Origin of the sequence: Sulfurospirillum sp. MES (assembly GCF_000789415.1) — a bacterium.
Classification (GTDB): Bacteria; Campylobacterota; Campylobacteria; order Campylobacterales; family Sulfurospirillaceae; genus Sulfurospirillum; species Sulfurospirillum cavolei.
This window is the reverse complement of sequence record NZ_JSEC01000008.1, coordinates 1-57,671: the sequence shown is the minus strand read 5'-3', so window position 1 is coordinate 57,671 and position 57,671 is coordinate 1. Positions and strand designations below refer to the sequence as shown.

Here is a 57,671-nt window from a genome sequence, read left to right as displayed (position 1 = left end):
CACGGAAAAATCGTCTTTTTTATCTTTTGGATCGTGCTGGCACTCTATGCGGGTACGGAATTTTTCGCACAAGAAATTTTTCAAAAGATAGAACGACTCTACGGCGGACAAGCAAGAAAACGCTTGGAAGCTTTGAATCAATTGCTAGAAACACTTCAAAAGGCACCGGAGGCGCAGAAGCTAGAACACGTCAACGATTTTTTCAATCGTATGCGTTTTGCCTCCGATGAGGAGATTTGGCATCAAAAAGATTACTGGGCGACACGGATGGAATTCATCGGTAAGGGTGCCGGCGATTGCGAGGATTTCGTTATCGCCAAATATTTTACGCTCAAACAGCTGGGCATTTCCGGCGACAAACTTTTTTTTACGTACGTTAAAGCAGTAAAATACCAGCAAGCGCATATGGTTTTAACCTATTTTGAGACGCCGACTTCCGTTCCTTTGGTTCTTGACAATATTAACGGAACCATTTTGCCGGCGACGAAGCGCAACGATCTTATTCCCGTTTACAGCTTTAACGGCGATGCGCTTTATTTGGCAAAACAACAAGGCTTAGGACAGATCGTACCTTCAGGTATGGAAAAAAACAAAAAATGGTATGACTTGGTAGATAAAATCAGAAAAGAGGGATTATGACGCTTTTTAAACAGATAATTATTGTTTTATCGATCTTGCAAACGCTGATTTTCGGCGGTGTTATGTGGTTTAATTTTCTCAGCTCCAACGAGTACGTTAAAGAGCAAGCTTACACCGATGCTCTTCATACGGCGAATTCTTTAGGTCTTTCGATCAGCTCGGTTGCAAGTTTGGACGATACGTCGACGGCGGAAGCGATGATTAATTCGGTTTTCGATAGCGGTTATTACGAAAAAATCACTTTAGAAAGTATGGATCATCACATTTTGGTTGAAAAAGTACAAGAGGTCGTGGTTGCCGACGTTCCGGCATGGTTTATTCGCTACGTCAAAGTCGAGCCGCCCGTGGCGACTTCTCAAATTATGCTCGGTTGGACGCCTTACGGTGTTTTATCGGTTCAGCTCAATAGCGGACATGCTTACCGCCAATTATGGACGATTTTTAAAGACGTATTAATGCTCTTTGCGGGAGTAACTCTTGTCGGATTTTTTGCCTTACAGATTATTTTAACGTTGATTTTAAAGCCTTTAAAACGCGTCAAAGAGCAAGCCGAAGCTATTTTAGAGAGCGATTTTATCTTCCAAAACGATATTCCTTTTACGACGGAGCTTAAAAACGTCGTTTTTGCGATGAATAGTATGATTAAAAAAGTCAAAGAGATTTTTGAAAAAGAGTCCGAAACACTGAAAAAATACCATGAACTTTTATACCAAGATACCGTCACAAAGATGTACAACCGTCGGTATTTCAATATCAAGTTGCAGGAGTATCTTTCCTCGGAAGCTAAAAACGCGCAAGGCGCACTGATTTTAATTTCGTTGAACGATTACGAGCGGCTCAAACAAGCCTTAGGGTATCAAAAAAGCGAAGCGTTTATCAAAGAGACGGCCGAGTGTATTAGACAGGCGATTTGCAACCAAAAAGAGTATGTCAGCGCAAAACTCAACGAAACCGATTTTGCCGTTTTAGCGCCGGCTTCCTCTCAAGAAGCGTTTGAGGTTCTATGCGACGAAATTCGCGCCATGTTACAAGACGTGACGAGACGATTCCATCTTAACGAAAAAGAGCATTACATCAATATCGGCTATGCAAGGTATTACGCGCATGCGGATGCGAAAGAGCTCTTTTCTAAAGCAGACTTTGCGTTGACGACCTCGAAAGCCAAAGGAGCATTTACGATTAATTGTTTTGCCGAACAAGCGAGCGACAAGCAGTTGGTTTTGGGCAAAGAGGCATGGACGCAAGAACTGAAAAACGCGATGGAGCAAAAACGGTTTCGTTTGGCGTATCAAAACGTGGTCGATATTCAGACTTACGATACGGTTTTTCAAAGCGAGCTTTTTTTACGTTTGGAAGATTACAACGGGCATTTGCATAATGCGGGGTATTTTATGCCGATGATTACGGAGTTGAAGCTAGGTGCACGGTTGGATCATTACGTGATTCAACGAACCTATGAAGTGTTAGCGCAAAAAGCATTTGTCGCCAAGGCGGTATGTATTAATTTAGGAAAAGATATTTTCTTGCAAAGTAACGATTGGGCGTGGCTTGAAGAGAGCGTAGAACGTTTTAAGCAAATCGGTATTTCCTCCCTCTATTTTGAGATGCCGAGTTTAGTGGACATGCCGGTGGAAATTTTGGTGAAGTTTTCTAAATTCGTTCGAACGATGGGATATGGATTCGGGATGGATAATTTCGCGATTACGCACGAGAGTTTAAGGACGATTCAATCGATCAATCCGGCGTATATCAAAATGCAGACGTCGTATTTATTGGATCTATTCAGTGAAAACGGAAGCGATTCGGTGAAACGTTCTTTAACGATTATTACGGACAGTATGGATATTAAAGTGATCGCTACCAACGTCGAAACGGTTGAACAAAAAGAAAAATTAGCGCAAATGGGCATTGCGTATATTCAAGGCAGTTTTATTGCCGAGCCTCAGTTGATAGGATAACGATGAATTCGCAACATGCAGAGTATACGCAAGATCCTTTGTTATCGTGTTTGGTTCTTTTTACGAAACTTTATAACGTGCCTTACAGTGCCGAAGCACTGATTGCCGGGCTTCCGATTGAAAAAGGCATTAATTCGATTGAACTTTTTTCGATTCACGGCGGTGCTAAATCGCTTTTTTCGCGTGCCGCAAAACGTGCGGGTTTCGTCAGTCGCTTAGCGCAAAAGCCTTTAGACGAGCTTTCTTCTTTGGTGTTACCGTGTATTTTGGTGCTGAAAGATCGTTCGGCTTGCATTTTAGAAAGTTTCGATACCCATCGAAAACGTGCAAAAATCATTCATCCCGATCTTCCCGAAGGCGAAAACTGGGTCGATGTGGAAACCTTGTCGCAAGAGTATGCCGGTTTTTGTTTTCTGTTGAAAAAAGAGTTTATCGCCAACGAAAGCCGCAATAAAATTTTAGATACGATTTCGCACAGTTGGTTTTGGGGAACGATTAAACGTTCCAAATCGATCTATATCGACGTCGTCGTCGCTTCTTTGGTCGTCAATATTTTCGTGCTTGCCAGCCCCTTATTTACGATGAACGTCTACGATCGCGTTATTCCGAATAACGCCGTAGAGACGCTTTGGGTTTTAGCGTTAGGCATTTTCGTCGTTTACGTATTGGACATCGTTTTGAAGTTTTTACGAGCCTATTTTTTAGAAATCGCCGGTAAAAAAAGCGACGTGATCATGTCTTCTATTTTGTTTGAAAAAGTGATGGACCTTAAGATGGCGTCCCGTCCGAAATCGGTAGGAGCCTTTGCGAGTAATTTACGCGATTTCGATTCGATTCGCAATTTTTTGACTTCGTCGACTTTGGTGGCACTGATTGATCTGCCTTTTGCATTTATCTTTTTGTTAACGACTTATTTTATAGCGGGATATTTGGTGATCGTCCCTATCGTCTTGATGTTAATGATTTTGGGCTATACGGTCATGATCAAAACGCCGATGCAAGAGAGCATCGAAAGTACGTACCAAGCTTCCGCGATTAAAAACGGTATTCTCATCGAGAGTTTGAACGCGCTTGAGACGATTAAAGCCCTCTCTGCCGGCGGGCATGCACAGTGGAAATGGGAAGAAGCCAGCGGCGAAATAGCGCAAAGAAGCCTCAAATCGAAACTTCTGTCTAACTCCATTACGACCGTAACGTCGTTTTTAGTTCAACTCGACACGATTGCCGTCGTCGTTTTGGGTGTTTACATGATCAAAGAAGTGGAATTGACGATGGGCGGATTGATCGCCGCGGTTATTCTCTCCTCGCGTGCGATTGCGCCTATGGGGCAAGTTGCCGCGTTGATCGCCAGTTTTGAACAGACGCGTACGGCCTATAAAGCCTTAGACGATATTATGAAATTACCCGTCGAGCGACCCAGCGGTAAAAAATTTGTCAGACGCGAGCGATTTAACGGTAAAATCGAGTTTAAGAATGTGTCGTTTGCTTATCCCGAAAGCACGAAGAATGCCTTAGAAAACGTTTCGTTTAAAATTGAAGCGGGGGAAAAAGTCGGTATTTTAGGGCGTAACGGTTCGGGCAAAACGACGATTGAAAAGTTGATTTTGGGTTTATATGCACCGGATAACGGTTCGGTGTTAATCGACGGTATCGACATCAATCAAATCGATTCGGTAGATTTGCGTAAAAATATCGGATACGTACCGCAAGACGTCGTGCTCTTTTACGGCACGGTACGCGATAATATTATTTACAAAGCCCCTTACGTCGACGACGAAACGATTTTAAAAGCCGCTAAAATAGGAGGCGTGGACGAGTTTGTCGACAGCCATCCTTTGGGTTTTGATATGCCCGTTTTGGAGCGGGGAGAGGGAATTTCGGGAGGGCAAAGGCAAAGTATCGCCGTGGCGCGTGCTTTTTTGCTTGATACGCCGATTATGCTTTTGGACGAACCGACCAACTCTTTGGACAGTACATGTGAAAGTCGGATGAAGGTTTTATTGCAGGAAAATATCGGAAACAAAACGACATTGGTCATTACGCATAAGATGGCACTACTCGATTTGGTCGATCGCTTAATCGTCATCGACAACGCCAAAGTATTGCTTGACGGTAAAAAAGAGGACGTCTTGCGTCAACTGCAAGGAGGGCGTTCATGAAACAAAAATACGATGAACGTGATTTGGCGTTTATGTCGAGCCTGAGCGAAGCCGTTTTACAAAAAGTTCCCAATTCGTCTCGTAAAATGCTTTGGGTTATCGCCGTTGCGCTTTTTTGGCTGATCGTTTGGGCGAGTATCGCCGAAGTAGACGAATTGACGCGCGGCGAAGGCAAAGTGATCCCTTCGCAACAACTTCAAGTCATTCAAAATTTAGAAGGCGGTATCGTCTCGGAGATTTTGGTCAAAGAGGGCGATCATGTAACCAAGGGACAGGTTTTATTGAAAATCGACGACAAAAACTTCGTCGGTTCGTTCGGCGAAAATAAATTTCGTTATATCGAACTTAAAGCCAAATCGATTCGTTTGGAAGCCGAATCGAGCGGAAACGCGTTTACGCCGCTTGAAAATCCTAGTGAAGAGATGCGAAAACAGATGGAGTATGAAAGGAGTTTATACGACTCCAATCATGAGCAGCTCGGTAAAACGCTTCAAATTCTTCAAGAGCAAATGAAGCAAAAAAATAGCGAACTTTCCGAATTGGAATCCAAAGTAGCGCAACTGCAAAACAGTTACGATTTGGTGCAAAAAGAGATGAATATTATGGCACCTTTGGTTAAAAAAGGGTTGGTTTCCGAAATGGAGTTTTTACAGCTTAAGCGGCAGGCAAGCACGATTCAAGGCGATTTGCGAGCATCAAAATTAGCGATCCCCAGAGTGCAATCGGCGATTCAAGAAGCGCAAAACAAGCTTGCCGGAGCAGAGTTGGAATTTCAAAATAAGGCCAAAAAAGAGTTAAACGAAGCTATCGCCGAAATGTCGCGGCTTCAAGAACTCCAAACCAGCTTGGAAGATCGGGTTCAACGCACTTTAGTTCGAGCACCGGTGGATGGAACGGTCAAGCAACTTTTGGTCAATACGGTCTCCGGCGTCGTCAAACCGGGCATGGATATTTTAGAAATCGTACCGACGGAAGATACCTTGCTCATCGAAGCAAAAGTCAAACCTTCAGACGTTGCTTTTTTACGCTTGGGCTTGGATGCCACGGTGAAATTTACCGCTTACGATTTTTCGATTTACGGCGGACTGAAAGGAAAGCTTGTTTTTATTAGTGCCGATACGATTACGAACGATAAAGGCGAAAGTTATTATCTCGTACACATTAAAACGGATAAAAACCATCTGGGAACGGGAGAAAAACCGCTAGAATTAATGGTCGGTATGACGACGACGGTCGATATTTTAACCGGTAAAAAAACGGTTTTGGATTACCTTTTAAAACCGATTTTAAAGGCAAAACACAATGCGTTGAGGGAGCGGTAAATGGTTGTTTTCTATTCTTCGGACGCCTTGATACTCAACGCATGGAACGAAGCGTTTCGTACGTCAAAAACAGTGACATGTAGCTTTTCGCTTGAAGCGGAACTGTACGATTTTTTACAAAAAAACGATTCTCCTATGCTTCTTTTTATCGACACGCGCAATCGTACGATACCCGACATTGAACGTCTTTTAGCCTCTTTGCGAGATCACTATTCTTGTGTACATGTCGTGATTTTTAGTGCTATGCCGACGTATGAAGAAGGCTCGAAATGGCTGACGTTGGGTATCAAAGCATACGGAAACGTGCATATGGCTCCGATTCATTTGTATGAGATCTATCAAAGCGTTTCTGCGGGTAATATTTGGCTTTATCCCGAGTTTATTCAAACGATGATCCGCACGTTCAGTACGCAAAAAACGATCACGCCTTCGAGCCATCCTCTTTTAAAACGCTTAACCCAAAAAGAACAAGAAGTCGCACTTTTACTGAAAAAGGGGTTGAGCAACAAAGAAATCGCTTTACATGTAGGAATTACCGAGCGAACGGTCAAAGCACATTTAAGTTCGATCTTTGAAAAAACGGGTGCTAAAGATCGTTTGGCTTTAGCACTTGTTCTCTAACTTTTTCCCTTCGTTCCCCTCGATAAGCCTCTTACGATCATTGTACTAAAGTACAATAGTATTTTGTTCTCGATTGCGTTAGAATCGTGTAAAATAAAATACGTGAGGAGAGTTCGTCATGGCACTTTCTATCGGAACAATCAAGCAAATTAGCGGTATCGTTATGGCGCGTAACGCATCGGGCGAAGATCGCGTTTTAAAAGTCGGCGATATGCTCAATGCAGAAGACGTTATCAGTACGATCGGGGCAGGTTCCCATGTCGTTTTAACGCTAAACGACGGTCGAGAGATCGTCCTCAACGGTAACGATAACGTTACGCTCGATCAAAGCGTTTACGTGCATGCTCAAAATTTTGCCGATGAATCCGTCGTACAAGGTAAAACGATAGAAGCCGTCTCCTCCAATCAAAGCGTTGAAGATATCCAAGCGGCGTTGCTTCGTGGTGAAGACATTAGTAATCTTCCAGAAACAGCCGCAGGTGGTGACGTGGGTGCACCTGGTGGTCAAAGTCTTATTTCAGGATTTGCATCACCGACCTATCTTGTTGGTGGACATGAGAGCAATGTCTTCGCCACCGAGCGAGTATTGAATAACACAACAGGTGGCGGTACAACTTTTATAGCAGCTGCTTTTAATGTTGATCCCAATGACTCTCCGATCATTAGTGATGTCTCCGCGACACAACTCGAAGTGTTAAATGGAGAAAATTCCTTTAACGGAAGCCTTGCCACGGGAACAGACGCTGATGGCGATTCTCTTACGTATGCTATTGTTGCAGACAGTATCAGCGTTAACAGCGAACGGGTTTCCTCTCTCAATGTGATCGTCAACGCCGATGGCACGTATACGGTGATAGGAAATTTTAACGCCCTTGCCGCAGGTGAGAGTGCTACCGTGACATTCCAATACATCGCAAATGACGGACAAGGCTTTAGCGGAGCCGATGGCACCAATGCAAGCTCAATCAGTGCACCTGCTACCGTGACGATTGTTATCACAGGAACCAATGATGCGCCAGTGTTGAGCTCTTCAGATACTCTTGACTTTAGTGTTGCAGAAGATGCAGCTGAGGCAGATGTAGATAAAACTTATAACGGTGATCTTGGTATTGCTTCTTTAGCAACCGATGTTGACCATAATGCAGCACTTCATATCAACCAAGTTAACGGTGAAGCTGTTTCGACAAGTGGTTATGACACAACCGTAACCTTTAACTACACCGATAAAGATGGTATCCCAGCAAGCTTTGAAGCAAGCTTACATGTAAACCAAGATGGTACGTACGAGATTAGCACTACGGATGATCTAAACTCTCTTCCTGGTGGCGTTGATGCAACAGCAACAGTTACCTTTACGATTGCCGATGAGTATGGCGCAGAAACAGCAGCTAAAACGGTTAATTTGACCATTACTGGCGATAATGATGCTCCAACAACAGAAGCAGTAACCTTAGACTCCATTGCTGAAGACAGTGGTGCCTATATTATTACACAAGCATATCTTCTTGCCAATGCCCATGATGTGGATAGTGCCAATTTAACCGCAACCAATCTTGTCATTAGCAGTGGAAACGGTACATTGGTTGATAATAATGATGGTACATGGACATACACACCAGCTGAAAATGATGATACAGAAGTAAGCTTTAGCTATACAATCAGTGATGGTGACAAAACGGTTGACGGCAGCGCAACGCTCGATATTACGTCAGTTAATGATGCTCCTGTGCTTGATCTTAATGGTGTTGACCAAGCATATACTGAATCTTTTGAAGGACTTAGCGGTTCTTCAGGTTGGACGATTCTATCAAGCTCAACCTTTACAGGAGACAATGGTGTTGCGTGGACAACAACAGGACATAACTTAGAAGTACAAAACAGTGGTATCACTGTCAGTGCTACTGATGGTCAAGCCGTGGCAGAACTTGATTCTGATGGACTGGTAACACTCTCTACGCATCTTACGTTAACCGACACAACCGCAACATTAGCCTTTGATTATCATGCACGTCCTGAAGCTCAGCTTGATAGTAGTATGAAAGTCACTTTAGGCGGTGAATCATTTGATCTGAGCTATACAAGTGCAGGAGTGCTTGCCATCACCAATGTAAGTGATGGCTTAAATGTAAGTTATACATATAATGCCACAACAGGTTGGTACAGCATCAGTGTCACGGCTACGGGACTTAGCGTTGGTGAGAATACATTATCGTTTGAAGGAACAGGTATTTCAGACTCTTTGGGTGCTCTTTTGGACAATATCGCTCTTAAAGCTAATACTGACACTGGCTATGAAACAAGCTACACTGAAAATGGTACAGGTGTTTCTATCGTCGATCATGATGTGAGCATTAGTGACATAGATGATACCCATATGGAAAGTGCAACAATCACACTTACCAATACGTACGCGGGAGATAGTCTCAATATTGGGACATTGCCAAGTGATATTCACGCAACTACAACAACGGATGCAAATGGAAATATTGTCATTAACTTAAGTGGTAGTGCAACGCTGTCTGAGTACCAAGATGCATTCAAAGCCATTACCTATGCAAGTAGTAGTGAAAATCCTGTTACAACAGATCGTGTTATTTCTATCGTTGTAAATGATGGAAATAACAATAGCAATACAGCATATACGGTTGTACATGTAATAGCTGTTGATGACGCACCAGTGTTTGTTGATCCTACGAACGACACAACAGTTAGTAGTTATACCTTCTCTTACGCAGAAAACACAACAGCAGATACCGTACTTGGAAAAGTTGCAGCGACCGATGCCGATGGTAATAGCGTTACTTACAGCATTAAAACGAATGTTCAAGATGCTAATGGCAATGATCTCTATACGATTAATACCACGACAGGTGCGATCAGCTTAACCGCAGCAGGTGTTGCTTCGTTTGCCGATGATTATGAAACAGCGACCAACGCTCATTCCATTACGGTCACCGCATCCGATGGCACAAAAACAACGGATATTACGGTTAACTTGAATGAAACCAATGTCAATGATAATGCACCAACATCTACGAATGACACTATTACCGTTACAGAAGACACGGCATATACGCTTCATGCGAGTGATTTTGGTACATACCACGATGAAGAGGGCAACGCTTTAGCTTCTATTCGTATCGATTCTTTGCCGGAAAATGGAACACTTTATCTAAACGGTCATGCGGTAAGTGCCGGTGCTGAGATTTCAGTGGCAGATCTTAATGCTGGTAAGTTAACCTTTACTCCGACAGGAAACAGTGATCTTGACAAAACCTTTACCTTTAGCGTGAGCGATGGTACAGCGTGGAGTTCAAGTTATACGACAACAGTTGCGATTACAGCCGTGGCAGATGCTCCGCATCTTTCTGCTGGAGGAGTTTATACAACCACGACTATTGATGCGACTCATTTAACAGGTCAAGGGTATACGGTAAAAGCATTAAACCCTAATGGTTCTGATGGTAGCATTAGTACATTTAATAACAATACTGTCAGTGGTTTTGGTGTGAGCGGTAATGCCTCAGGTGCTAGTGAAGAGTTAGGATACAGTAATTCCTCTAAGCAGTCTGAAAAGTTGGTTGTCAACTTTGACCATGCTGTATCATCGGTTAATGTTTCATTTGCTTATCTTAATAGCTCAGAGACGGCGAAGTATGAATTTTATCTTAATGGAGTGAAAGTTGGAGAAGGATCAACTGTTCACGGTTCAGACGGTATTGATGCTGCGGTTACACTTCAGCCAAGTACCGGTTCTTCGTTTGATAAAATCGTCTTTAGTGCGCCAGCTAATGGAGATGATTATCTTATACATTCTATTAGCTTTACCAATCCTGCTGTCTCCATTAATATTGCGGATGCGTTAGTTGACACGGATGGTTCAGAGAAGATTACAAGCCTTGTGATTTCTGATATTCCTAAAGGTGCTACATTAACAGATGGAACGTATACCTTTACGGCAACCGATACCGCTTCTAGTGTTGATGTGAAAGATTGGAATCTCTCTAAAATAAGCTATACGGATTTAAGTGTTTCCAACAACGAGAGTGTGCATATGCTTCAAATCACAGCAACATCCACGGAAAGTGCCAATGGAGATCATGCTTCAACGACCGTATCTATCGATACATCTTCAACGGTTATTTTTGCAAACAGTTGGGAGAGCGTTTCCAATACCGACACAACATCAACGATATACACTGAATCTACGACGTTAGAGGGATGGACTTTAGTGACAAGTCCAGAGTCGAGAACAGGTGGAACCAACAGCTTTGAAGTTTGGAGTACGGGTGATACGCAACAAGCACAAAATTCGAGTGATAATAAAGTCTCTGCATCGTTTGGCAATGGGGAGAACTTTCTTGAGCTCAATGATGCGGGGAGTAACGCTCAAACCATTGGTATTGAACGAAGTGTAGCAACCGTTGATGGACTGGTCTACACTCTCACTTTTGATTGCGCAGGTAGACCTGGCTTTAGTACGGAGTATACGCAAATTGGCGTTTACATCGACGGAACGTTAGTCAAATCGTTTACACCGACAAGCGGACAAACATTTATTGATTGGAAGTCTGTATCGGTTAGTTTCGAAGGAGACGGGCAAAGTCACACTATCGAAATTCGTACCGATGCAACTTCCACTAATACTAACGGGCGAGGAACGTTTATCGACAATTTGGTATTGAGCGCGCAACAAGGTGTGATTGCAGGCAACCTTAATGCTTCAACAACACAGGTAGATCTCGCAACCTATGTTAATGTGGCAATTTTTGCTGCAGGCTTAGTAAGTCTTTCAGGTATTCCTAGTGATGCTACAGTCATTACCAGTGATGGTGTATCGCATACCGTATCCGATGATGGGTCTATCACTTTTGATAGCTCACTGTTGTCAACGGCGGTTTTAAAATTTGGTTCTGATTTCTCAGGAACGCTTGATATGCATCTGAGTGAAGTATCGTCTAATAACACTGTAGCATCACAAGAGGTCATCCTCAATGTTTCTGCGGTATCAACGCTATCGGATATAACATCTATAGAAGGGGTACCAACCTATACGGGAACCTCTGGAGATGATGTCAAAGTCGGTACTACGACGGGTACAAATATCATGTTAGGATTGGGTGGCAATGACACACTTACAGGTGGCGATGGCGACGACATGCTTAAAGGTGGCAATGGTAACGACACCTTGAATGGAGGCGCTGGCAACGACTATCTTGACGGCGGTGCAGGAGCCGATAAACTCTACGGAGGAGCCGGTAACGATACGCTTGTATACGACGCAACCGATACCGTTATCGACGGTGGAACGGGTATCGATACGCTTCTTATTAACACAAGTGGTACGGTCGATTTGAGTGGCATTGCGAATATTAAAATAGAAAGCATCGAAGTGCTTGATTTGACCAAAGCGACGGTAAATTTAACGATCAATCCAGCGGATGTCTTAAATATCACCGATGATGCAAGTACCGTTCTTAAAGTCTTAGGTGGAAGTGATGATAGCATTCACGGTACAGGTTGGACGGCAACTACAGGTGCTGAAACAGGCTATACTCGTTATGAAGGCACCGCAAGTGATGGCACAAAAGCGTATATCGATGTTCAAGATACCATTGTTCATACCGATTTTAAATAATATTTTAATATCTAAAAAGAGGAGGAAAGGAGTGCTTGCTTCTTTCCCTTTTTTTGTTTCTCTTGATAATTTTGACAAATAATAATTCTCTTTTGATTTTTGAAACAATTTGACTTTTAAGGACGTTATTTACGTAAAAGTAACGCATTGATTACAAAGAATTTTTTTGTCATTTTATAAAGGTATTTTAAGCATTACCATACGAAAGAATTGATAAAATCGCCGAGGTTTCTATAATAAATTTAAAAAAAAGGGTAACACTTAACACGATGAAACGAATCAAAGTTTTAAAAGCGTATTTAATCATTTGGCTTTTCATTCTCTATGTTGTGTATACCAACGCCGAGTTACTCGGTATCTTTTTTATGGCGACCGTTATCTTTAGTACGGCTATTTTAGGATTATTGGCGGTCGGAACGCTTTATCAGATCGTCAGCGGGTTTCACATTATGATGCTCGGCGGAACGTTCGGCGCCTTGGCGTATAAAAAAACGGGTTATGAATTTTACATTCGGAGCATCGATTCTCTTTTACCGGCAAATATTGCGCATATGCTCCAAAGTAGAAAAAGCAAGCAAACGATGTTTTTTACGCAAGAGGGAAGCCGCGCAAGTGCGCGACTTTTTTATGTCCAAAAGTATCTCTTTGGCGTTGGATTTGCCTTTTATCGCGCTGACCTTGTTGATTATTTACATTATTTCTCCGATCATTGCCGCAATTACGCTTTTGTGCGGTATCGTCGTTGTTGCGATCAACCTTGGATTTCAAATTCCTTTGTTTCGTTGGAGTCAAAAACTCTTCCACGACGGACAGATGAAACACAATTTTTTATTTGAGACGATTAAGGGTATTGAAACGCTCAAATTGACCAATGCGGTAACGACGCGTTTGTTTAAATGGCGTAAATTGATCCATTTTTACAATTTCGTCAATCTCAAAATTCAAATGCACACCAATTTGGCGATGAGCCTCTCCGCGGTCGTGATGCAGTTTGCGACGATGTTTGCTTTGGTGGCGGGCGTTTACGAGATTCAAGAAAAGAACCTAACGTTAGGTGCTTTGGTAGCATTGAGTATTTTGGTCGGACGCGCGATGGTTCCGATTGTGAATATTTCGACGATTTTAGTGAAATACAAAGAGTTTAAAGAAGCCCTCGATTCGCTGAATCGCTTTTGGCATTTGCCTTTGGAAACGCAAAAATCCGTTGAATTCGGCGTTCGAAATTTAGAGGGAAATATCGAGTTTAACCATGTCACGTACACGTACGAGGGTTCTAAAAATCCCTCTTTGCTTCAAGCCACTTTCAAGATCAAGCAAGGCGAAAAAATTGGCATCATCGGGCGCACGGGTGCGGGGAAAAGCACGATTTTGAGGCTACTCTCCGGCATCGATTCCGCACAAAGCGGTACGATTCATATCGACGGACACGAAATTCATACTCTTCATCCGGTGGAGCTTCGCGCACATATCGGCATTATGCCGCAAGAGCCGTTTTTATTTGCCGGAACGCTTAAAGACAATATCGAACTGGGCATACGTATCGGTAAAGAGCGTTTGATTAAGCTTTTGGCGATGACGGGTTTAGACGAACTTGTCAAACGTTCGGGCGAGGGAGAAAATTTTCAAGTCGGCGAAAACGGCAGTCGCCTCTCGGTGGGACAACGCCATTTGGTCGGTCTTGCGCGTGCGTTGATTAACGATCCCTCGATCGTCGTGTTGGACGAGCCGACGACCGGCATGGACGTCGGGCTTGAAAAAGAGATGGTCGACCACCTTAAGCCGCTTTTACGCGATAAAACGCTGATCGTCATTACGCATCGTTTCGCCGCTTTGGATTTGGTCGATCGCGTGATGGTCGTCAACAACGGGCGTATCGTAGCGGACGGCCCTAAAGAAGAGATTTTAAAACAGTTGCAAGGAAAACCCGTATGTTAGACATGATGATCGAAAAGCGATGGAGCTATTACGTCACGGTCGTTCCCATCGGGCTTTTTTTCGTCGTTTTCTTTCTATGGTCGGCATTTAGCCATATCGATGAGGTTGTCAGAGGAAGCGGAAAAGCCGTACCTTCAGGACAAACCAAGGTGCTTCAACACTTAGAAGGCGGTATCGTTTCGGAGATTTTAGTCAAAGAAGGCGATACGGTCAAAGTCAATCAGCCGATTTACCGGCTCAATCAGGCCTTTTTTACCGCCGATCTGAAAAGCAAAGATTTGGATAGAATTTCGCTCCTTGCAAAAGAACAACGTTTAATGAGTTTGATTGACGATAAGCCTTTGGTTTTTGAGGCGTATATGAGCGAAGGCTATCCCGAGATCGTTCAAAACGAAATGCAGATTTTTAAAAGCGAAAAAACGAACAATACGGAACGCTTAAGCGGCGTACAGCAAAAAGTCGAACAACGTCAATACGAGCTTAAAGAGCTTGAAATCAAGGAAAAAAATCTCTCGCTTGAACTCAATATGGCAAAAGAGAACGTTTCGATTACCGAACAGTTAATGAAATCGGGTGCGGGATCGCGTAAAGAGTATTTGTTTGAACTGAGTAAAAAACAAAATTTGATTACGCAAATCGACGAAGTGACCAATCAAATACCGATTACGCAAGGTAAATACAAAGAAGCGGTGCATGAGTTAGGCTCCGTTCGCTCCGATATTTTATCCAAGCAACTCAACGATCTTCAAGAAGTACGCTTAAAATTGACACAGCTTTCCCAACAAAGCGAAGCCAGTATCGATCGAACGAACCGTTTGCTCATTACCTCTCCGGTAAACGGTATTGTGAATATTTTGTACTTTCATACGATCGGCGGTACGATTAAACCGGGCGATAAAGTTGCGGAAATTACGCCGTTGGAAGAGGGTTTGACGATCGAAGCCAACATTAAAGCCGCCGATCGCGGGCGTATATGGGTCGGTCAAAAAGCCAATATCGAGATTACGGCGTACGATTATGCGAAGTACGGTATGATCGAAGGCGAACTGATATCGATTAGTCCCGATAGTTTTACGACGCAAAAAGGCGATATTTTTTATGCCGTGAAAATCAAAGCCGACAAAGACCGTTTCGGAGCAAATTTGCCGATCATGCCCGGTATGGAGGCGAGTATTAACATTATCACGGGAAAACGAACCGTTTTAGAGTATATCTTGCTTCCCTTAAAACGTATGGGAAAAAATGCGCTTATGGAACCCTAAATCACCAGACTTTTTGTAACATTCATTAGACATCTTGCAAAACTCATTTTGCAAGAAGGTGGGTTTTCTGCCGAAGAAAACGCAGTGTTAACGTAGTCTTTAGAGCTTTGCTTTAAAGACGTGTCAAGAGTTCTGCAAGAACTCTATTGTTTACATGTCAAGCGTTCTAAGCATTTTTTAAGAACGCTTCTGATGATATCTTAAGCAAAAGCACACGCACGAAAGAAGCACTTGATGTTATAATGACATCGATTTTCTCACCAAAGGGGTCGCTATGTCGCTTAAAGTCGTTTTGTCGCATAAAACCGAGTACCGTTACGATCGTTACGTTTCTCTGTCCCCGCATATCATCCGTTTGCGCCCAGCTCCTCACAGTCGCACCCCGATTGAGGGCTATTCGCTCAAAATCAAACCCGAAAACCATTTTATCAATTGGCAACAAGACCCTTTTGGCAACTACTTAGCACGCATCGTTTTTCCTGAAAAAACCAAAGAGCTCTGCATCGATGTGGAGATCATCGCTGATCTCATCACGATCAATCCGTTTGATTTTTTCGTCGATGAATACGCCAAAGAGTTTCCGTTTGTCTACAAAAAAGAGCTTCAAAAAGAGTTGCTTCCCTACCTTGAAGAGAGCGAAGATGGTGAGCTTTTAAGGACTTTTGTGCGCTCTTTGGATTGTAAAAAGCGCTCTATTATTGATTTTTTGGTCTATCTGAACAGCGAGATCAATCGCCATCTCTCCTACACGATCCGTTTAGAGCCTGGAGTGCAAACCTGCGAAGTGACATTGGAGAAAAAACTGGGAAGTTGTCGTGACTTTGCGTGGCTGTTTGTGCAAGTGCTTCGCCATCTAGGGCTTGCGGCGCGGTTTGTCTCAGGCTACCTCGTGCAACTCAAAGCCGATGTCGCCTCGCTCGATGGTCCAAGCGGTCCCGAAGCGGACTTTACCGATCTGCATGCGTGGACGGAAGTCTACATCCCAGGAGCCGGCTGGATAGGGCTTGATGCGACCAGTGGGCTTTTTGCGGGTGAGGGGCATATACCGCTTGCGTGTACGCCTTCGTATGAAAGTGCCTATGCAATAGAGGGTATGAGCGATAAATGCGAAACGGAATTCATTTATGACAACACGGTTAAACGCATTTTTGAATCGCCGCGTGTGACCAAGCCGTACCGTGATGACCAATGGGATGCTATTTATAACTTGGGTTTTGAAGTCGACAAAGCTTTGGAAGAGGGCGATGTAAGGCTTTCCATGGGCGGTGAGCCGACCTTTGTTTCGATTGATGATATGGAAGGCGATGAGTGGAATACCAAAGCCGACGGTGCGCACAAACGCGCTTTGGCGGATACGCTCTCACGCAAACTCTTAAGCTCGTTTACCAAGGGTGGCATGCTTCATTACGCCCAAGGAAAATGGTACCCGGGTGAGCCGCTTCCAAGGTGGCAAACCTCCATCATTTGGCGCAAAGACGGCAAACCCATCTGGAACAATCCTGAACTGTTTGCCTCTATGAATGAAACCTATAACTACACCAACGACGATGCCAAACGCTTTTTAGCCAAACTAGCACTTACCCTTGGCGTAAGCGATCAATGTATCGTCGAAGCGTACGAAGACCCGTTGTATTACATCATCAAAGAGTCCGAACTGCCCATCGACGTCGATCCGATGAAAGCCGACCTCTCCGACTCTTTGGAGCGACAAACGATCGCCAAAGTGCTTTCCGGTGGGCTGAATAAGCCTGTCGGATATGTGTTGCCGTTAAATTTTGGAACGACACGATGGATCACCTCTTCGTGGGTGTTAAGGCGTGGCTATTTGTACCTCAGTGCAGGCAATTCACCCCTTGGGCTTAGGCTCCCACTAGGCTCTTTGGTCGAAAAGCCGCACTCTGAGCTGGCACTTCCTTTTGAACCCGATCTGTTTGCGCATTATCCCGCTTTGGGCGAGTACAGTGTCTTAGCACACAAGCGTTGCAAAAAAGCCGATGCAACCCTTTCCAATACCCAAACCCAGACCTTTGTACGCACGGCACTCTGCGCGGAAGTACGCGAGGGAAAACTCTTTATCTTTCTTCCACCCCTCAACCATACAGAAGCCCTTTTAGACTTGGTCGCATGCATCGAAGCGGTGGCAGAATCTTTACATGTAAAAGTATTTTTGGAAGGGTATGAACCTTCTCATGATCTAAGGCTAGAGCGCATCAAAGTCACGCCAGACCCGGGTGTCATCGAAGTGAACATTCACCCTGCAACCTCGTGGAAAGCACTCAGTGAGAATCTTTTAACCCTCTACAAAGAGGCACATGAATCACGCTTGGGGACTGAAAAATTTATGTTAGACGGCAAACACACAGGCACGGGTGGCGGCAATCACGTCACCATTGGTGCTCTTAAACCCGAAGATAGCCCATTGTTACGCCGTCCCGATCTGCTTCGCAGTCTCATCACGTTTTGGCAACACCACCCAGGACTTTCGTACCTCTTCTCAGGCGCATTTATCGGTCCAACCTCGCAAGCACCGCGCGTGGATGAGGGTAGGGCGGAAAATCTCTACGAGCTTGAGATCGCCTTTGCGCAGATTCCCGAGGGCGATAGTGTGCCGTTTTGGCTGACCGATAGGCTCTTTCGCCATATGCTCACCGACATCACGGGCAACACGCACCGAAGCGAATTTTGCATCGACAAGCTCTATTCGCCCGATTCCAGTAGTGGCAGGCTTGGCATCTTGGAACTACGTGCGTTTGATATGCCACCACACGCACAGATGGCGCTTTTACAGATGCTTTTAGTACGCACTTTGGTTGCTCTCTTTTGGAAAAAACCGTACCAACACCAATTGGTGCGCTGGGGAACACAGCTTCACGATAAGTTTTTACTGGAACACTACGTCAAAGAAGATTTACGCGACATCGTCGGTTTTCTCAATGCCGAGGGTTATCCTTTTGCGCTGGATTGGTTCGATCCGTTTTTCGAGTTTCGCTTTCCGCTTTACGGAATGACGACGATTGAAAAGATGCATCTGGAACTTCGCGCCGCCATCGAGCCTTGGCATGTTCTTGGCGAAGAGAGCGGCTCACAAGGAACGTCTCGCTATGTAGATTCTTCGTTGGAGCGCGTGCAAGTCAAGATCAAAGATTTTATTCCCGAACGCTATACCCTTACATGTAACGGCGTCGTCGTTCCGCTTTCGCCCACAGGCGTGGAAGGAGAATTCGTTGCGGGCGTGAAGTACAAAGCGTGGCAACCGTGGTCGGCTTTGCATCCCACCATCGGCGTCGATACGCCTTTAACGTTTGACGTGGTTGATCGTTGGAATCGACACTCCATCGGCGGTATGCGTTATTTTGTGGCACATCCGGGCGGGCGCAATTACGATACCTTCCCCGTGAACAGCTACGAAGCCGAATCGCGTCGTATGAACCGTTTTTGGGACTTTAACCATTCTCAAGGCGAGCTACGCTATCTTATACCTTCGGTAATTCAGACTTCAACCGCACATGTAAACACGCGTGCGACCGTGATGGCGTTGGAGGGCGATCCTACGAAGACCTTGTGGGTCGAGACCTTAGCGCCGAGCCTTGAATACCCGCATACGCTCGATCTAAGACGAAAAGGAATGAAAGCCTAATGCAATTCTTCGATACCTACGCTTCTGACTCTTTTTGCGACGAAATGGTCGATAAAAACCGTAACGTACGGGCGCATTGGAAGAACTTAGCGGCACATTTAGAGCGTTTAAGCGTTGAGGAGTTGGAGGGTAAACAAGCCGAGATCGCATGGCATCTGGAAGATAACGGCGTTACGTACAACGTTTATAACGATCCGGAGGGCGAAGGCAACCGTCCGTGGAGTTTAGATCCGATTCCTTTTATGATCACGAAAGAAGAGTGGAAAAGCGTCAAACAAGGGATCAAGCAACGTGCCAAACTGCTCAATTGTATTTTAAAAGACCTCTACGGCGAACGGTTGCTCTTAAAAGAGAACATCATTCCCGCCGAAGTTATTTTTACGCACAAAGGCTTTTTGAGTGCCGCAGACGGTATGGGCTTACGCGAAGATTTTCAGCTCTATTTTTACGCATTAGACCTAGCAAGAGGGCCGGACGGAAAGATGTGGGTCATTAACGATCGCACGCAAGCACCTTCGGGTTTGGGGTATGCCATCGAAAACCGTTTGACGATGAACATCGCGGCGAAAGATTTTTACGCGGACCATGAGGTCAAAAAGCTTTTCCCTTTTATCGAAGAGTATAAAAAACTGCTCAAAAAACTCACCAAAGGCGACACTTCCAAAGCCGCGCTTTTAACGCCAGGACCGCACAACGAAACCTATTTTGAACATGCGTATCTGAGTTCGTTTTTAGAAATTAACCTCGTCCAAGGCGATGATCTGTTGTGTAAAAACGGTAGCGTGTGGTTGAAAAGTTTAAGTGGACTCAAACCGATTCAAACCTTGGTCAAACGTCTGGACGATCGCTTTTGCGATCCGCTGGAGCTTTTGGAAGATTCGAAGCTCGGCGTTGCGGGTTTGGTGGATTGCGTACGCCAAGGCAATCTTGCGATGATCAATCCCATCGGCAGTGCGATTGTGGAAAATATCGGACTGAACCCTTTTATGGAACGTATTTGCCGTTTTTTTCTGAACGAAGAGCTGATTTTGCCGCAAATCGCAACGTGGTGGTGCGGGCAAGAAAAAGAGTTAACGTTCGTGATGGAAAACTTCGAGAATTTTATTCTTAAAAAAATCGACAAAACCGAATCGATTCAGACCTATTTGGTTAAAAACCTTTCCGAAGCGATGAAAGAGAAACTGCAAAAAAGCGTTTTGGACAATCCGCATCAGTACGTCGCACAAGAGGCGATCGACTTTTCGACGACGCCTTTTTACGGCAACGGCAAAATCGAACCGCGCAATGCGGTCATACGCGCTTACGCCTTAAAAAAGAACGAAAATTACACCGTGATGAACGGCGGATTGGTGCGCGTTTCCGCTTCCAAAGACGCATTGCTCGTTTCGTCGCAAAAGGGAGGAACGAGCAAAGATTTGTGGATTTTGGGAGAGGATAAAAAAAACGAAAATCTTCCAAATTATGCGGCTTTGCCTTTTATCGACGCTTCACTCAACACCTTGCCCACGCTCAAAGCCGAAAACCTCTTTTGGCTCGGACGCTATCTTTCGCGCGCGATTCATACGTTGCGACTGATGCGCTATACGGTCAAAAAGATGACCGATTTTCACCACTACGAGGGAAGCGTTTCGCAAGAGTCAAAACGCACCTTACAAAAAGCGTTAACCCATGTGACGATGACGTATCCGGGATTTTTAGACGAAGAGACGGCGCAAAATCCCTTACTGGAAATCGCCTCGTTGATGAAAGACGCCCACAAACAAGGCTCTCTCGCGTTTACGTTGGAACGACTGGGCAATGCAAATCTTTGCGTTAAAAGCCTGTTGGCGATCGAGGCGTGGAAACTGTTCGAACAGATGCAAAAAGAGTGGAAGCAATTTACGAAAAAACCCAATACGCCCGTTCGCAGTATGTTAAGCGAACTCGATAAAGTGTTGTTGTACCTTGTGGCATACAAAGAGCTGGTGGAAGAGAGTATGTACAAAGAGCAAGGTTTGATCGTCTACGACATCGGATTTAAACTCGAAAGTGCGCTTTTAACGCTTTCTAAAGCACGTTCATTGCTTTGTTTTAAATACGATAAAGCCGTGACCTACGATATTTTAGAGGCGTTTTTGAGTTCAAGCGAAAGCTTTAACGCGTACCGTACGCAGTATAAAAGCTCTTTACAACTTGAAAACGTGGTGGAGTTTTTGATCTTAAATCCGCATTTTCCCAAATCCGTCGCTTACGTGACGCAAGCTTTGTTGGAGGACTTAAAGGCTCTGCCAAAACGCAAGACGTATTTGAGTGCTTACGAAGAGCCGATTTTTCAAGCGTACAGCACTCTCACGCTCAGTAACCTTGCGTCGTTGATGCTCTTAGACGAGAATGAAAGCTTTTACACGGCACTCGATCGACTTTTGACACAGCTTTCGGAACATTTTTCGCTCTGTTCGGTGGAGCTTTCCAAAACCTATTTTTCCCATTATGACGAGTAGCACATGACGTACGAAATTTACCATCAAACGGCGTTTCATTATCAAGGGCTTGTGACGTTTAGCCACAATATCGCACGGTTGCGTCCCAAAGAGAGTGTCACGCAACATGTCATGGATTTTCAGATGGAAGTGACGCCGTTGGCGTACGAAACCAGCGATTTTACCGATATGTTCGGGAACGCAACGTCGCATTTGTTGATTCGCGAGGCGCATCGATCCTTGAGCGTCGTCGGTCGTTCCCATGTCAGCATAGACGAACAAGAGGTCTTAAGGCGCGTCGAGCGTTTTGAGGCGTTAACGCTGACATGTGAAGAGGTCGCAAGCGCATTAACGCGTTTTGATCCCGATGCGATTGAGGCAAAGCTCTTTTTATTCGACTCCAAACGTATTCCCAAGGCTTCGGACGCTATTCGCGCTTATGCGCGACGCTCGTTCGAGCCGCATCGTCCTATCGCCGAAGCGATCAAAGAGTTTATGGGGCGCATCTACGACGATTTTGATTTTGTCGCCGGTTTTAGCGATATTACGACGCCGATCGAAGAGATTTTCGAAGCCAAAAAAGGCGTGTGCCAAGACTTCGCGCAATTTGCGATTGCGGCACTTCGTTCGTTGGGACTGAGCGCTCGATACGTCAGCGGTTATATCGAAACCGTGCCTCCTCTTGGAGGCGAAAAACTCTTCGGAAGCGACGCGTCGCATGCGTGGGTCGGCGTCTACATCCCGCAATACGGTTGGGCGGCATTCGATCCGACGAACAATCTTCTCGCAAGCACGCAACACATCGTCTTGGGAAGCGGCAGAGACTACGACGACGTCGCACCGCTTCGAGGCGTGGTGCTCAGTAGCGGGCAAAGCAAACTTTCCATCGAAGTGGACGTGCGACGAAACGTTTAAAACTCCTTTTTTAGCATACAACGCATTTGTCACACTCGCTAAGTTATGATTTCATACAAGATCATAAAGGAGTCAACTATGAGTATTTCACGACAATTGATGATGATGCTATCCATCGCTATTTTCGGGCTTATCGCTATTTTCGGTATCGGACTAAGCAAAATGGATCAAGTGTTTGAAAAAACCAATACCTGTAACGTCAATTCGCTTCCAAGCGTTTTAATTATGGCGGATTTGCAAAACGAATTCAATCAGATGCGCGTGAGACTGTGGGAACACATTACGGCTCACGATAAAGAGGATTTTCAAAGGATTGAAAAACGTTTTCACGAATATCGTGCAAAATTTGACGTCAGCTATAAAAAATACGAAAGTTTACTTTCCGACGAAAAAGATAAAGAGATGTATCTTAAGGAAAAAGAGCTGATTAGCCCTTTTATCGCTATTTCCGAGCAACTCTTTACCTTGTCGTCAGCCGATAGAAACGAAGAAGCTAAAGCATTGTTGTATAACTTGCGTACACAAAGCACGGCACTCAATACCCTTTTGGAAGAGCATATGGCGTACAATAAAACCTTATCGCAAAACGATGCGAAGATTGCCGTCGATACGAAAGAGAGCGCAACGTTGATGATGATTTTGGTCGCACTTGCCGTTGGGCTTTCGGTCTTGGTTTTAAGCTTTGTGATTCGCAAAAATATTTTACAAGGCGTGCATTTGATTCGCGACAGTATCACGAATTTCGTGCGCACCAAAGAGCTCAAATTTCGCATCAGCTACGACAAGAAAAATGAAATCAACGAGATCGTCAAGAGTTTCAACGACTTGGTCGATACGCTAGAACACACGATCGAAGACGCCAAAAATTCGTCCAACGAAAACGCATCGGTTTCGCATGAGCTTAGTACGACCAGTATGCAAATCGGGCGCAATGCCGAGCAAAGCTCTTTGATCGTCGAAAACGCGATTCACGAGATCGATACGATCAAACGTTTCGTTCAAGAAACGGCACAACTCTCCGAAGCGATGAAAACGGAGATCGCCTCCGCGGGTCAAAAGCTTAACAATGCCAAAGAAGAGGTTATTTCGTTGCGAAACGAAGTCGATAACGCCAGTCAGGCCGAGAGCGCATTGGCGCACAAATTGGAGCAGATGAGTCACGATGCCGAGCAGGTCAAACAAATTTTGACCGTCATCTCCGATATTGCGGATCAAACGAATTTATTGGCGCTCAATGCCGCCATCGAAGCGGCACGTGCCGGAGAACACGGACGCGGATTTGCCGTCGTTGCGGATGAGGTGCGAAAGCTTGCCGAACGTACGCAAGCCTCTTTGACCGAGATTAACGCGACCATCAACGTCATCGTTCAGTCGATCGTGGATTCGTCCGATCAGATGAATAAAAACGCTCGAAATATTCAAAGGCTGACAGATGTTTCCAGCGGCGTCGAATCGACGATTTTGGGAACGGTAGACGTGATGGAAAAGAGCGTGACGTCCGTAACGACGAGTGCGTCCAATTCGCATAAGATTTCCAACGACACCGATAAAATCGTCTCTATGGTTTCTAACATCAATACGCTGACCAGTCAAAACGCTCGAAGCGTCGAAGAGATCGCCGCGGCGGCGGATCATCTCTCGCGTTTAGCCGAAAACCTCAATACCAAACTCAACCAATTCCGCTCGTAATCTGCGTTTAGGGGCAAAGACTTCTTTGCTCCTCTCCTTTTTTACATGTAACGATTTAGTGCCGCTTCCGCTTTGATAATACGGTACGCGATCGCATTTTGAAAAATCATCGAATAGTCGTAGCGACACGAAACGATGCCGTCGCACGGAGAGATAATCGTCTGCATCAACGTTCCTTCCAGTGCATTAAAAATACGTCCCAAAGGTTGACCGTGAACAACGCATTCGCCGATGGGAACCAGTGCGTCGAAGAGTCCCGCGGCGGTGCTTTTAATCGCTTCAATGTCGTTTTGCGTGATGATATTGCCGCTTGATGCCGCAAACGTCGCATAATCGATTAGCCCTTTTTGCGAAAGAAACCGAATGATCGCATCGATCACTTTATTGGCTTCGTTTTTTTGTAATACGCCTTTTTTACCCGAGACGAGCGAAAACGATTGCGCGTTCCAGATTTGCCAGTTGTAGTTCAGCGAAACCGTATCGCTAGGACTCGGCTCTTTGAGATGAATAAAATCAAGCCCGAACGCTCTGGCATGATCGATATTTTCGCGACCCGTTTGCAACACTTTGACGTAAGGGATACACTCGACGTGATCTTTTCTGGCTTCGAGTAAAATTGCGTAGTCGTAGTTGTTGGTTTTTTCAAACAACCGTGCGGCGATGCGTTGGGTCGTCTCGCCTTTGTCGTAGCCCGGAAACATCACGTCGATGTCGGTGTTATCGAGCGGCCAGAAGCTTTTGCCCATATTGAAGGAATAGGGATTGACCGTAGGAACGACGAGAATTTCACCTTTGATAAATGCGGCGTTTGCCAGTTCTTGTTGGCGCAAAAAGCGTACGACTTGAGAGGCGATCCACAGTTGATCGATCGCGTTTCCCGTCATCGGTCCTACGATCACGCAACTAGGCGTCGTACCTTCTCGTCCAAAGCGGTACCCTTTGACTTTAAGCGGATTGCGGCTCAAAGAGCTGATTTCAAATAAAACTTCTTCTCTCATACGCTTGCTTCCTCTTTGGGGTCTTCTAGTATGCGAGCAATCAAAGAGCCTTCGTAAACGACGGGGTATTCGCGAATCGTAAATAAAAGTCCGTTGCACGGGCTGATGATCGTCTCTTGGACGACGCCCAAAAGCGGATCGATGATTTCCCCGAGTTTTTCGCCGCGCAGTACACTGACGTTATGCTCTAAAATAGGAATAAAAACGCCCGCTTTGGAGGCGTTGATAAAAAAGACTTCGGAATTGAGCGTTGAAACCGCAAGCGTCATCGGCGGTAAAATCGGCTTATCGATAATGCCTACATGTGCCATCAGGTTCAAAAGACCGCGCGTGAGGTTTTGTCCGTACTCTTTGGTAATACGCATTCCGACACCCATTTCCACGACCAAGGTTCGCGTACCGAGCGTGTTCATCGCATGCGAAAAGGTCGACTCCAAAACCGTTACCGCATCGTGCACCCAAATAAAATCGATACCGAGTTTTTCCGCCAGCGGAACCAACTCGTCGGCATTGGCGCGGCTGATGCGTACTTGGGGGAGTTCGCGTAAAAAGATATTGCTTGCGTGAATATCGATGGCGTAGTCGCTTCCTTTGACCGTATCGACGATGGCGTTGGAGACTTGCGCGGGTAAAAAATCGGACGTGCTTCCCGGAAACGTACGGTTTAGATCGACGTCGTAAAACGGAAAACCGCGCGTAATGCTATCGATGCCCATCGGATTCATGGCGGGATAAATATCGACGATGCCTTTAATCGCCTCAGGGTTGGCATTGAGCCATTTGGCAAGCAAGTAACAGACGTATTGCCCTTCGATTTCGTCGCCGTGAATGCCCGTGACGATCGAAATGCGCTTGGTCGCTTTCGTAATATCGCTCGGCGCAAAACGGTTGCGTTTGAGCGAAAGCGTCTCGTTGACGGGAAGTTGAACGCTGAAAACTTCTTCGATCATTGTTGTTCTTCCCTTCCGATTTGTCCCGTAATTTTTAAAATGTGTTGACGTTTTCCGATGTAACTGCCTTTGTAAATCGCACAATCGGAAAAATCGCGTCCATGTGCCAATTTTACGTAAGGTTCGTCGTGAATGACGATGCCTTTGATCGGATCGAATCCTCTCCAATCGCCCTCCATCCATGCTTCGACCCACGTATGCGTTTTATTTTCGCCTTCGATAAAACCGTGGCACAGACGAGCGGGAATGTTGACATGTCGCAATAAAGCAATCAAAAGATGGCTAAAATCGTTTCGAAGCCCTTCTTTATAGAGTAAAAAACTCTCCAACCCTTCCGCTTTGGTACTTTCGATCAGCGTAAAGCTATCACGTATTTTTTGCGTGAGCATAAAAGCCTTGCGAAAAGCACTCGCCGGAAGCGTCGTTTCGTCTAAAAACGCCTGCATCAAAGCGCAAAAGCTCACAAGCGGCGAAGGTGCGTTGTAAAGAGCGGGAGGCTCTTCATCGCAATAGACGTAGGGTAAAAGCTCGAGTTCGCCTTCGATGTGTGCGCTTAAACTCTTGTGCGGTTTTGCGATGGTCCCGTACACGAAACGGTTGGCAAAACCGTCGGTTCCTTGTTCGAACGCCGCATTCGTATTGACGCGTATGTCAAGGTTGGAACAGGTTTGTATAGCGTTTTCGTAAGGAACGATACGCAAACAGTAGCGATGGTCTCTCACGGATTCTGGAAACGTGAGGGTAAAATCATACGAAAAATTAACTTTCATGAGATGTGATTAAAGCTCCAAATACCGAATTGATCGTAGCTAAAGCTTTGGCTTTTTGGCTACTGGATAAAAGAATTTTTTTGTGACCGGGACGTATTTTATCGGCAATGACATTAAGCTTTTCTGTATCCCAAACGGCCGCTTCGATACTGTCGAACAGGCGAATACTCAGATCCATACGTTCGACGACTTTCCCGAGTTCGATGAGCGGTGCTTCTTTGGATTCTACCAAAGAGAGTTCCAAATTGCCCCAGATCGCATCGAGTTCTTGAAGCGTCGATTCGAGCCAATAAATCGAGACCGTAGGCTCTTCTTTAGCAGCTTGGTATTTTAAATACAAAGCGTTAATACGGCTAAACATACGATTGGGCAGGTGTGAACGCGTCAAAATCGCATTTTCGCGTGCGGTATTGATGACGTAGAGCAAACTGATAAAATCAAGTTCAAAGACGCTTTTACGCAAAAACGCCTGCGAAGAAGTATAATGAAGCGCGATACCCAATTTTTCGTACAGATCTTTGGCTTCGTTGAAGTTTTCGTCGATAATTTTATCGAACAGCGCGATAATAAGACGCGTCATACTCTCGGCACGTTGGATGTATCGTCCCATCCAGTAGAGGCTTTCGGCGGTTTGCGGTGAAATGAGGATCATTTGCTCTCCTTTAAAACCCACGTATCTTTAAATCCTCCGCCTTGGGAAGAGTTGACGATGTAGCTGCTCGGATCCATAGCATAACGCGTCAAGCCGCACGGCCAGATGAAAATATCGTCGCTAAAGATCGAAAACATTCGAAGATCGGCTTTTCTCGGGCTTAACGTTCCTTCGTTCGTTAAGCACTCGATGTCGTAAAACTCGATCACTTCTTGGGCGATAAAACGTCTGGGCTCTTTGATAATAGCGTCTTTGAGGGCTTCGCGCTCGTTTTTGGAGAGTTTGGAGCCGAAAACGACGCCGTATCCGCCCGCTTCGGCGACGTCTTTAATGACGAGCGTGCGTAGGTTTTGCAAGATGTGATTGCGATCTTTTTCAAAAAATGCCAAATACGTCGGCGCGTTTTGTAAGATCGGTTCTTCGTTCATATAATAACGAATCATCGCCGGTACGAAGTAATAAATCCCTTTATCGTCGGCGATGCCGTTTCCGATGCTGTTCATAAGCGCGATATTGCCGGCACGGTAGGCTTGGGTGATGTTCGGTACGCCGATAAGCGAGTCGGCATTGAACTCCACCGGATCGAGCGCATCGTCGTCGAGACGACGGTAAATCGCACCGACGCGCGCTTTTTTGCCGAGATAGGTTTTCAGGTAGACTTTGTCTTTTTCGACAAAGAGGTCGTCTCCCGTCGCTAAGACCGTACCGCTTTGTTTGGCAAGGTACGAGTGTTCGTAAAACGCCGAATTGTACCGTCCGGGAGTAAGAATAACGTTAATACCGCCCGTATTGACGTAGTCCATCGCCGCTTCGAGACGCTTGGGATAATCGTGCACGCTTTGAATAGGGAGCTTTTCAAAAAATTCGGGAAAAACTTTGCGCGTCAAAATACGCAACGAAAGCGGATAACTCACGCCGCTTGGAACGCGTAGATTGTCCTCCAAAACGACCCAGCCGTCGCCGACGCTGTTTTTGACCAAATCGATTCCGCTGATATGCACGCGAATGTTCTTTGATACGGGTGTATTCGCAAACGCGGGCAGATAGGCTTTGGACGCGAAGACGAATTCGCTGGGAATAATGCCGTCTTTGAGAATTTTTTGCGCACCGTAAATGTCTTCTAAAAAGAGGTTAAGGGCGTAGATGCGCTGTTGAATGCCTTTTTCAAGGTACGTGAACTCTTGGTGGGAAACGATGCGCGGAATAATATCGAACGGAAATTTACGTTCGATAAAGGCATTGTTTTTAAAGAGATTGAAATTGATCGCCTCGGTGTTCATGTAGGCGAGTAACTCTTGGACGCGTTGCGTATCGATGGTATTTAAGACGCTTTTGAAAGCATCGTAGAGGGGAGAGTGTGACTCTATCATGACCGTTACCTTTGCCCTTTCACGTCAATGTGATGCAAGCAGTTTAGCACAAAAATAAGCAGAGGAAGCGAATAAAAACGTAATTTTTTGGTTATTTTTTAAACAACGTGTCGTATTGGGAAAAAAGGCGCCAAAAGATATTCTAAGTACGTTATAAAGACCATGCATAGGCAAATAAAATCCCTTCCGCCAAAAAAAGCGTGCAAAAGAGCAGATTCCATCGTAGTGAAACGTCCAGCGGCGTGACGTTTAAAAACTTGGCGGTCATCAGCGACATACCGGCAAACGGCGAAACGATAAACGAGATCGCTGCCGCTAAGATCAAAAGAAGTGCCACCGAAACGGAAGAGAGCGGCAACGAGAGGGAAAGCAAAATCTTGCCGAACATCACCGCAAGGACAAGCGGATGAATACCGAAGATCGCAATAATGATAAATAAAAGCGGTATGACGACGATGGAAAAAATGCCCATACGGTTGATACTCTCTTGCAAGAGGGGTTGAATGTGCATTAAAATACCGCTATGATCGATCGCTCCCGCAAACAATCCTACCGCGATAAAAAAGACCGCAAAGTCGGTTGCTTGCGTAATGCCGCTTTGCGCATACGTTTTCAAAATCGCAACAAGCTTGGGATGCTTCGCAAACGAAACGATCCAAACGACGGAGATCATAAAACCCGCAAGCAAAATTCTTCCCGTCGCCGTGCCGATGGAAAAAGACTCCAAAAGGGCGATGCAAAGTAAAAGCGAAACGACGACCAGTATGATATGCGCCGTTTGTCTCGGGGCATTGCGCGCAAGGTTTGCGGAGGCTTCAAACGGCTCTGAAAGGACAGGGCGGTTGAAACGCAACGTATGTTCCAAAAGGTACGACGTGATAAGTCCGATCGTGCTTAATAAAAAGCCCGGTACGAAAAGTTCCGACCACGACACGTGCGTCACTTGCATGACCAGCAAGATGATGACGGCTCCGGGTGCCCAAAAAAGTACGAGCGCATAACCGCGCATAATCGCGGTCGCAAAAAAACGTTGATAGTCTAAAACGCTGTTTTTAAGGGCTTTGTTAAAGAGCGCAACCATGACGGGAACGGTTCCGAAAAGTAAAAAGCTCGAAAAAAGGTTGGTGACGAGCATCGCAAAAAAGTAAAGCGAACTCTCTTTGCGAAACAGTTTTTTGAGCCAATACTCGACGGTGTCGCTGTAACGTCCCGCTTCGATGGGAATCGAAAAAAGTTGCATCACGACGATAATCGCGATAATGTTGGTCATAGACGTGAGCGATTGCATCCAGACGGGAAAGGCAAGGCGGTACGCAAGAAGAATCGTCGTTCCCAAAACGAAAAAGAGCACCGTAATGCGCAAGAATCCCTTTTTTTGCATTCCCAAACCGCAGACAAACAACACGGCCGTAAAAAACGATAAAAGCTCCAAACTCACGGGCATAAAAAGTTTCGCGACATGTAAAAACGTAATCGCTAAAAGGGCTATTTTACAAAGAGTGTTCATCGTTTGTTCCGGATTTAAATGCGCTATTGTAGCAAAAGGAGGATTAGAGGAAAACCAAGAGGGCATACATGACATGTAAGCGTAAAAACTGTGATCGTGCATCTCAAAAAGATTTGTCACTTTTCATTTTAAACCTATTTTAACTATGATTCTACCCATAGAACATACAAAGGATTTCCCACGATCTCGAAAGAAGAACAGACACGAATTACCGCCGTGGTTGTCAGAGTTGCCGCGATGCTTTTGGAGTATGGGGCGGAGAGCCGTTTGGTCGAGCAACTCTCCTCTCGTTTGGGCGTGGCACTGGGGTGTACGTCCATTGAAATGTCGTTGATTCCCTCGGCGGTGGTGCTCACCACGTTGGTGGGCGATGCTTCCGTGACCACCACAAGACGCGCGTACGAACAGTCGATCAATATGTCCATCGTGCATCAGATCGTTACGATCTGCATTGAAGCGGAGCAAAATCCGCGCGACATCATGCGCGTCGAGTATGCCTTGGCAAACATTCACGCCAATGCATACCCTGCGTGGTTGTTGATCCCCATGATCGGTCTTTCATGCGCGGCGTTTAGCCATTTGCAAGGAGCGGATTGGGCAGGCGTTGGGGTTACGTTTTTGGCGGCATCGGTTGGTATGGCGGTGCGCAGAGAGCTGTCGCGTCGTAACTATTCGCTGTTGATCGTCTTTGCTTTTACCGCGTTTGTCTGCACCCTCATCGCCAGTCTGGCGTTTTACGAGGGCATGAGCACCACTGGGCATATCGTGCTCTCTTCAAGCGTGCTTCTTTTGGTGCCGGGGTTTCCCTACATCAACGCGATGTTAGACGCTTTTAAAGGCTACATCAGCATGGGCTGGGGACGTTGGGCACAAGCGACGCTGATGACCTTGATGGCATCACTGGGCATTATGCTTGCCATGGGACTTTTGGGAGTGCAAGGATGGTAACGATGGAATGGATGAGTCTTTTATTGGACGCTTTGTGGGCGGCGATTCCCGCTGTGGGTTTTGCAATGATTTTTAACGTGCCCCGTTCTGCATTGCCCTTTTGTGCAGCAGGTGGTGCGTTGACGTACGGGCTTCGCGATGTGCTCATGCACGCGCATCTTTCCATCGAACTCTCCACGTTTATCGCCGCGACGACGATCGGCATTATCGGTGTGTTTTGGTCACGCCGTTATGTGATGCCAAGACCCGTTTACACGGTCGCTTCCATCATTCCGATGATTCCCGGAACCTACGCGTATGAGATGATGATCAGCCTTGTGCGCATGAACACCGAGGGCGTTAGCGACGTTTTGCTCTCTCGTTTTATCGAAAATGGCTTGCACGCGGTGAGTATTTTATTTGCCATCGCCTTTGGTTTGGTGTTGCCTTCGATGTATTATACTAAGCGTAAGCAGCCGATTATTTAGGGGTTTGATGTTTACATGTAAAGATTTTCTTTACATGTAAACATAGTCATTCACTTGTGTGTCAAAACACGAGTAGCGTTGAGTACGGCGATGAGTGCAACACCGACGTCTCCAAAGACGGCTTCCCACATCGTAGCGATTCCAAATGCTCCCATGATCAAAATAGCCCCTTTGACACCTAGAGCAAAGATGATATTTTGCCACACAATGGCGTGGGTTTTATGGGCGATTTTAAGCGCAGTGGCGACTTTGCTGATCTCGTCGGTCATAATGACAATGTCTGCGGCTTCAATCGCGGCGTCACTTCCAACGCCTCCCATGGCAATGCCGATGTCAGCGCGTGCCAAAACAGGTGCATCGTTGATACCATCGCCCACAAAGACGGTTTTGCCTTTGCCGGCTTTTTGCGCCATAAGCACTTCCAGTTTCTCCACTTTTTGGTGCGGTAAAAGCTCGGCTTCAACGTGGGTGATGCCAAGTTCATGCGCGACTTTATCGGCGGCGGTTTGGTTATCTCCCGTGAGCATCACGATGTCTTGGATACCCAGTGCTTTAAGTGCTAAGATAGCTTGTTTGCTATCTTCCTTAGGCGTATCGGCGATGAGGATAGAACCGATGAGTTGCCCCTCCACTACGACATACACGACTGTATCAGGTGTGTCGATCGCTTCATGAACGATGGCATGTTCGACCAACAGTTTGGCATTGCCCGCAAGAACGGTTTTGCCATCGATGATCGCTTTGACACCATACCCCGCCAACTCTTCATAATCGCTCACAATCGCTTCCAAAGGATCAATGTACGCACGCTTGATAGAGATCGCGATGGGGTGGTTGGAGTGCATCTCCGCAAGTGCCGCTAAGCGTAAGACTTCGATCTCACTGTTGCCGTGAAGTGCACGAACGGATGTGACACTGAAAAAGCCTTTGGTCAACGTTCCTGTTTTATCAAACACGACGGTATCGACACGGTTGAGCGCTTCAAGAAAGTTACCACCTTTGACCAAGATGCCGTTTTTAGACGCACCGCCGATGCCTCCAAAGAAACTCAGTGGAATGGAAACGACCAATGCGCACGGGCATGAAACGACCAGGAAAACCAACGAGCGTCTAAACCACTCGCTTAACAGTGCGTCTTGCATCAGAAGTGGCGGTAAAAAGGCAAGTAATGCCGCGGAGATCACGACAAAAGGCGTGTAATACTTCGCGAACGTTGTGATAAATTGCTCTGTTTTCGCTTTTTTAGCTCCTGCATTTTGCACAAGGTCTAAGATTTTTGAAACGGTGGATTCTGAAAAAAGTTTGGTTGTCTCAACGATGATGACGCCTGTTTTGTTGATGGTTCCTGAGAGTACGTCACTGCCGACACCCACTTCTTTGGGCAAAGATTCGCCTGTCAATGCTGAGGTATCAAGTGTGGAACGCCCTTCGATGATGAGTCCATCAAGCGGTATTTTCTCTCCCGGTCTCACGATGATGCGACTGCCGAGTGTCACGTCGCTTGGGTTGACTTTTTGCTCACCATCTTCGCTTTGAAGATTGGCAAAATCGGGACGAATGTCCATCAACTGGGTAATAGACTTGCGTGAGCGATCAACCGCTAAGTCTTGGAAAAATTCACCGACTCTAAAAAAGAGCATCACAGCAACACCCTCAGGGTATTCGCCGATGCTAAACGCACCCACGGTTGCAAGTCCCATCAAAAAGTTTTCATCGAAAACATGCCCTTTGAAAAGGTTGGTAACCGCCATGTAGAGGATCTCGCCGCCCACTAGAAAAAAGCTAAGTAAGTACGTCCAAAACAGCCATGGATGACTCTCGTCCATCAAAACAGCGGCGATAAAAAGCACCGCACCGATGCAAAACGTGATGAAATGCCACGACGTGAGCATCTCTTTTAAACTCGAATCACCTAAACCGTGGTGGTGGTCGTGTTCATCGTGATCATGGTCGTGATGAGCATGATCTGGGACGATGGGTTGGCATCTGCTACAACAACTTCCCGTTGTCGCGTCGCATGTCTGGGGTGCTTTTTCACTGAAGTGCATACTCAAATCCTCGTGGTTCTAAAATGTGTTCTAAGCCTTGGTTGAAAATGTTTTTGATGTGTTCGTCATCGAGCGAATAAAAGACGACTTTTCCCTCTTTGCGGTGCTTAACAAGACGCGCTTGACGAAGGACACGGAGCTGGTGTGAGATGGCAGACTGCGTCATATGTAAGAGTTCTGCGATGTCGCACACGCACAGTTCTGCTTCAAACAGAGCCGAGATGATCTTCACGCGCGTTGTGTCTCCAAAAACCTTAAAAAGCTCGGCGAGGTCGTAAAGTTTTTCCTCTTGCGGCATTTTCTTCTTCACCATTTCGATGACGTTTTCGTGCACTATGTCGCAACTGCAAAATTCATCACCCATTGCATGCTCCTTTAAAATGTATAACTGTTCATATGAACAACTGCTCATATGTTAAAACAACTCAGATTAGAAAAGGCTTAAAATGATAGGCAAACTCAAAAAGTTTTTACATGTAAAGACAAAAGAGGCGAATATTTACGTGTTGCCTCTCGTTTGAACGCTTGTATACATTTAACAGTAGTAGCGCCCCACGCACTCTTTGATGTCGATTCGAATGACGGCGGTTCCATTGATCATCTTTTCAGGCAGTTCTTTATCTACCAAGTGCGGTGTGAATTTTGCTACGATTTTTGTCAAGGCTTCTTTCTTTTCATCGGGATTTTCTACGATATGCGCTTCACCTTGAACGATGATGCTGTTAAACTCGGTGTTAACATCGCAAGGGTTTTGTACGTTTTGATCCATTAACGCGATCATCTCGTCGATCTCAAAACAGACATTTGCATTGGCTTTGATGCTTTGTATCTTTTGTCCTTTGGGCAGTCCGTGCATGTAGAGTGCATGTGCATGATAGATAAAATGCATGGGCACGACATACGGATAGCCGTCTGCTCTGATGCATCCAAGCCTTCCGACAAGGGCTCTTTCAAAGAGCGCTTCGATCTGCTCTTGCGTCAATTGGTGTGTTTTGGTTCGGTGTCTCATGTCACTCCTTTGAATTGTTGTGGCGCCATTCTAATCAAATCAAATAATCGGGACAATCCAAAAATTGCTTTCACGTTTAAAGAGGGCAATTTTTGGATTGAATGAATTTTTTAAGGGTGCTACACTTCTTCCATCAAGCCAAAGGAGAGAGTATGAGCTACATTAAAAAGGATCGTTTAGCAACAGCGGATGCGAAAGTATTTGAGATTCTTCAGCACGAGTATGAAAGACAATCCACGCATCTTGAGATGATCGCGAGTGAGAATTTTACCTCACCTGCCGTGATGGAAGCAACGGGAAGTATCTTTACCAACAAATACGCGGAGGGTTATCCGCAAAAACGCTACTACAACGGTTGTGCGTTTGCCGATGAGATCGAACAGCTTGCCATTGATAGACTCTGTGAGATCTTTGGATGTGCCTATGCCAACGTCCAACCTCATTCGGGTAGCCAAGCCAATGGCGCGGTGTATGCGGCGTTACTTCAAGCAGGCGATAAACTACTCGGTATGGACTTGCAACAAGGCGGTCACTTAACGCACGGTGCGAAAGTGAGTTTTTCGGGTAAAAATTACCAAGCGTTTTCGTACGGTGTGAATGCGCAGGGTGTGATCGACTACGATAAAGTCATGGAAATCGCCAAAATCGTTAAACCTAAAATGATCGTTTGCGGTGCTTCGGCGTATGCAAGAGAGCTTGACTTTGCTAAGTTTCGAGAGATCGCGGACGCGGTCGACGCGATTTTATTTGCGGACATCGCGCATATCGCGGGTTTGGTCGCTGCAGGTGAGCATATGAGTCCGTTTCCTTACGCCCATGTGGTCACTTCCACGACGCACAAAACGTTGCGCGGTCCAAGAGGCGGTGTGATTATGACCAACGATGAAGCGTTGGCGAAAAAGATCAACTCTGCTGTTTTTCCTGCCCTGCAAGGTGGACCGCTTTTGCATGTCATTGCGGCAAAAGCCGTCGCATTTGGTGAAGTGCTAGACCCGTCGTGGAAAGCATATGCACAGCAAGTCAAACGCAATGCCAGCGTTTTGGGTGAGGTGATGCTTGAGCGGGGTTTTGATTTGGTCAGCGGAGGAACAGATAACCACTTGATTTTGGTATCATTACTGAACAAAGACTATTCAGGCGATGAAGCGAGCAAGGCGTTAGAAAACGCAGGTATCACGGTCAATAAAAACAGCGTTCCAAACGACACGCGAAGTGCGGCGCTGACATCGGGAATCCGTGTCGGCTCAGCTGCACTCACGACGCTAGGTATGCAAGAAGAAGAGTTCACGTTCATCGCCCATAAAATGTGTGACGTGTTGGATCATATCGATACTAAAACGTTACATGTAAAGATCAAAAAAGAGCTGATGGCACTTTTGGCAAACTTTAAAGTGTACGAGCATGCGACGTATTAGATTGACTTTTTGCAAAACGTATCGTGTTAACGTAGCCTTTAGTGCTTTGGTTTAAAGGCGTGTCAAAAGTAAAAAAATGATAGAGGAGGGTGTCATGAAAGAGATCGAAGCATTGCATGGTAATTATCAGTTGATTGAAAAAGCGATCAAATACATCGATGCGCATTTCAAAGAACAGCCCTCCATCGACGTGATTGCTAGCAGTATCGGCATGAGCAAATACCATTTTATCCGCGTGTTTAAAGAGTATGTGGGCGTGACACCCAAACAGTTTTTGCACTCGGTGACGCTTAATTACGCCAAAGAGCACATCAAAGAGTCAAAGTCCATTTTGGACAGTAGCCTTGACATCGGGCTTTCCAGTGTGAGTCGGTTGCATGAACTCTTTGTGAACTTGATCGGCGTGACGCCCAAAGAGTGGCGCGAAAAGGGAAAAGACGTCACCATCACGTATGGTTTTGGACTGACCCCTTTTGGGCAAGCGTTGATCGCTTACACCGATAAAGGCATCTGTTTTTTAGGCTTTATCGACCAGAATCAAGAGGCGATTTTCAAGCGTTTTCAAGAGCTGTGGGAAAATGCGAATTTGGTGCATGACGATGGCAAAGCTGCGCGTTATTTGGAAAATATCTTTCTGAAAAATAAAAAATACAACCTTTTGGTCAAAGGAACAAACCTTCAAGTCAATGTCTGGAAAGCGCTGTTAAATCTCCCCAACGGCGTGATCGCGACCTACCAAGACATCGCCAATTACATCGACAAACCCAATGCCGTGCGAGCGGTTGCGAGTGCCATCGGGAAAAACCACATCGGTTATCTCATTCCGTGTCATCGTGTGATCGCCAAAAGCGGTGCGATGAGCGGGTATCGCTGGGGCATTGAGCGTAAAAAGATACTCATTGCGTATGAGTCGACGCATCAGCCTTTATCCTCTGAGGTAAGGCGTGCCAAAGGTGAAGACATGAACACTTTGGTTCGACTGCTTCCGCACGCTTCTTTGGAGCTTTTGAGTGCTTGGATACACGAGGAGCGTTTGGGCGCACTTTATGTTGCAACGCATGAAGACGAAGTGGTTGGCATGCTTCACGTAACGCATCATACCTCACTCGCCACGGCTCAAAAAAGCGCTGTTTTAGAGGCATTGGTGGTTGAAGAAGCGTTTTTACATCAAGGCATTGAGGCGTTGTTGCTAGAGCATGTGCTTTTTACATGTAAAACGATGGGCTTTCACTTTATAACGCTTTTAGACGATATACCCGCACTCTCCATACCTTGCGAAACGCTAGGATTTAAACCTTTCCAAGGACGCACTCTTTCTCTTTCATCTTAGTATAAACGTTATCGGTTGCAAAACGGTTACGCCTATTATGGGCAAAAAGTGAGCAATTGAGGGTAAAATATGAGGACTATTTTAGCCTATAATGTCACGCAACGAGATCACAAGAGAGGAAATTATATGTCGTTTAAGATCAAAATAATTCTCGGTATTGCCGTTTTAATGTTTCTAAGTTTGAGTCTGTTTAGTTTGATCAGCTATTTGGATACGAAAAAAAACAGCGTTATACAAATTGAAAGCAGTTTAAGCATGGCGTCTCGATCGCTGACGGATTTCATCGACAGTTGGGCGTCGGGTAAAAAAAGCACCATGGAGAGTACGGCACGCTATTTGACGGACGTCGAGATTATGGATAGCTTACAAATTCGCACGATTTTGCAAGAGACGACGAAGACTTTGGGGGGGATTCGATACGACGGTAGGGCTTGAAGACGGAAGCGCGATGACGGGAAGCGGAACCAAGTTGCCCGAGGGATACGATCCGAGGGTGCGCGAGTGGTACAAGAGCGTCAAAGCTTCGGGAAAATCGGGCGTAACGGATGCGTATATCGATGCGACGACCCAAAAATTGGTCGTTTCGGTGATGGCACCGATTTTTAAAGATAAAACCTTCGTCGGAGCGGTTATTTTAGATATTTCGCTCGATGCGCTCACCCAAGCGATCGCCAACATTAATTTCAACGGCGGTTTCGGGATGCTAACGGATACCAAAGGTATTTTTATCGCGCACCCAAATTCCACTATGCTCGGAAAAGAGCTGAAAAGTACGGCACCTTCTATCGCCGAGGCGGTTCGTGCCAAAAACGAAGGACTGGTCGAATACGACGATAAAGGTTCTTCAAAAATCTTTGCGTTCAAAACGTCTAAAGAGACGGGATGGCTACCCGCGATTAGTTTCGATAAACAGGTCGCTTACGCTTTTTTAGACACGCAAGTCAAAGAGTTGGCATTGCTCGGGCTTGTGATGTTGGCGTTGAGCGTCGCAACGATGATCGTGCTGATTCGTATCTTGCTTCGCCCCGTCGATCGGCTCAATGCGGTCGTGGAGGAGCTTTCATCGTCTCAAGGCGACTTGCGCCATCGCTTACATGTCGATTCTAACGACGAATTTGCGGTCGTATCGCGTAATATTAACGCTTTTATCGAAAAGTTGCACGACATCGTCAAAAAGTCCAAAGCAATCAGCAATGAAAACGCTTCGATTTCGGAAGAGCTTTCACGTACGGCGTTGGAAGTCGTCCGCAACGTCGAGACCGAATCCAAAATAACGGAAAATACGAAAAAAGAGGGCATTGCTCTGGTCAAAAGCCTTGAAAATTCCGTCGCCAAAGCGCAAGATTCGCAAGAGGCATTGAGTCGTACGCAGCACGATATCGTCGAAGTCAAAGAGCAAGTCGAACAACTCGAAGATACGATGCGAACGACGGCAAGCAAGGAACAAAACCTTGCCGAAAGACTTAACACGGTTAGCCACAACGCCAACGAGGTCAAAGAGGTGCTCAATATTATCCGCGATATTGCCGACCAGACCAACCTTTTGGCGCTCAATGCCGCGATTGAAGCCGCTCGGGCGGGAGAACACGGAAGAGGGTTTGCCGTCGTTGCCGATGAGGTGCGAAAACTAGCAGAACGCACGCAAAAAAGCTTGGTCGAAATCGATGCGACGATCAACGTCGTGGTACAATCCATCATGGATGCGAACACCGACATTGCGCAAAACGTGCATGAAGTACAAGCCCTCGCCGTCGTGACGGAAAATCTGCAAAAGGGGATGAATAACGTCTCGGAAATTATTCATTCGACGATCGCACAAAGCCGCGATACGGTGAACGATTTTATCGGTACATCCGACAAGATCAAGCACATCGTCGTCGAAATCGAAAAGATTAACGCGATTTCAAAAGAAAACGTCGCTAGCATCGATAATGTTTCGCAAGCAAGCGATCATTTGCATGCGATGACCGAAAATCTCAATAACGAGCTTAGCAAGTTTCGCTCGTAACGTTTTGAACGCTTTTGCCCGAGCCGTGTCGCAAAGCTTGGGCAATTTAAGGTTTTATCTGTACAATCTCTTTTAAAAACGCAAGAGGTTTGCATGATCAATAAATCCCTTTTAAACGGACTTTACGTCTTAACGGACGCTACGTTGACTCCCGAAGAGACGATTTTAGAGCAAATGGAGCGCGTGTTAAAATGCGGCGTCAAAGTGATTCAATACCGCGACAAATACGCAAGCGACGAAGCGGCGGAAAAAACATGCCGTCGCCTTCAAGCTCTGTGCGATCTTTACGAAGCGGTTTTCATCATAGACGATCGTTTGGAATTGGCGCATCGCATCAACGCGGACGGCTTACATGTCGGGCAAGACGACGTGAGTTACGAAGAAGCAAGGGCACTTTTGGGAAACGATAAAATCATAGGTATATCGTGTTACGGCGATATTGCACGAGCGCTTCATTATGCTTCGCTGGGAGCAGATTACGTCGCGTTCGGTTCGTTTTTTCCCTCTCCGACGAAGCCAAACTCTATCGTTGTTCCGCATACCGTGCTCGGTGAAGCCAAAAAGGTCATTAACGTACCGATTTGCGCTATCGGCGGTATCACTCCCGACACGATTCCCCTTTTACGTTCCTACGACATCGCGATGTATTCGGTGATCAGTGCCGTGTATAAAAACGATACGATAGAGGAAAATATCGCACGTTTATTACCGTAAGGAGAAAGAATGGTCTTGGGCAAATTTGACGTTTCGATTACCAATGCGAGTAAAGGTATGGCGTTGATGCTGATTTTGTGGCATCATCTTTTTTACGAACATCCCGAAGAGGGATGGGTTGTTTATCAAACCGCCTTATTGGCCAAAGTATGTGTCGGTATTTACGTGGTTTTAAGCGGTTTTGGGCTGGCAGAGTCGGTCAAGAAAAAGGGGCTAGAACTCGCGTCGTTTTACAAGCGTAGGGTGTTGAAGCTCTATATGAACTATTGGTTGATCGCACTTTTATTCGTTCCGATCGGTGTTTGGTTTATGGGCAGAACCTTAGAGGGCGTTTACGGACATGCTTACATGCAAGGTTTGTTGCTGCAAATGCTCGGGCTTCACATGTTTACGTGGGTCGGTTACGGGTACAACGCGACGTGGTGGTTTATGAGCCTTATTATCGTTTTATACGCTCTCTTTCCTCTCGTCTATTTTTTGACGCAAAAATTTCATCTATGGTTTTTAGCCCTATGCGCCCTTTTGCTCTTTGTGCCGATTCCATTGGTAAACGATTGGATTTTTCCGTTTGCGACGGGCGTTTACCTTTCTCAAACCGACGGGTTTTTGAAGATAATCGTACGGTTGGATCGATTGGGGAAAAAACGGTTCGTTTTATTAGCCGTTTTAACGGTATTTGTCGCGTGGTATCGCCAAAACGGCTATCTTTTCGATAGCGTCAGAGCCGATACGTTTTTTGCGATTTTACTGATCTTGTGGACGACGGAATGGATAGCAGTCTCTGCTTGGGCAAAAAAAGCGTTCGAATTTATCGGCGTGCATTCGTTCAATATCTTTTTATTTCACACGTTTATTTATTACTACTATTTTCCCGATTTCATTTATGCTTTTCACTATCCCGTCATTATTTTTGCGGTGCTTTTGGGAATTTGTTTGATCCTTTCGGTAGGAATCGAGACGCTGAAAAAGTGGATAGGATTTGATAAGTTGCTTTAGAATAGCCCTTTTTTAAGGGTTATTCTCGAATGAGCGACAAGACGGCGAAAAAATGAAAAATCGATCCGCCTAAGACAAAAAAATGCCAAATGGCGTGGCTAAAGAAGCGTTGCTTTTGTATGTAAAAACCGATGCCGAGCGTGTAAATAATTCCTCCGATCAACAGCAAAACCAAAGGAAGCGTCGAAAGATTCGCCATGAGCGGTTTGATCGCGACGACGACCATCCATCCCATCAGTGCGTAAAGGATAACCGCCAAAAGGTGAAAACGACCCGGAAAGAGAATTTTCAGTGCCGTGCCGAAAAGCGCAATACCCCACGAGATGCCAAAAAGCGTCCACCCCCATGAGCCTTGAATGCCCAAAAGACATACGGGCGTATACGTTCCGGCAATCAGAACGTAAATGGCGCAATGATCGAATTGTCGCAAAACGGCTTTGATCGAAGGAAACGATACGGCATGGTAAAGCGTCGAAGCACCGTACATAACGATCAAGGCGATACCGAAGACGATCGCACTGGCAATTTTGGCACCTTCACCGCTTTGGGCGGCAAAAACGCATAAAAGCGTTAATGCGCTGACGCTTAACAAAAGTCCTACTCCGTGGCTAATACTGTGCCATATCTCTTCTTTTTGAGAGTAGCTTCGTGTCGGTTGCATCGTAAACTCCTTATTGTATGCTTTAATTATACCTCGATTCGGTCGATTTAGTTCTCAAAAGCTATTTGGGGGCAAAAAGCTATGCGTATTACATCATCGTCGCTCAACGTACAAAGTTACCATGAAGAGTTGCAAAGCAGTACGGTCGTAAGGCATATCGACGATACGCACGTACAAACATTGACGCAAAACAACGAATCGGAAAACTTAACGCTTCAGGCGACGGGAAGTATCAAAACGCAAACGGGGGCGGTTCTCGATATTGCATTACACAGTACGTTATCGCGTAAAGATCGTTACGAAGCTTTCACGGTACAATCGTTGGGTGCACTCGTCGATCCTTTGGTTATCAATCTGGAAGGCGGGCTTGCCCGTATCGATTTATCGAAAACGTTTTTATTTGATCTTAACGGTGACGGAAATCAAGAAGAAATTGCTCTTTTGGGTCGCAATAACGGCTTTTTAGCATGGGATAAAAACGAAAACGGCATCATTGACGAAGGAAGTGAACTTTTTGGTACGAAAAGCGGCGACGGTTTTGCCGACTTATCCGCGCATGACGAAGACGCAAACGGTTGGATCGATGAAAACGATACTATCTTTTCCAAATTAAAAATTTGGCAGAAAAGTGCCGTACAAGACAATCTTATCTCCTTAAATCAAGCACAAGTCGGTGCATTATTGCTTGAAAGTACGGATGCGCCGTTTCGGTACAAAAACGGTGCAACGACCGATGCGTTGTTACAAAAAAGCGGTGTCGTTTTGTTTGAAAACGGTACGGCAGGTTGGATGTCACATGTAGATTTTGCGATCAAAAATACTCAAACGCAAGCATCCGACGAACAAGAAGCAAAAACGCCCGTCGGCTCAAGTATGATTTTACAAAAGGCACAAGAGTCCTCTTCCTCTTCCGATCTCAATAAAGGTCTTCTTTCCGCTTTAAAAAATCGACTCAAAATGCTTGAAAAAAAACTTGCCAAAGCTCATGATCCGGTCGAAAAAAGCGACATTATGGTGCAGATGCTCAAAATTTCGATGCAAATTGCGCAATTAGGCGGTTTATCTAAGGCGTGAGTCGGTACAATTTCGTATCTTACATGTAAAGGAAAAGCTCATGCTTGATCTTCAAACGATCGCAATGTTTATCACGGCTTCGACGCTTTTAGCCCTTGCGCCGGGACCTGATATTTTATTTGTTTTAACACAGTCGATGAGTCAAGGCAGTCGCAGCGGCATTGCCATCGCGTTAGGGCTTTGTAGCGGTCTGATTTTTCATACGACGGCGGTTGCTTTGGGCGTTGCGGTGATCTTTCAGACCTCTTTACTTGCTTTTACGCTTTTAAAAATGATCGGTGCGGCGTATTTGCTTTATTTGGCGTTTATGGCGTTCAAAGATGCAAGCAAAAGCAAACTGGAAACCGACAAAACGCCTATACGTTTAGTTTCGCTCTACAAACGCGGCATTTTTATGAACATTACCAACCCTAAAGTTTCCATTTTTTTCTTAGCCTTTTTACCCCAATTTACGCGTCCGGAAGCGGGAAACGTCACGGGACAAATCTTTATGCTCGGTGCTTTGTTTATGCTCAGTGCTTTTGTCGTCTTCTTTTTCGTCTCTTTACTCGCAGGTCGCGTCGGTCAATGGTTTGCTCAGACCAAAAACGGGGAGAAAATACTCAATCGCGTTGCCGGAACGATTTTTGCCGCACTTGCCTTTAAATTAGCGTTCACGTCGCGATGAGCCGCGTTAAACTTATCGCCGTTATCCTAGCACTCGTTTCGGGGGTGTTACTTATCGAAATCTTTTTACAAAATCTTTTAGGCTCGTAAGAAATATCATACGTTTGTTTGTCTTCGGTGTTAGGATAATCCCAAAACGACTTTGGAGCAAACGATGAAAATAGGTCTTTTTATCCCCTGTTTTATGAATGAGTTATACCCTGAAGCTTCGATGGCAACGCTGAAGGTGCTAGAGAACTTGGGGTTGGATGTGGAATATCCATTAAACCAAACCTGTTGCGGACAAGCACAAGCCAACACAGGCTGTGCGAAAGAGACCGCTGTTCTAGCCGAACGCTTTTTGAGTATCTTCAAAGACTATGACTACATCGTCGCTCCTAGCGGCAGTTGTGTCAGCATGGTGCGTCATAATTACGCCCAGTTTTTAGAAGGACGCGAGGGTTTTGAGCGTATGCGTTCACACACTTATGAACTTATCGAGTTTTTACACGATGTCATTAAACCTACCTCTATGAATGCTACATTTTCTCACAAAGTGGGCATCCACAACAGCTGTCATGCTCACAGAGAACTTGGCATGGCGAGTATGAGTGAGAAGAATGTACCCGAATTTTCCAAGATCAAAAATTTACTCGACAAAGTAGAGGGCATTAGCTACTCTGAACTCACCCGCAAAGATGAGTGTTGTGGTTTTGGAGGAACGTTTGCAGTCTCCGAAGAGGCGATGAGTACGGCGATGGGACGCGCACGTTTGCAAGACCATCTAGACGCTGGCAGTGAGTACATCACCGGTGTGGATATGTCGTGTTTGATGCACATGCAAGGCTTGATCGATCGCGAAAAAATGCCGCTTAAAACGATCTATATCGCTCAAATTTTAGCAGGAGACGTCCAATGAGCCACCCAGAACTTGCCGAAAAATTTGCCGCAAATGTTGAGCGTATGAAATGGCACGACAAAGCGCTCTGGTTTGTTCGTGTCAAACGAGACAACCAATCCAAAAGTTTAGACGAATGGGAAGAGCTTCGCAACACCGCCGATAAGATCAAAGCCCACACGCTCTCACATCTGGATGAATACCTTGAGCAGTTTGAGAAAAACGCTTTAGCTCGTGGTATTCGTGTGCATTGGGCGAAAGATGCGAAAGAGCACAATGAGATCGTTTTAGACATCTTACGCTCTAATGGTGCGAAGATGATCGTCAAAAGCAAATCCATGCTCACCGAAGAGTGTCATCTCAACCCTTACTTGGAAGAGCACGGCATTGAAGTGGTGGACACCGACTTAGGCGAGCGCATCGTCCAACTTCGTAAAGAGCCACCTTCTCACATCGTTCTTCCAGCGATTCACCTCAAAAAAGAGGACGTGGGAACAACCTTTGAGAAGTTTTTGAGCACCCAAAAAGGCAATGCCGACCCGACCTATTTAACACGTGCCGCACGCGCGCATTTGCGTGAGAAATTTGTGGGAGCGGACGCGGCGATGACCGGTGTCAATTTTGCCATCGCTGAAACGGGTGGCATCGTGGTTTGTACGAATGAGGGCAATGCCGACTTGGGTGCGAGTTTACCCAAGCTTCACATCGCGTGTATGGGCATTGAAAAGATCATCCCACGGTTGAAAGACCTGAGCATCTTTACACGCCTTTTAGCCAGAAGTGCAACGGGTCAACCAGTGACAACGTATACGTCGCATTATCACGGTGCGGTTGAGGGCGGACAGATGCACATCGTCATCGTCGATAACGGAAGAAGCAAAATTCTTTCTGATAAACGCTACATCAAATCGCTTCAATGCATTCGTTGTGGAGCGTGTTTAAATACGTGTCCGATTTACCGAAGAAGCGGTGGGTACAGTTACGGTTACGTCATCCCTGGACCCATCGGTTCAACGTTGGCTCCGAGTCGCGATCTTAAAAAATACTACAGCTTACCGTTTGCTTGCTCACTCTGTTTCTCCTGCTCCAACGTCTGCCCCGTCAAAGTGGATTTGGCTGATCAGCTCTACTTAAAACGTCAAGATGTGGTCGATGCGGGTTACTTAAGCCCCATCAAACACAATGCACTGAAGATGGCGACATGGCTGATGTGCCGTCCGAAACTGATGGATTTTGCTGGGTTTATGGCACGAAAAATGGTACCTCTTTTACCACGTGCACTTGTCTATTCCAAATTCAACCTTTGGGGCAAAAACCGAGAGTTACCGCCATTCCCCAAAAACAGTTTTAAAGAACTTTACAAAGCAAAAAAGGGTATCAAATGAGTTCACGCGAAGCTATTTTAAAAGCCATTAAAGAGGCGAAGCCTCACGATGAGAGCGCTTTACCCGAAGTCAATATTTTGCATACGACTTATGCGAACTTGAATGAAAAATTTGCAACAACGCTCGCAGGCGTGGGTGGAAATGCCGTGCAGTTGACCTCTTTAGCCGAAATCGACAGTTACATCAAAGAGCATTATGCCGAAGCGACGGTCATCGTCTCAACGGTAGAGGGTTTACATGTAGGCACGAAAGAGCTGGGCGCAACCGATGATCCGCATACGCTTAAAGACGTTGATCTTGCGATCATCAAAGGTGAATTTGCCGTCGCCGAAAACGGTGCGGTGTGGGTTAAAGAAGCTGATGCAAGACACCGAGCACTTTATTTTATCGCTCAAAAGTTGATGATCGTCGTGCCCAAAGGCGAAGTCGTGCATACGATGCATGAAGCCTACACGAGGGTTTGTTTTGACGACAAAGATCTCTTTGGCATCTTCATCAGCGGACCGTCTAAAACAGCCGACATCGAACAGTCTTTGGTCATCGGAGCCCATGGCGCCACTGAGGCATGCGTGGTGTTTATTTAATTTTAATCTTAACACGCTCTGGGAGCAAAGCCCCCAGAGCTACGTTAACACTGGGTTTCCTTCGGCAGGAAGCCCGCGCACCTTGGGTGCTTTTCTTCTTGCAAAATTGATTTTGCAAGAAATCTCTTCCTAATCTTTTTACATGTAACGTCTAAAGTAGTTTCTCTTTTGCGCGAAAACGGGGGAGTTGAGAGACGATGATGCCTCCAAAAATCACAAAGCTTGCCATCATTTCGGTTTGAGAGAGCACTTCGCCTAAGAAGACGTATGCCAAAAGAACGGTGAAAACGGGGATGAGATTGACAAAGACTGAAGCGCGTGATGCTTCGATGCGACCTAGAGCAAGGTTGAACATGCCATACCCTCCTAGGGTTACGACAATGCCCAAGTAACACAACCAACCCACTGCTTCTGCTGAAATAGTAAGTGGCACGCCCCACGACTCCCAGATGGCTAAGGGAAAGAAGAAAATTGTGCCGACAAAGGCTTGAACCGCGGTCAAAAAGAGGGCAGAGAAGCGTTGGCTTAAGTAGCGCACCGAGATGGCGTACCATGTTCCACAGACCATTGCACAAAATTCTAAAAAGTTACCTAAGAGTGGGTTGGTCGCGTGCTCACTGCTTTGAGCACTAAGACTCAACCAAACCGCACCAATGACCGCCAGAGCAGAGCCGATAACAACACGTTTACTGAGGTACTCTTTGAGCACAAAACTCGCCGCGATCGCGGTCATCAACGGCATCATGGAGGTGATCATACCTGCTTGGGACGCGGTGGTGAGTTGCAAGGCTTTGGCTTCAAAAATGAAGTAGAGGCAGGGTTCAAAAAAGGTCAATAGTAAGATGTATTTGATGTCGTGCTTGGTGAATTCGTAGGTTCGAAACTGCTTGATAAAGTAGACAAAACAGAGGCTAGCAATCGCCATACGACCAAACATCGCACTCATCGGTCCCATAACGCCCAGCACGGCTTTAAGCGCGATAAATGAGCTTGCCCACGTAAGCATGGCGATGAGTAGAAAACCAATACCGATCAAATCAATAGAGTTGTGTTTCATAATTATGGTACTTTCAAAAAAAATGAGAGCTATTCTAGCTAAGAGTTGCTAAAACAAGCGACAACACGTTACAATAAAGCTATGGAACTCTTTACCTTACGCAATTTCATCATCATTTTAGCTCTGATCGTCGGCATTGAGGTATACCGTTCTTCCCACGATCGAAATACGATGAGCCTCTCGTTGCCGCTCAATACGAAAATAGTTGCTTTTGGAGATAGTCTAACCCAAGGATACGGCGTTTTGCCTGAGCAAAGTTACCCTGCCGTACTTGCCGAGCTTTTACATGTGGATGTCGTGAACGAAGGCGTCTCGGGCGAAATGAGCGCGCAAGGCTTGGCGCGACTCTCTAGCGTTTTGGATCGCACGCAACCCGATATTTTGGTCTTGTGCCACGGCGGAAACGACCTCTTGTGCCAAAGTGACGTACGCCAAACCAAAGCCAACATAAGCGCGATGGTAAAATTGGCGCACGATAGGGGCATTTACGTGCTTTTGGTCGGCGTTGCTACGTTGGATATTTTGCGCTTTAGCGTGCCGTCTTATTATTACGACATTGCAAAAGAACGTTCGCTGGTAATCGAAGACGAAAGTTTGAAAGCGATTCAGGAAAACGAAATGCTTCGCGGCGATGCCGTGCATCCCAATGCCCAAGGCTACGCACTGATGGCGGAGAAAATCGCTCTTTTATTGAGCGAACATTACATCCCTTCCTTACGCCCATGAAAGCTTACATGTGGCTTTTATGCCTTGCCTCAATACTCTATGCCGGCAATGCGCATATTACGCTCAGCGAAGAGGAGCAACGCTATATCTTATCGCACCGCGATATTAAAGTGTGTACCAACCCTTCTTTAATGCCTTTTGAGGTTTTAACTCCGGAGGGAAACCACGAGGGTATCGGAGCCGATCTTTTGAGTCTGGTCTCCGGACGCGTAGGGCTGAACGTCAAAATCATACAAACGTACACGTGGGAAGATAGCCTCGAAAAAGCTAAAGACGCTCAATGCGACATCGTCAGTTTGATCAGCCAAACACCTGAACTTGATACGTGGCTACTGTTTAGCGATCCGATTTTAGTCGATAAAAACGTCTTGATTACGACCGATACGCACAGTTTTATCGGCGATCTTAAATCCATTCCGAGCGGTACTCTAGCACTGCCCAGAGGGTCGCCGCTGTTTGCGAAAATCGAAAAAGAATTTCCGCACGTGACGCTTTTTACGGTCGCCAGCGAGAGCGACGCTTTGGTGTTGGTCGCCAATAAACAAGTCGATATGACGATCAAGCCTTTTGCGCTGGTGGCGTATCAGATTAAGCAACAAGGGTTTTTCAATCTCAAAATCGGAGGGCACGTCGAGGGCATCGATACGATTTTTCGTATCGGCATCACGGGGAACAATACGATCTTGCGCGATATTCTCAATAAAGGTATTCAAAGCGTTTCGTTACGCGAAAAAGAGATGATCGTCAATCGTTATATCCCTTCCATCGTTCAACAACCCCTGCGTAAGGAAGTGTGGTACTTTTTCGGAACGATCGGGTTGATCGTGAGTATGATTTTGTTATGGAACTACATGTTACGCAAAGAGGTTAAAAAAGCGATTGCGCAAAACGTCGAAAACCAAAAATTGATGATGCAACAATCGAAAAAAGCGGAACTCGGGGAGATGATCGGCAATATTTCGCATCAATGGCGAGAGCCGCTTTCAAGCCTTAGCGGCGTTAATTTAATGTTGATCGGTTTGATGGAACACGACAAAGAGATTCAAAAAGAGTTTTTATACGCTCAACTCAAAAAAGTTGAGCAAACGCTCGATTTTATGTCGCAAACGATGCAGAATTTTTTAGAGTTTTACAAACCCTCGACGCTGCTACAACACTTTAACGTGTACGAATCGATCGAACAAACACTTTCTTTAATCGAAACGCATTTGCTTGAGGGCAACATTACGGTGAACATTCAAGGCGACGAGACGAAAGTGCTTTACGGCATTAAAAACGAATACATGCAAATTTGGCTCAATATCTTAAACAATGCGATTCATGCGTTCAAACGCTCTAGCGTGGACGATAGGCGAATTCGCGTGATGATTTTAGACGAAGAAGTACGCATTTGCGATAACGCGCGGGGACGTATCGACGAGAGGGAACTGAACAAAGGCGTCGGACTTCCGATGTGCAGGCGTATTTTAGAAAAGTACCGCCAAAAACTTCTCTTTCAGAATACTCAAGATGGCGTTTGCATTCAAATCGTGCTTTCAAATACCTAAACGGTAGCCGCTTTCGGCGACGGTATGGATAAACTGTTTGCCGATTTTTTTGCGTAGGCGCATGATGAAATTGGCAATCGCCCCCTCACTCACCTCTTCATAATCCCAAACCGAAGCCAACAGCATATCCTTGGTTACGATTTGGTGCGCGTTTTCGATGAGAAGAGAGAGAAAAAGCGTCTCTTTTTTGCTCAGCTCGATCAGCACTCCGCCTTTAGGATGAAAAGTTTGGTTTTGTCGGTCGAATACGTCTCCGTTTTTAAGCACGATCGTTTCGTTTTTGAAAAAAGCTCCGGCACATTTTTCCAAAGAGGCGACGAAGTCTTTGTAGGTAATCGGTTTTAAAAGATAGGCGGTGAGGTTGAGCGGAATCGCACGAAATAAAAACTCTTCGTTTTTGTTGCCGCTTAAGACGATGATCGGAATAGTTGTTTCGATTTTTCTCACTTCCTCGATAAAATTTAACCCGTTTTCATTGTTGAGTTTGATGTCGCAAATGATCAAATCGACCCTTTGCGACGCAAAGGTTTCGCGTGCGCTTTGAAGGTCTTTACAGTGGTAAATCGTTTGGACGAAAAGGGCTAAAAGCGTCATAAAGTTTTGCGCGAAATCATCGTTGTCTTCGACAAATAAAACGTTTTTTGTTTTTAAAAGCTCCACGCGTCTTGTCCTTTTTTTTACGTGAATTATAGCGTTGTGTTTGTAATAACTTCCTGATGACGCTAGCAAAAATGACGAGGGGCTTTGGCGTCGTTTTATCATAGAAATCACGAATAAATCACAAAAATTTTTGTATACGATGAGATTAATGAGATGCTTACGTACTACAATGAGCAGGAAAGTAAAGTGAATGATGCCAAAAAAGATTTTTTTGTTGCAAAACGTATCAAAAAAATAGATAACTTTACTTAATAGATTACTAAACGCTACACAAACTTACCTAAGGGAGGTACATTATGACAGCTAGCAGTTCCGGCGCGACCGGAAAGATTGCTTGGTTTTTCGTTGCGATACTCGGTGCTATTGCGTTAGGCTATATCGCGCTTAATCGCGGCGAGACGATTAATGCCATGTGGATATTAACCGCCGCCGTGTGTGTTTATTTGATCGGCTATCGCTATTACAGCCTTTACATTGCCGATAAAGTCTTAAAAGCCGACGGCACGCGTATGACACCCGCCTTTCGTCATAACGACGGATTGGACTACGTTCCGACCAATAAAGTGATTTTGTTCGGACACCATTTCGCGGCCATCGCGGGAGCAGGTCCTTTGGTCGGTCCGGTTTTAGCGGCGCAATTGGGATATTTACCCGGAATGCTTTGGCTTTTAGCCGGTGTCGTTTTGGCCGGAGCGGTTCAAGACTATATCGTGCTTTTCGTATCGACTAGACGCGATGCGCGTTCTTTGGGCGAACTCGTCAAAATGGAGATGGGAACGGTTCCGGGCATTATCGCTTTGATTGCGTGCTTTATGATTATGATCATAATCTTGGCCGTTTTGGCGATGGTCGTCGTTAAAGCCTTAACGCACAGTCCTTGGGGTACGTTTACGGTTGCCTTTACGATTCCTTTAGCGATCTTTATGGGTATTTACCTACGCTTTATTCGCCCCGGTCGTATTTTGGAAATTTCACTCGTCGGTTTCGTGGGATTGATCGCGGGTATTATGCTCGGCGGACAAGTTGCGGCAAGCCCGACTTGGGCACCTTATTTCGATCTTAGCGGCGTTGCGTTGACATGGTCGTTGATCGCTTACGGTTTTATCGCGTCGGTTCTTCCCGTATGGTTGCTGTTAGCACCTCGCGATTACCTTTCCACTTTCTTAAAAATCGGAGCAATCGTCGGTCTTGCGATCGGTATCGTTTTATTGATGCCCGATATGAAAATGCCGGCAATGACTAAGTACGCTTTTGGCGATCACGGTCCGGTATGGACGGGTAGTTTATTTCCGTTCTTGTTTATCACGATTGCGTGCGGCGCGGTATCGGGTTTCCACGCATTGATCTCTTCGGGTACGACGCCTAAAATGTTGGCAAACGAGAAAGAGGCGCGTTTGATCGGTTACGGCGGTATGTTGATGGAATCTTTCGTCGGTATGATGGCGTTGATCTCTGCTTCGATTATCGATCCGGGCGTTTACTTTGCGATGAACTCTCCTTTGGCGGCACTCAATCCAAGCGGTTTAGCCGATGTTGCGGCGGCGGCAAGTGCTACGGTTAGCAATTGGGGCTTTGTCGTCACTCCCGACGTTTTAACGAACATCGCGGCAGACGTAGGCGAGAAAAGCATCGTATCGCGTGCGGGCGGCGCACCGACTTTGGCGGTGGGTATGGCTCAAATCATTCACGGAGCACTCGGCGGTTTAGGTTCGATGTCGTTTTGGTATCACTTCGCGATTTTATTTGAAGCGCTTTTCATTTTAACGTCCGTCGATGCGGGTACGCGTGCGGCTCGTTTTATGTTGCAAGACCTTTTAGGTTTGATCAATCCGACGCTTAAACGTACCGACTCGTTGTTTGCCAATCTTTTGGCGACGGCTCTTGTAGTTATGGCATGGGGTTATTTCCTTTACGTGGGCGTTGTCGATCCTTTGGGCGGTATCAATACCTTGTGGCCGCTTTTCGGTATTACCAATCAAATGTTGGCGGGAATTGCCTTGATGTTATGTACGGTTGTTCTTTTCAAAAAGAAAGAGCAAATGTACGCATGGGTTACCATCGTTCCTTCCACATGGCTTGTCATTTGTACGATGAGTGCGGGTTGGTACAAAGCGTTTAGTAGCGATCCTGCGATCGGTTTTTTCGCAAAAGCGAACCAACTCTCGTCTTTGCTTGCAAGCGGTAATTTTAAACCCAATGCGGTTTTCAAATCGCAAGAAGCGGTTGAACGCGTTATCTTTAACAATCAAATCGACGGATTTTTGATCGTATTTTTTATGATCGTCGTCGTCGTGATGATTTTCTTTACGGTTCAAGCATGCCTTAAGGCACTTAAATCCGATAAAGATACGGCGGTTGAAGTCCCTTATACACCTTTGCCTGCCAACGCGGAAGATATTTTACGCGGTGCGGTTCACTAAAATTCTTGCAAAATGCGTTTTGCGGGAACTTGATTCAATCAATATAAAACTCAAGAGGGCTTTTGAGCCTTCTTGAGCCTTTTACCAAGGAGGCAAAATGTTTGACAAACTCGCCAAAGCCGGTAAATACCTTGGACAAGCCGCTCGTCAAATGGTCGGAGTCCCCGATTATGATATTTACGTCCAACATATGAAAGTAACCCATCCGGATGAAAAACCGATGAGTTACGAAGAGTTTTATAAAAATCGCGTTGAGGCACGTTACGGCGGTAAAAACGGTATGAGTCGTTGCTGATAAAAGAACAAGGCTCTAAGTTAGAGCATACATCCTCTTTTAAAGCGCGTTTTGAGTAATGATCGATAAGGAAAAAGTATGGAAACGGATAAAAAACTTTTTGTGACGATTTTAACGGGATTTTTAGGTTCGGGTAAAACGACGCTGATTAATTACTTATTGGAGCAATCCAAAAACGAGCGTATTGCCATTATCGAAAACGAGTTCGGTGCGGTGGGCGTCGACGGAGCGTTGTTAAAAAGCAGCCCCGACGTCGAGATCGTGGAACTAAGCAACGGATGCGTCTGTTGTTCGATTCGCGGCGAATTGACCGAAGCGTTAAAAGGGATATTGGATAAAATGGATCAAGGACTCTTTCAAGCCGATCGTTTAATCTTAGAAACGACGGGCTTGGCGGACCCTGCACCGATTATTCAGACATTTTTCGTAGACGAGACGATTCGTGAACGTATTCGTTTGGATGCGGTCATTACGCTTGTCGATGCGATTCATTGTCTCAAACAGCTTGACGAACATCGCGTATGTGCTTCGCAAATCGGTTTTGCCGATCGCATTATCTTAACCAAAGCCGATTGTGTCGACGAGGCTCAAAAACAGAGTGTTTTGGAACGTTTGGCGTCTATCAATTCAAAAGCGGAGATTTTCGAGGCTTACCGAGGCGTTTTACCTAAAGAGGTTTGGATCGGTATCGGCGCGTTTGAGTTAAGCGACGCGCTTAAAATCAACCAAGGCGTTTACGAAGTCAAAGACGCTCAAAATATTCGTTTCAAATCGTTTAGTGCTTCCAAACCGACACGCTCGTTTAACGACGACATCGAGTCGTACGTGTTTCGTGCCGAGAAGCTCGACTTGACGCGTATCGGTGCATTTATGGAAGCTTTGATCGAAGAATGGGGCAATGACATGTTACGATACAAAGGCGTTTTGGCGATTCAAGACGAACCCAAGCGTTTAATCGTCCAAGGCGTACACAAAGTCGTCGGTTTTGACTACGGCTCGGAATGGGGCGAGGAAGAGGCGACTTCGCTTTTGGTCGTTATCGGGCGTAAAATTCCTTATGAACGTTTAGCGGAAAAATTTCAAGCGTGCGGCGCGTAGCGTAGCACCGAAATCTCGTAAGCGTTTAGCGACTTTCCTTCACGCGTGCGATCAGTGCTTGAAGGTACTGCTCCGCTAAAGTTTGCATCTCTTCTCCCGAGAGGCTCAACGCGGAGTCTTTGGTCGGAATATTGTGCCATAAGACGGCAAACTGCGTACAGGTTTTAAACAGCTCTTCGGGACTCATTTTCACTAAAATAGCAACGACTTCTTGAGGCAGGTTTTTAGGGTCGAGTTGATGCAACGCCCTAATACCGGCTAAAAATTTTTCTAAAACAGGGTGCACGCGTGTTCCTTTTTTTGTGTGCAATTATGCCACATTTCGCTAAGAAGCATCTAAAAAGAGCCTACATGTAAGAGCCTTTTGCTCCTCTTCACGTTACAATCACGTTACTGCAAAATGGATTTGCAAGACGACGAACACCTATTTTGACATGTAAAGGCGTGAAGATGAGTATGTACGATTTGGAAGCGTTTTTACGCTCGATCTATCCGTTTGGGCTTTTAAGCAAAAAAGAGATGTCCGGCGTCATCGCTTCGGTGAACATCGCTTACTACAAAAAAGAGACGCTTTTGCTCTCGCCCTCGCTCAATGCCGAATTTTTATACGTCGTTATCAAAGGCGAAGTCGGCGAATACCAAGAAGAGGAGCTGGTCAAAGTTTACGGCAAATCCAGCTCGTTCGATGCGGACGCCTTGATCTACGGTAAAAGCGAGAGCCATTTTAAGGTTTTGGAAGAGCTGATTTGCTACGAGTTGAAAAAAGAGGATTTTTTAGCACTTTTGGACAGCAACGCCGCGTTTAAAGCCTATTACATTCAAGGTCTTGCTAACAAAATACAATCCGCTAAGCAAAAAGAGTATACGACCGAGCTCTCCGGTTTTATGATGGCACGCGTGCACGATAGCTACTTACACGAACCCACCGTCGTCGAAACGGAGTGCGCGATTATGAATGCTTTACGCCAAATGGAAGCCAAAAAAAGCAGTTGCATCGTCGTGCGAAGCGCGCAAGGGTACGGCATCGTGACCGATAGCGTCATCAGACGACACGTGCTTTTTGAAGGATACGACAAAGAAGCAAGCATCGGACCGATTGCGCTTTTTCCGATGATTACGATTGAGGCGGACGATTATCTCTTTAACGCGCTTTTAATGTTTACCAAACATTCGATTAAACGGCTCGTCGTGACTAAAAACGGCGAGATCGTCGGGATTTTGGAGCAGTTGGATTTACTGAGCTATTTTGCCAATCACAGCTATTTGGTTGCGGTACAAATCCGCAAGGCGACAACTTTTGAAGAGCTGAAACAAGCGAGTTTGGACGTGACGAGTATTGTCAAAAAACTTCACGCTAAAGGTACGAAAGTCGATTATATCGCCAAATTGATTTCGGAAATTCATGAAAAAATCTACGAAAAGCTCTACCATATGATCGTTCCGGAAGCTTTGGCGCAGAAGGCGTGTTTGATCGTGATGGGAAGTGAAGGTCGAAAAGAGCAGATGCTCAAAACCGATCAAGACAACGCACTCATCATTGCCGAAAAAGAGGATGCGGAAGCATTTGTGCCTTACATGCAGCGGTTTAACGAAGTTTTGATCGATTTTGGATTTCCTAAATGCGAGGGAAATATCATGGTTTCCAATCCGTACTGGCGTAAATCTTTAGGAGAATACGAAAAAGAGATCGTGCGGTGGCTTGACGCGCCGAATATGGAAGACGTCATGAATATGGCGATTTTCGTCGACAGTATCGCCGTTGCGGGTGAGCGTCGTTTGCTGGCGCACTTGAAACGCAAACTCTATGAAGGCGTTGAAGGACAAAGCCCGCTTTTAGCCAATTTTGCTAAACCGGCGGTAGCGTTTGAAACGCCTATCGGTATCTTCGCGCATCTAATTGCCGAAGACAACCGCATCGACGTCAAAAAAGGAGGTATTTTCCCGATCGTTCACGGGATCCGCAGTTTGGCGTTGGAGTACAAAATCGAAGCGACCGATACCGTGACGCGCATTAAAAAACTTGCCAAAGAAGAGGTTTTCGACGCCAATTTTGCCTCAACCCTCATCGAAGCTTTGGATACTTTTTTAAGCTTGCGTTTGAAAGAGCGTTTGGAGCGAAGCGATGATGCGCCTTCTGACAATTTGATTCGCATTGAAAAGCTCAATCAACTCGAACTCGAACTTTTAAAAGACAGTTTCAAGATCGTCAATACCTTTAAAAAGTTTTTGACGCACCATTTTAAATTGTCGTTGGTGAGTTAACATGTGGGAAAAATGGCTGCGTTATCGTAACGCTCAAAAGCTCAAAGACGAGCGGTATCGGTTTTTGTTCGACGCGCCCCCTTTGGACGAAGTCGTGGTTTTCGATACCGAAACGACGGGGCTTAACCCTAAAAAAGACGAGATTCTCTCCATCGGTGCGGTCATCGTCAAAGAGAATAAAATTTTAACATCGCAAAAGTTTGAGCTTTTCGTTAAACCCAGCCGTGAGATTAACGAAGCGAGCATTAAAATCCACCAAATCCGCAATATCGATCTGGAAAATGGCATCGACCCACACGCGGCGATAGAGCTGTTTTTGCACTTCATCGGTGCTCGCCCGCTGGTGGGGTATTACCTTGAGTTTGACATGAAGATGATCCACAAATACATTAAACCGTGGCTGGGCATCACCTTACCCAACCCCCAAACCGAAGTCTCAGGACTCTATCACGACAAAAAGATCAAATTCATCCCCGATGGCATTATCGACCTACGTTTTGACGTGATGATGAACGATCTAGGACTCCCCATTTTCGGCAAACACGACGCGCTAAATGATGCGGTGATGACGGCAATGATGTATATTAAACTTCGGAATATCGAGAGGGTGTAAGATTACATGTAAAGATTAATCTTTAGCCGCAGACCCTAATTCTTTCCCTTTTTTTGTCAGTTCAAGCACTTTTTCAGCAAGCCCAAGTGTGTTTTCATGAGATTCTTGTTTGGAATAAACTTTTGAAAGAGGGTCTTCTAGCATTTTCTCAATCGTTGGTAAAATAAATGCGGTATCTATCTTATCGCCTATATAAGGTTTTAACTCAACTTTCGCATATAGATTCCACTAAATTCATGAACTAAAGTTGATAAACAAAGCCCATAAATAGGTACTTTTTAATATAATTACGTTACCACTAACATCATTATAAAAGGTCTATCTTATGGA

Annotated in this window: 46 protein-coding genes (1 of these 46 running past the window's edge); 32 read left to right on the top strand and 14 right to left on the bottom strand. The window is 45.7% G+C overall.

Annotated elements, in window-relative coordinates; all coding sequences use genetic code 11:
• The 12 genes from OA34_RS10320 to OA34_RS10260 all read left to right on the top strand — a co-directional run.
• A protein-coding gene (locus OA34_RS10320; RefSeq protein ID WP_039675039.1) for a transglutaminase-like cysteine peptidase crosses the window boundary here: on the top strand, positions 1–639 show its 3' portion. Its footprint begins 3 nt before the window's first position; the window shows 639 of its 642 coding nt (coding positions 4–642); its start codon lies beyond the left edge, outside the window; it ends in the stop codon at positions 637–639.
• On the top strand, positions 636–2,597 hold the full coding sequence (locus tag OA34_RS10315; protein WP_039675037.1) for a bifunctional diguanylate cyclase/phosphodiesterase: 1,962 nt from the start codon (positions 636–638) through the stop codon (positions 2,595–2,597). The genes OA34_RS10320 and OA34_RS10315 overlap by 4 nt, the downstream gene beginning before the upstream one ends.
• 2 nt (positions 2,598–2,599) lie before the next feature.
• A complete protein-coding gene (locus tag OA34_RS10310; protein WP_039675035.1) occupies positions 2,600–4,756 on the top strand; it encodes a type I secretion system permease/ATPase in 2,157 nt (718 codons plus the stop codon).
• A complete protein-coding gene (locus OA34_RS10305; RefSeq protein ID WP_039675034.1) occupies positions 4,753–6,078 on the top strand; it encodes an HlyD family type I secretion periplasmic adaptor subunit in 1,326 nt (441 codons plus the stop codon). The genes OA34_RS10310 and OA34_RS10305 overlap by 4 nt, the downstream gene beginning before the upstream one ends.
• Positions 6,079–6,699 carry a response regulator transcription factor gene (locus OA34_RS10300; protein ID WP_286682986.1) on the top strand — a complete coding sequence of 207 codons (621 nt, stop codon included), beginning with the start codon at positions 6,079–6,081 and terminating at the stop codon, positions 6,697–6,699.
• A gap of 118 nt (positions 6,700–6,817) precedes the next feature.
• Positions 6,818–12,337, top strand: coding sequence for a retention module-containing protein (locus OA34_RS10295; RefSeq protein ID WP_039675032.1), 5,520 nt, complete (start codon positions 6,818–6,820; stop codon positions 12,335–12,337).
• A 627-nt stretch (positions 12,338–12,964) separates the two neighbouring features.
• Positions 12,965–14,272: an ATP-binding cassette domain-containing protein gene (locus OA34_RS10285; protein WP_286682985.1), complete on the top strand. Its 1,308-nt coding sequence runs from the start codon at positions 12,965–12,967 to the stop codon at positions 14,270–14,272.
• Positions 14,266–15,534 carry an HlyD family type I secretion periplasmic adaptor subunit gene (locus OA34_RS10280; protein ID WP_039675026.1) on the top strand — a complete coding sequence of 423 codons (1,269 nt, stop codon included), beginning with the start codon at positions 14,266–14,268 and terminating at the stop codon, positions 15,532–15,534. Before OA34_RS10285 ends, OA34_RS10280 begins: the two co-directional genes overlap by 7 nt.
• A 274-nt stretch (positions 15,535–15,808) precedes the next feature.
• On the top strand, positions 15,809–19,171 hold the full coding sequence (locus OA34_RS10275; protein ID WP_039675024.1) for a transglutaminase family protein: 3,363 nt from the start codon (positions 15,809–15,811) through the stop codon (positions 19,169–19,171).
• A complete protein-coding gene (locus tag OA34_RS10270) occupies positions 19,171–21,651 on the top strand; it encodes a circularly permuted type 2 ATP-grasp protein (RefSeq protein ID WP_039675022.1) in 2,481 nt (826 codons plus the stop codon). Before OA34_RS10275 ends, OA34_RS10270 begins: the two co-directional genes overlap by 1 nt.
• Before the next feature lie 3 nt (positions 21,652–21,654).
• The gene (locus OA34_RS10265; RefSeq protein ID WP_039675020.1) at positions 21,655–22,545 is read left to right on the top strand and encodes a transglutaminase family protein; all 891 of its coding nucleotides are present in this window, start codon (positions 21,655–21,657) and stop codon (positions 22,543–22,545) included.
• Between the two features lie 78 nt (positions 22,546–22,623).
• A complete protein-coding gene (locus OA34_RS10260) occupies positions 22,624–24,234 on the top strand; it encodes a methyl-accepting chemotaxis protein (RefSeq protein ID WP_039675018.1) in 1,611 nt (536 codons plus the stop codon).
• A 41-nt stretch (positions 24,235–24,275) separates the two neighbouring features.
• Here the strand turns inward: OA34_RS10260 and OA34_RS10255 are convergent, their stop codons facing one another.
• The 6 genes from OA34_RS10255 to OA34_RS10230 form a co-directional block, all read right to left on the bottom strand.
• A complete protein-coding gene (locus tag OA34_RS10255) occupies positions 24,276–25,232 on the bottom strand; it encodes a M14 family metallopeptidase (protein WP_060826264.1) in 957 nt (318 codons plus the stop codon).
• Complete coding sequence (locus OA34_RS10250; protein WP_039675016.1) at positions 25,229–26,182, bottom strand: M14 family metallopeptidase; 954 nt, start codon at positions 26,180–26,182, stop codon at positions 25,229–25,231. The genes OA34_RS10255 and OA34_RS10250 overlap by 4 nt, the downstream gene beginning before the upstream one ends.
• Positions 26,179–26,952: a transglutaminase-like domain-containing protein gene (locus tag OA34_RS10245; protein ID WP_039675014.1), complete on the bottom strand. Its 774-nt coding sequence runs from the start codon at positions 26,950–26,952 to the stop codon at positions 26,179–26,181. Before OA34_RS10245 ends, OA34_RS10250 begins: the two co-directional genes overlap by 4 nt.
• Positions 26,942–27,604, bottom strand: a complete 663-nt coding sequence (locus OA34_RS10240) for an alpha-E domain-containing protein (RefSeq protein WP_039675012.1) — start codon at positions 27,602–27,604, stop codon at positions 26,942–26,944. The genes OA34_RS10245 and OA34_RS10240 overlap by 11 nt, the downstream gene beginning before the upstream one ends.
• Positions 27,601–28,974, bottom strand: a complete 1,374-nt coding sequence (locus OA34_RS10235) for a circularly permuted type 2 ATP-grasp protein (RefSeq protein WP_039675011.1) — start codon at positions 28,972–28,974, stop codon at positions 27,601–27,603. Before OA34_RS10235 ends, OA34_RS10240 begins: the two co-directional genes overlap by 4 nt.
• A 151-nt stretch (positions 28,975–29,125) precedes the next feature.
• Positions 29,126–30,481 carry a hypothetical protein gene (locus OA34_RS10230; RefSeq protein ID WP_286682984.1) on the bottom strand — a complete coding sequence of 452 codons (1,356 nt, stop codon included), beginning with the start codon at positions 30,479–30,481 and terminating at the stop codon, positions 29,126–29,128.
• 216 nt (positions 30,482–30,697) lie between these two features.
• Here OA34_RS10230 and OA34_RS10225 point away from each other — a divergent pair, with 216 nt between their 5' ends.
• Together OA34_RS10225 and OA34_RS10220 are read left to right on the top strand one after the other, a co-directional pair.
• The gene (locus OA34_RS10225; protein ID WP_286682983.1) at positions 30,698–31,429 is read left to right on the top strand and encodes a threonine/serine exporter family protein; all 732 of its coding nucleotides are present in this window, start codon (positions 30,698–30,700) and stop codon (positions 31,427–31,429) included.
• A gap of 2 nt (positions 31,430–31,431) precedes the next feature.
• Positions 31,432–31,896, top strand: coding sequence for a threonine/serine exporter family protein (locus OA34_RS10220; RefSeq protein ID WP_039675008.1), 465 nt, complete (start codon positions 31,432–31,434; stop codon positions 31,894–31,896).
• A 50-nt stretch (positions 31,897–31,946) separates the two neighbouring features.
• Here OA34_RS10220 and OA34_RS10215 read toward each other — a convergent pair whose 3' ends face one another.
• The 3 genes from OA34_RS10215 to OA34_RS10205 form a co-directional block, all read right to left on the bottom strand.
• The gene (locus OA34_RS10215) at positions 31,947–33,944 is read right to left on the bottom strand and encodes a heavy metal translocating P-type ATPase (protein WP_039675006.1); all 1,998 of its coding nucleotides are present in this window, start codon (positions 33,942–33,944) and stop codon (positions 31,947–31,949) included.
• Positions 33,931–34,308: an ArsR/SmtB family transcription factor gene (locus OA34_RS10210; RefSeq protein WP_039675004.1), complete on the bottom strand. Its 378-nt coding sequence runs from the start codon at positions 34,306–34,308 to the stop codon at positions 33,931–33,933. Before OA34_RS10210 ends, OA34_RS10215 begins: the two co-directional genes overlap by 14 nt.
• A gap of 171 nt (positions 34,309–34,479) precedes the next feature.
• Positions 34,480–34,953: a pyridoxamine 5'-phosphate oxidase family protein gene (locus tag OA34_RS10205; protein ID WP_039675002.1), complete on the bottom strand. Its 474-nt coding sequence runs from the start codon at positions 34,951–34,953 to the stop codon at positions 34,480–34,482.
• 152 nt (positions 34,954–35,105) lie between these two features.
• Here OA34_RS10205 and OA34_RS10200 point away from each other — a divergent pair, with 152 nt between their 5' ends.
• The 6 genes from OA34_RS10200 to OA34_RS10180 all read left to right on the top strand — a co-directional run bounded on the left by OA34_RS10200 (position 35,106) and on the right by OA34_RS10180 (position 41,416).
• The gene (locus OA34_RS10200) at positions 35,106–36,368 is read left to right on the top strand and encodes a serine hydroxymethyltransferase (protein ID WP_039675000.1); all 1,263 of its coding nucleotides are present in this window, start codon (positions 35,106–35,108) and stop codon (positions 36,366–36,368) included.
• 94 nt (positions 36,369–36,462) lie between these two features.
• Entirely contained in the window at positions 36,463–37,698 is a 1,236-nt protein-coding gene (locus tag OA34_RS10195; protein WP_286682982.1) for a GNAT family N-acetyltransferase, read from the top strand.
• Between the two features lie 126 nt (positions 37,699–37,824).
• Positions 37,825–38,133 (top strand): hypothetical protein, encoded by a 309-nt coding sequence (locus OA34_RS13765; protein ID WP_286682981.1) that lies wholly within the window; start codon positions 37,825–37,827, stop codon positions 38,131–38,133.
• A 13-nt stretch (positions 38,134–38,146) separates the two neighbouring features.
• Positions 38,147–39,706: a methyl-accepting chemotaxis protein gene (locus tag OA34_RS10190; RefSeq protein WP_286682980.1), complete on the top strand. Its 1,560-nt coding sequence runs from the start codon at positions 38,147–38,149 to the stop codon at positions 39,704–39,706.
• 93 nt (positions 39,707–39,799) lie between these two features.
• Positions 39,800–40,420: a thiamine phosphate synthase gene (gene thiE, locus OA34_RS10185; protein WP_039674998.1), complete on the top strand. Its 621-nt coding sequence runs from the start codon at positions 39,800–39,802 to the stop codon at positions 40,418–40,420.
• A gap of 9 nt (positions 40,421–40,429) precedes the next feature.
• Positions 40,430–41,416, top strand: coding sequence for an acyltransferase family protein (locus OA34_RS10180; RefSeq protein WP_039674996.1), 987 nt, complete (start codon positions 40,430–40,432; stop codon positions 41,414–41,416).
• 19 nt (positions 41,417–41,435) lie between these two features.
• On the opposite strand, the gene trhA is transcribed toward OA34_RS10180, so the two are convergent.
• A complete protein-coding gene (gene trhA, locus OA34_RS10175) occupies positions 41,436–42,077 on the bottom strand; it encodes a PAQR family membrane homeostasis protein TrhA (protein ID WP_039674994.1) in 642 nt (213 codons plus the stop codon).
• Positions 42,078–42,158: 81 nt separating this feature from the next.
• On the opposite strand from trhA, the gene OA34_RS10170 reads away from it, so the two are divergent.
• From OA34_RS10170 to OA34_RS10150, 5 genes are all read left to right on the top strand, one after another.
• Entirely contained in the window at positions 42,159–43,151 is a 993-nt protein-coding gene (locus tag OA34_RS10170; RefSeq protein WP_039674992.1) for an SPM autocatalytic domain-containing protein, read from the top strand.
• Between the two features lie 40 nt (positions 43,152–43,191).
• Positions 43,192–43,818 (top strand): LysE family translocator, encoded by a 627-nt coding sequence (locus OA34_RS10165; protein ID WP_039674990.1) that lies wholly within the window; start codon positions 43,192–43,194, stop codon positions 43,816–43,818.
• Positions 43,819–43,971: 153 nt separating this feature from the next.
• Entirely contained in the window at positions 43,972–44,715 is a 744-nt protein-coding gene (locus OA34_RS10160; protein WP_039674988.1) for a (Fe-S)-binding protein, read from the top strand.
• Positions 44,712–46,079, top strand: a complete 1,368-nt coding sequence (locus OA34_RS10155; protein ID WP_039674986.1) for a lactate utilization protein B — start codon at positions 44,712–44,714, stop codon at positions 46,077–46,079. The genes OA34_RS10160 and OA34_RS10155 overlap by 4 nt, the downstream gene beginning before the upstream one ends.
• On the top strand, positions 46,076–46,663 hold the full coding sequence (locus OA34_RS10150) for a LutC/YkgG family protein (protein ID WP_039674983.1): 588 nt from the start codon (positions 46,076–46,078) through the stop codon (positions 46,661–46,663). Before OA34_RS10155 ends, OA34_RS10150 begins: the two co-directional genes overlap by 4 nt.
• Positions 46,664–46,814: 151 nt before the next feature.
• On the opposite strand, the gene OA34_RS10145 is transcribed toward OA34_RS10150, so the two are convergent.
• The gene (locus OA34_RS10145; protein WP_039674981.1) at positions 46,815–47,720 is read right to left on the bottom strand and encodes a DMT family transporter; all 906 of its coding nucleotides are present in this window, start codon (positions 47,718–47,720) and stop codon (positions 46,815–46,817) included.
• 81 nt (positions 47,721–47,801) lie between these two features.
• Here OA34_RS10145 and OA34_RS10140 point away from each other — a divergent pair, with 81 nt between their 5' ends.
• Complete coding sequence (locus OA34_RS10140) at positions 47,802–48,446, top strand: GDSL-type esterase/lipase family protein (RefSeq protein WP_039674979.1); 645 nt, start codon at positions 47,802–47,804, stop codon at positions 48,444–48,446.
• Between the two features lie 8 nt (positions 48,447–48,454).
• Complete coding sequence (locus tag OA34_RS13760) at positions 48,455–49,993, top strand: transporter substrate-binding domain-containing protein (protein WP_286682979.1); 1,539 nt, start codon at positions 48,455–48,457, stop codon at positions 49,991–49,993.
• On the opposite strand, the gene OA34_RS10130 is transcribed toward OA34_RS13760, so the two are convergent.
• A complete protein-coding gene (locus OA34_RS10130) occupies positions 49,982–50,653 on the bottom strand; it encodes a response regulator transcription factor (protein ID WP_039674977.1) in 672 nt (223 codons plus the stop codon). The genes OA34_RS13760 and OA34_RS10130 overlap by 12 nt on opposite strands.
• 296 nt (positions 50,654–50,949) lie before the next feature.
• On the opposite strand from OA34_RS10130, the gene cstA reads away from it, so the two are divergent.
• The 3 genes from cstA to OA34_RS10115 all read left to right on the top strand — a co-directional run bounded on the left by cstA (position 50,950) and on the right by OA34_RS10115 (position 54,466).
• A complete protein-coding gene (gene cstA / locus OA34_RS10125) occupies positions 50,950–53,073 on the top strand; it encodes a pyruvate/proton symporter CstA (protein ID WP_039674975.1) in 2,124 nt (707 codons plus the stop codon).
• A 97-nt stretch (positions 53,074–53,170) separates the two neighbouring features.
• Positions 53,171–53,368 carry a YbdD/YjiX family protein gene (locus tag OA34_RS10120; protein WP_039674973.1) on the top strand — a complete coding sequence of 66 codons (198 nt, stop codon included), beginning with the start codon at positions 53,171–53,173 and terminating at the stop codon, positions 53,366–53,368.
• A 78-nt stretch (positions 53,369–53,446) separates the two neighbouring features.
• Entirely contained in the window at positions 53,447–54,466 is a 1,020-nt protein-coding gene (locus tag OA34_RS10115; protein WP_039674971.1) for a CobW family GTP-binding protein, read from the top strand.
• 25 nt (positions 54,467–54,491) lie between these two features.
• Here OA34_RS10115 and OA34_RS10110 read toward each other — a convergent pair whose 3' ends face one another.
• On the bottom strand, positions 54,492–54,752 hold the full coding sequence (locus OA34_RS10110; RefSeq protein ID WP_039674969.1) for a hypothetical protein: 261 nt from the start codon (positions 54,750–54,752) through the stop codon (positions 54,492–54,494).
• A gap of 164 nt (positions 54,753–54,916) precedes the next feature.
• Between OA34_RS10110 and OA34_RS10105 the strand changes: the two genes are divergently transcribed.
• The gene (locus tag OA34_RS10105; RefSeq protein ID WP_039674967.1) at positions 54,917–56,728 is read left to right on the top strand and encodes a DUF294 nucleotidyltransferase-like domain-containing protein; all 1,812 of its coding nucleotides are present in this window, start codon (positions 54,917–54,919) and stop codon (positions 56,726–56,728) included.
• Between the two features lies 1 nt (position 56,729).
• Positions 56,730–57,341, top strand: a complete 612-nt coding sequence (locus OA34_RS10100; RefSeq protein WP_039674965.1) for a 3'-5' exonuclease — start codon at positions 56,730–56,732, stop codon at positions 57,339–57,341.
• 15 nt (positions 57,342–57,356) lie between these two features.
• Here the strand turns inward: OA34_RS10100 and OA34_RS13755 are convergent, their stop codons facing one another.
• On the bottom strand, positions 57,357–57,485 hold the full coding sequence (locus tag OA34_RS13755; protein WP_286682978.1) for a hypothetical protein: 129 nt from the start codon (positions 57,483–57,485) through the stop codon (positions 57,357–57,359).
• Between the last annotated feature and the right edge of the window lie 186 nt (positions 57,486–57,671).

Coding starts and splice junctions, on each gene's coding strand:
- OA34_RS10180 (WP_039674996.1), top strand. CDS start 40,430: ATGGTCTTGGGCAAATTTGACGTTTCGATTACCAATGCGAGTAAAGGT.
- OA34_RS10210 (WP_039675004.1), bottom strand. CDS start 34,308: ATGGGTGATGAATTTTGCAGTTGCGACATAGTGCACGAAAACGTCATC.
- OA34_RS10105 (WP_039674967.1), top strand. CDS start 54,917: ATGAGTATGTACGATTTGGAAGCGTTTTTACGCTCGATCTATCCGTTT.
- OA34_RS10260 (WP_039675018.1), top strand. CDS start 22,624: ATGAGTATTTCACGACAATTGATGATGATGCTATCCATCGCTATTTTC.
- OA34_RS13765 (WP_286682981.1), top strand. CDS start 37,825: ATGTCGTTTAAGATCAAAATAATTCTCGGTATTGCCGTTTTAATGTTT.
- OA34_RS10115 (WP_039674971.1), top strand. CDS start 53,447: ATGGAAACGGATAAAAAACTTTTTGTGACGATTTTAACGGGATTTTTA.
- OA34_RS10285 (WP_286682985.1), top strand. CDS start 12,965: ATGTCCAAAAGTATCTCTTTGGCGTTGGATTTGCCTTTTATCGCGCTG.
- OA34_RS10205 (WP_039675002.1), bottom strand. CDS start 34,953: ATGAGACACCGAACCAAAACACACCAATTGACGCAAGAGCAGATCGAA.
- OA34_RS10195 (WP_286682982.1), top strand. CDS start 36,463: ATGAAAGAGATCGAAGCATTGCATGGTAATTATCAGTTGATTGAAAAA.
- OA34_RS10300 (WP_286682986.1), top strand. CDS start 6,079: ATGGTTGTTTTCTATTCTTCGGACGCCTTGATACTCAACGCATGGAAC.
- OA34_RS10140 (WP_039674979.1), top strand. CDS start 47,802: ATGGAACTCTTTACCTTACGCAATTTCATCATCATTTTAGCTCTGATC.
- OA34_RS10165 (WP_039674990.1), top strand. CDS start 43,192: ATGCTTGATCTTCAAACGATCGCAATGTTTATCACGGCTTCGACGCTT.
- OA34_RS10160 (WP_039674988.1), top strand. CDS start 43,972: ATGAAAATAGGTCTTTTTATCCCCTGTTTTATGAATGAGTTATACCCT.
- OA34_RS10190 (WP_286682980.1), top strand. CDS start 38,147: ATGACGGGAAGCGGAACCAAGTTGCCCGAGGGATACGATCCGAGGGTG.
- OA34_RS13755 (WP_286682978.1), bottom strand. CDS start 57,485: ATGCTAGAAGACCCTCTTTCAAAAGTTTATTCCAAACAAGAATCTCAT.
- OA34_RS10280 (WP_039675026.1), top strand. CDS start 14,266: ATGTTAGACATGATGATCGAAAAGCGATGGAGCTATTACGTCACGGTC.
- OA34_RS10310 (WP_039675035.1), top strand. CDS start 2,600: ATGAATTCGCAACATGCAGAGTATACGCAAGATCCTTTGTTATCGTGT.
- OA34_RS10170 (WP_039674992.1), top strand. CDS start 42,159: ATGCGTATTACATCATCGTCGCTCAACGTACAAAGTTACCATGAAGAG.
- OA34_RS10120 (WP_039674973.1), top strand. CDS start 53,171: ATGTTTGACAAACTCGCCAAAGCCGGTAAATACCTTGGACAAGCCGCT.
- OA34_RS10215 (WP_039675006.1), bottom strand. CDS start 33,944: ATGCACTTCAGTGAAAAAGCACCCCAGACATGCGACGCGACAACGGGA.
- OA34_RS13760 (WP_286682979.1), top strand. CDS start 48,455: ATGTGGCTTTTATGCCTTGCCTCAATACTCTATGCCGGCAATGCGCAT.
- thiE (WP_039674998.1), top strand. CDS start 39,800: ATGATCAATAAATCCCTTTTAAACGGACTTTACGTCTTAACGGACGCT.
- cstA (WP_039674975.1), top strand. CDS start 50,950: ATGACAGCTAGCAGTTCCGGCGCGACCGGAAAGATTGCTTGGTTTTTC.
- OA34_RS10220 (WP_039675008.1), top strand. CDS start 31,432: ATGGAATGGATGAGTCTTTTATTGGACGCTTTGTGGGCGGCGATTCCC.
- OA34_RS10200 (WP_039675000.1), top strand. CDS start 35,106: ATGAGCTACATTAAAAAGGATCGTTTAGCAACAGCGGATGCGAAAGTA.
- OA34_RS10250 (WP_039675016.1), bottom strand. CDS start 26,182: ATGATCGAAGAAGTTTTCAGCGTTCAACTTCCCGTCAACGAGACGCTT.
- OA34_RS10270 (WP_039675022.1), top strand. CDS start 19,171: ATGCAATTCTTCGATACCTACGCTTCTGACTCTTTTTGCGACGAAATG.
- OA34_RS10315 (WP_039675037.1), top strand. CDS start 636: ATGACGCTTTTTAAACAGATAATTATTGTTTTATCGATCTTGCAAACG.
- OA34_RS10100 (WP_039674965.1), top strand. CDS start 56,730: ATGTGGGAAAAATGGCTGCGTTATCGTAACGCTCAAAAGCTCAAAGAC.
- OA34_RS10240 (WP_039675012.1), bottom strand. CDS start 27,604: ATGATCCTCATTTCACCGCAAACCGCCGAAAGCCTCTACTGGATGGGA.
- OA34_RS10145 (WP_039674981.1), bottom strand. CDS start 47,720: ATGAAACACAACTCTATTGATTTGATCGGTATTGGTTTTCTACTCATC.
- OA34_RS10155 (WP_039674986.1), top strand. CDS start 44,712: ATGAGCCACCCAGAACTTGCCGAAAAATTTGCCGCAAATGTTGAGCGT.
- OA34_RS10305 (WP_039675034.1), top strand. CDS start 4,753: ATGAAACAAAAATACGATGAACGTGATTTGGCGTTTATGTCGAGCCTG.
- OA34_RS10295 (WP_039675032.1), top strand. CDS start 6,818: ATGGCACTTTCTATCGGAACAATCAAGCAAATTAGCGGTATCGTTATG.
- OA34_RS10235 (WP_039675011.1), bottom strand. CDS start 28,974: ATGATAGAGTCACACTCTCCCCTCTACGATGCTTTCAAAAGCGTCTTA.
- OA34_RS10230 (WP_286682984.1), bottom strand. CDS start 30,481: ATGAACACTCTTTGTAAAATAGCCCTTTTAGCGATTACGTTTTTACAT.
- trhA (WP_039674994.1), bottom strand. CDS start 42,077: ATGCAACCGACACGAAGCTACTCTCAAAAAGAAGAGATATGGCACAGT.
- OA34_RS10265 (WP_039675020.1), top strand. CDS start 21,655: ATGACGTACGAAATTTACCATCAAACGGCGTTTCATTATCAAGGGCTT.
- OA34_RS10245 (WP_039675014.1), bottom strand. CDS start 26,952: ATGAAAGTTAATTTTTCGTATGATTTTACCCTCACGTTTCCAGAATCC.
- OA34_RS10275 (WP_039675024.1), top strand. CDS start 15,809: ATGTCGCTTAAAGTCGTTTTGTCGCATAAAACCGAGTACCGTTACGAT.
- OA34_RS10150 (WP_039674983.1), top strand. CDS start 46,076: ATGAGTTCACGCGAAGCTATTTTAAAAGCCATTAAAGAGGCGAAGCCT.
- OA34_RS10255 (WP_060826264.1), bottom strand. CDS start 25,232: ATGAGAGAAGAAGTTTTATTTGAAATCAGCTCTTTGAGCCGCAATCCG.